Raw genomic sequence first — 55,710 nt, forward strand, 5'->3', positions numbered from 1 at the left:
ACATGTCGACGCGCTTGCCGGTCTCCAGTGGCTGATCGGTCCATCGCCCGAAAGTGGGAATCGGGATCGCCACGCTTTCGGAGAACCACAAGTGGTCCATCCAGGTGATCAGTTCGGTGGAACCGTTCGACATGGCGATGGTCGCCGGGTTGAGCCCCAGGATCCTGGCGAGCCTGCCCGCGATGGTGCTGGCGTCACTGGGGTAGAACTTCAGCACCATCTCAAGGTTCTTGGCCAGTTCGCCGAACATCTCCGGCGTGGGAAAATACGGGTTGCACGGGATGCAGAAGTCCGCGATCTGCCTGCCGTTGTCGCCCATCCCCCTGGTCAGCTCGAAGTACGACGGACTGTGCGCTGCACGCTGGAACAAGCTGGTATCGACACTATGTCCATGTCGCACGCGATCACTCCCGTCTCTTGGCTGCACTGGTTCATACGGGCGATCGTGTGCATCCGGTTCAGGAGTTATCCCGATCAAATCACAGGTCAGTTCGTGACAACCGTGTGCGGCCTGTCAAGGGGAGTCCAGTAGGAAAACGGTTCGTGGCCCATTTTGGAGTGATCAGCCAGGACGTATGCGTGCCGTGCGCTATGCAGCATCGCGTATTTCAAGTGCGCTTGTTCCAGGCTGGGTGAGCACAAACCTCGTTCCGGACTGAGTCCATCTGTGCCGAGAAACACCTGATCGGCGCCGATGTGCCGGAGTTGTTCGGTGACCGTCGCGCCGACGATCGCCGCGTTCGGCTGGCGCAACCGTCCACCTAGGACAATCAGCTCCACTGTGGTGCTCTCGGCCAGTGCGAGGATGGCCGTCAGTCCATTCGTCACGACGGTCAACCTGCGGTGGGCCAGATGCGCGGCGAGCCTGCCGGTGGTGGTGCCCGCGTCGAGGACGACGATCTCGCCGTCCTCGATCACAGCAGCCGCTTTGTAGGCGATTTCATCCTTTTCGGCACTGTTTCGCGCATCTTTCTCGCGCACGCTGCGCTCCACCGCGCCGCCGTAAGTACGGACGACGTGGCCGTCGCGCTCGAGCAAGGTGAGGTCGCGGCGGATCGTGGACGGGGAAACCCGGAACTGGTCAGCCAGATCATGGATGTGACCGGCCCCGCCGCGGACCTCGTCGAGCAGCCTTGCCCGTCGTTCTCGTGCGTTCATCCGCCTGGGTACGCCTCGCGCAGTCGTGGGGCGTACGGAGCGAGGTCTACGGCAGCACGGAACGCGGCGACCATCGTGCCGTGTTCGGCACGTCCCGTCCCTGCGATGTCGAAAGCCGTGCCGTGGTCGACCGACGTGCGCAGGATCGGCAGACCGACGGTCACTGAAACCGTGCCGTGGAAGTCCACTGTCTTCGAAGCGATGTGCCCCTGATCGTGGTACAGCGACAGAACGCCGTCGTAACGGCCTTCAAGTCCTTGGTGGAACACCGAATCCGCGGGAATCGGGCCGTAGACGTCCAGCCCGTCGGCCTTTGCCGCCTCCACCGCCGGGGCGATCGCGACGATCTCCTCGTCACCGAACTTGCCACCCTCACCGCCGTGCGGGTTCAGTGCGGCAACCGCCAGTCTGGGTGAATCGTTGCCGAACACGCGCAACGCCGTGTACGCCTCGCGGATCGCGTGCTCGATGTTCGGCTTGGTGATCTGCTCGACCGCCTCGCGCAGCGACAAATGCCGGGTGGCGAAGAAAATCCGGAGGCCACGGACCCAGAACATGGTGTTGAACCGGTCGGAGCCGGTCAGCTCGCCGAGCATCTCAGTGTGCCCGAGGTGTTTCGACCCGGCCGCCCAGATCGACTCCTTGTTGATCGGCGACGTCACCACCGCGTCCACCTCGCCACGCAGAGCGGCTTTCGTGGCTTGTTCGATCGCGGCGACCGCGGCTTGGCCCGCTGTGGCGTTCACTTGGCCCCACGGCAGGTCACCAGGGGCGATACCGAGATCGAGGATGTCGATCGTGCCAGGCTCGAACTTCGCCTCGGCGACGGATTTCACCGCGTTCACCTTGGCGTCCAGGCCGAGCACGTCGATCGCCCGGCGCAGCACCGGCGCGTCACCGACGGCCAGTGGTCGCGCGGTGTCCGTGGCTTCCGGCGCTGCCAGGGTTTTCGCCGTGATCTCCGGTCCGATCCCGACCGGATCGCCGAGTGTCACTGCGAGCACGGGCTTGGTCATGTGCTTCCTCTCAGCCGTTCGATGCAGGCGACAGCCGCTGTGTGGTCGCCGATCAGGCCGCCTTTGGTGGCGAACGGCAGCCCGTTGAACGGGCCGCCGGCGAGCCTGCCGACCACAGCGAGCGGCACCACCTCGTCGTCGATCACGAATCCGTCGGTATCCAGCGCCGTTGTGATCGCCGTGGCGATGTCGCCGCCGGTGGCGTACAGACCGCCGATCCTGTGCTGTGTCAATACTTTCCTCGTGACCTCGGCCAAAACGCTCGGCAGTTTCGCCGCGAGCGCACGGTCGAGCGCGGCGGCCATCGTCCGTACACCGACCACGTCGATATCCCGCTCGATGAGCTCGGAGACTTTGGCGACTATCTCTTCGGGTGATTCCGTTCCGGTCACCGTCACGTAGTGCGCGCCGAGTGTTTGCTCGGTTTCCTGCACCTGGTCGGCGGTGATCGCGGTGATGCTGCCGATCACGGCGAACACCGGCGGCCTCGGCTGGTCGCCCGGTGCGATGCCCAAGGCCGCGGCGAGCCGCACTCCGAACGGGCCGGAGTCGACCGACAGCCACTGTTTTGACACCTGCGCCGCCGCCTCGGCGATCACCCGAAGGTGTGAGTTGCGGGTCGCGTCGCACACCACGATCTCGCTGTCGGACCGAAGCGCCCCGGCGACCGCCTCGACGCCCTGCTCTACGACGTCCAGCGGAACTTCGGTGATCGATCGTGTGGTTCCGGCTCGGAGAATCGTCGCCACGCGCGAAGATTTGACCGGATTGAGCGCATCTCGCGCGGCCGCTGTCTGAGCGAGCGGGACACCGTCGACGAGGTGTAGCCCGCCCACAGTGACACGTCCGGCGTCAGGGAACGCGGGCACGACCAAAGCTCGCACGCTCAACGCCTCGATAGCGGCGTCTGTCTCGGCGCCGACGTTGCCACGAAGGGTCGTGTCGACTCGTTTCACTACAAGAGGTACATGTCCGGCGGCCTCGATCGTCGCTTTGACCGCGGCTCGTGCTTCCTGCGGCGGTGCGTGCCGGTTCCCCAGATTGACGACGAGCGCCTCGATGTCGGGCAATGCCGCGCCGCCGTGCACGGTCATGGTGCGCATACCGAATCGGGCGAACAACGCACCGGTCGCGTTGCTGCCGGTCAGGTCGTCGCCGATCACCAGGACGCGTAGATTGCTCATTCTGAGCATTCATCGTGCTCAAAATGAGCAGAAAGTCAACCCGCACCCGCCCGGACCTGTCGGCATGGCAGCATCTGACCCGGTCATCCGGTCGCATCAAAAGGGGAGATCAGTGCGCGTCCTGTCAGTTGACCTCGGCACGTCCAACACCGTGGCGGTGTTGTCCGCACATGGGCGGCCTCCTCGTGTCGTCGAGGTCGACGGCTCCGCGACCATGCCCTCCGCGGTGTTCGCGGGCGAGGACGGAAACCTGGTTGTCGGCCGAGACGCTGAGCGACGCGCACGGTTGGACCCATCCCGTTTCGAGCCCAACCCCAAGCGCAGGGTCGACGAAGGCACACTGTTGCTGGGTGACACCGTCGTGCCGGTGACCGACGCCCTCGCCGCGGTGCTGAGCCGTGTCGGTGAAGAGACGACACGGCAACTGGGCGGTGCGAAGCCGGATGAGGTGCGGCTGACACACCCAGCGCAATGGGGGCCAACACGCCGCAACGTCCTGATGGCGGCGGCACGGCTGGCCGGCTTGGGCGACAACATGGTCCTCGTGCCGGAACCGGTGGCCGCGGCCGCGCATTTCGCCTCGTTCCCCGGGCAGTCGTTGACACCGGGCCGAGCGCTCGCGGTGTACGACCTCGGTGCGGGCACATTCGACATCGCGGTCGTCGGCGCGACGCAGAACGGCTTCACGGTTCTCGCTGAGGACGGCCTGCCCGACCTCGGCGGCCTGGACGTCGACCAGGCGTTGCTCGAGCACGTCGGCCGTGAGGTCTCGCATCGGGACCCGGCCCGTTGGCAGCGGTTGTTGCGTCCGGAGACCACAGCGGACCGTCGTGCGCAACGCTCGCTGCGTGAGGACGTGAAGGCAGCCAAGGAAGCGTTGTCCCGGCACCCGCAAACCGAAGTGCCGATGCCAGAACCATTCGACGACGTGCTCGTCACCCGGGCGGAGCTGGAGGCGTTGGTCCGGCCGAACCTGCTGCGCAGCGTGGAGTTGCTGGCCGCGACCATCCGTTCGACCGGGATGACGCCCGACCGGCTGCTCGGCATCTACCTCGTCGGTGGATCCAGCCGGATGCCACTGGTCGCGACGCTCATCGCGGAGCAGTTGCGTGTCGTGCCGACCAGCCTCGACCAGCCGGAAACCGCCGTGGCGCTGGGTGCGCACCACGTGCCGCGCGAGGGTATCGGCGCGCGTACCCAGACGCAGCCCGTGCAGAGTGCGCTGACGGAGGATCAGCCGACCGCGACGATGACGCCGGTGCGGCCGAATTTCCGGCCACCAACCCCGCCCAGCGGCGGTTTTCCGGCGCAGCAAGCGCCCCAACCCGCGCCGCTGCCCAGCAACTTCCCGACGCTGACGCCCGCCGCCTCGGCGAAGAAGAAGTCGAACCGCAGGCTGCTGATCGGCGTCGCCGCGCTCGTCGTCGTGGCGTTGGCAGTGGTCGGCGGCATTTTCCTGTTGCCGTCCAACAGCGCCATCCCGTCAGCCGAGGACTGCGCGTCGGTGGGGGACAAGGACGACAAGGGCTTCACCAAATGTTTGCGCCAGCTCGCAGGCACGGTCCCGGACAACAACTCTTGCAAGTCGGGTGTGGAAAGCAGTGGCCTTGACGCTGCCGTGGGACTGAGCGTGACCTGCACCCTCAGTGAGGACTACCAGGTTTCGTACCTGCAGGCCTCGTCGAACGAGGAGTCCGACAAGCAGGCGCTCGCCGTGATCGGTTCGCTCGGCGGCGACACGGTGCGGGCCGACTGGACAGGCAACGGCCTGACCGGCCAGTACCAGGCAGCCGTCAGCGGCGGCACCGGCAAGCTGGTCTTCTACGTCAAAGACCTGCCGATCCTTGGCGTGCTGAGCAAGGTGCAGCTGCGCGACGCCGGAACGCCCGACGAGATCGCCACCTACTGGGAGAAGAATGTCCAGCCCGGTACTTCTTGACCGGATGGCGGCGAACTTCGCCGAGCACTCGTGCCACCTGCACCGCAAGACCGCGGGAATGACCGTCGTCGAGACCGATGACTTGGTGATCGCGGACGGTGACGTCGCCGACGACACGTTCAACATCATCACCGGGACTCGATTCACTGAGTCCACTGTGGACATACGAATCGCCGAGACTGTTGCGATGATCGGCGGCCGGTTCTCGTGGTGGGTGGATTCGACGTCCACACCGGGCAACTTGTCGGACCGGATCGCCGCGGCGGGTTTCCCCGCGCTGGAGCCGGAACCGGGCATGGTCGCCGACCTGGCCTCGTTGCCCGCGTTGGAAGTTCCGCCAGGGCTGCGGATCGAGCGGGTTCGTGACGCGGGTCAACTCGCGGACTACGCCGCAATCCTTGCGGCGAACTGGAGTCCGCCCGCGTCCGGGGTGATCCGGTTCTACGAACGTGCCGCGGTGGCGGCTTTGGATCCGGCTTGCCAGACTCGGTGCTTCGTCGGATATGTCGGCGACGCGGCCGTCTGCGCGGCGGAAGCTTTTCTGGCGCACGGGGTTGCCGGGATCTACAACATCTCGACGCTGGCCGGTTTCCGGCGACGTGGATTCGGGCGTGCGATCACGCTCTCGGCTTTGCTCGCGGCACGTGCCGAGGGCTTCGGCACAGCCGTTCTGCAGACGTCACCTGACGGGCAGGAGCTCTATCGAGGGCTCGGTTTCACCGTCGCGGGCAGTTTCACCGAACACAGCGTCACTGGTTCTCGGCGATCTGATCCCTGAGCTTGTCCTCGCCTTCCTTGAGCTCCTCGGTGTACGTCTCGGCGTAGTGCTCGGCAGCGTCGACGACCTGGCGTACCTCGAGGTTGGTCTCGATCTCCGGCGGGCTCGGCACGCGGCTGGCCCAGTCGATCGCCTCTTCCAGCGAGTCGACCTTGATCATCCAGAAACCCGCGACGAGCTCCTTCGACTCGGTGAACGGGCCGTCGGTGATCGTGGTCTTGCCGCCGGACATCTGCACCCGCGCGCCTTTGCCGCTGTCCAGCAGGCCTTCGGCGCCGACCAGGATGCCCGCGTCGGCCATCTCCTGGTTGAACTGCGCCATCGCGGTGAACTCGGCCTCGGACGGCACCCTGCCGGCGTCGGTCTTCTCGTCCGACTTGATGATGATCATGAAACGCATGGTGTGCACCGCTCCGATCTCGCCTCGGGCGCAGACCTTACTTCAGCGCCTCCGGTTGTTGCGCAGCCAGAAGATGACCGTGATCAGCGCGGCGAGCACGCTGGCGATCGCCAGGACGGTCAGGCCCATCGACTCGAGTCCACTCGGTGCTTCCACGCTCACTAACCTAGTCGTCGATGCGTACCACGGTCTTCCGCAATCTGATGTCCACCGAGTTCGGTGCTGTCCGCGCCGAGATGCTCGCCCGTGACCACGTGCTCGGCGCGCTCGGCGGTCGCACCGTCGACCAGGCGCTCGAGGCAGGCTTCGAACCCAAGGAGATCTGGCGCGCGGTCTGCGACGACTTCGGGGTCCCACCCGAGAGGCGCTGACCGGCGTGTCGCGCGAACGGCTCGAACACGTGTTCGCTACGATGGCTGCGCACCGGGATCGGCGGTCCCCCGAAATTGTCGGTCCCCACCCGTAGCGTCTCCTCCGACACAGACCGCTCGACCCAACGAGGTGGACATCAGATGGCACCAGCAGCACCCGACCGGGGCAAGGCACTCGAGCTCGCCCTCGCCCAGATCGACAAGCAGTACGGCAAGGGCTCGGTCATGCGTCTCGGCGAAGAGGCGCGTGCCCCGATCAAGGTCATCCCGACCGGCTCCATCGTCCTTGACGTCGCGCTCGGGATCGGCGGCCTGCCCCGCGGCCGCATCGTCGAGATCTACGGCCCGGAATCCTCCGGTAAGACGACCGTCGCCCTGCACGCCGTGGCCAACGCGCAGAAGGCAGGCGGCATCGCGGCGTTCATCGACGCCGAGCACGCGCTCGACCCCGAGTACGCCAAGGCGCTCGGCGTCGACACCGACGCACTGCTGGTCTCCCAGCCGGACACCGGTGAGCAGGCGCTGGAGATCGCGGACATGCTGATCCGCTCCGGCGCGCTGGACATCCTGGTCATCGACTCCGTCGCGGCCCTCGTGCCCCGCGCCGAGATCGAGGGCGAGATGGGTGACAGCCACGTCGGTCTGCAGGCCCGGCTGATGAGCCAGGCGCTGCGCAAGATCACCGGTGCGCTGAGCAACTCCGGCACCACCGCGATCTTCATCAACCAGCTGCGTGAGAAGGTCGGCGTGATGTTCGGCTCGCCGGAGACCACCACCGGTGGCAAGGCGCTGAAGTTCTACGCGTCGGTCCGGCTCGACGTGCGCCGGATCGAGACGTTGAAGGACGGCGGCGAGCCGGTCGGTAACCGCACCCGGGTCAAGGTCGTCAAGAACAAGGTGGCCCCGCCGTTCAAGCAGGCCGAGTTCGACATCCTTTACGGCCTGGGCGTCAGCCGTGAGGGCTCGCTCATCGACATGGGCGTCGACCAGGGCATCCTGCGCAAGTCCGGCGCCTGGTACACCTACGAGGGTGACCAGCTCGGGCAGGGCAAGGAGAACGCCCGGCGGTTCCTGCGGGAGAACCCGGACGTCGCCAACGACATCGAGAAGCGAATCCAGGACAAGATGGGGATCGGCCCGAAGCTTGACGCCGAGGAAGCGGCGCCCGCCCCTGTCGACTTCTGATGCCAGACGATTCTGGCGATCTGACGTGGCTCAAGGACTGGGTGACAGACCAGCGAGCCCAGGCACCGGCGGAACCGGGTATCGACCCTTGGGCCGGGGAAGAACCCGACCTGCCGGCGCCGACACATCCCGCGCACCGGCCTTCGGAACCAGACGTGGCGCCGAAGGCCGGGCGGGATGCCCACCCCGAGCCCAACTCGCCCGAGTCCCGGACGACTGAACCCGGCTCAACTGGGTCCGCGTCGACTGAGCCCGGCTCGACTGGGTCTGCGCCGACTGGGTCTGCGGCGATCGAGTTTGCGGCGACGCAGCCGACATCGCAGGAAACTGACGCCTCGCCGGAACCGGACGAGGTCATGGCTGATCTGCGCAGCCCGATGGCCGAGATTTCCGCCGCACGGCCTGTGCCTCAAGAGGCACGACCTTCCCGGGACGCTCGGCTGGCTCGAGTGCCGCAGCAGCCCCAGGTTGTGGATCGCGCCGAGTCACGAGGACAGCGCTCGGAAGGTGTCGAGCAGTCACGGGATGCGCAGTCTTCTCGCGATGGTGGGCTGGCAGATTCGCGTGTTGGTGTGGCCGAGGTGTCTGAAGAGCCTGTGGCTGGTGGTCGTGCTGAGCGAGGATCGGGCGCGGAGGGTGCCGCGGCGTCTCGGTCTCGCGGTGCGGGATCTTCCCGGGAAGCTCGGCCGACAGATTCGCGTGTTGGCGTGGCCAAGGTGTCTGAAGCGCCTCAGGATGCGCAGTCTTCTCAGGATCCGCGGCTGGCAGAACTGCGTGCTCGGCTGGCTCAGGTGTCTGAACAGCCTCAGGCTGTCAGTCGTACTAAGCCGCAGCGGCCGCGCGTCGCGCAACCTCAGCCCCAGGCTGGGCGGCGACCGGTCGCCGACACGGATTCTTCAGCCACGGACAGCGCCGTCACCGATCTACGGGATCGGAGGGCGAGTCGGCGGCGTGGTGATCGGCGGCGCCGGGGTGGTTCGGACACAGGCGAGGGTGAGGAACGCCGTCCGCGCAAGGCCGCTGAGGTTGACCGTGACCCCGAAGCTCACGCCAAGGACATCTGCCTGACTTTGCTCACTGCTCGGCCCAGGACCCGTTCTGAGTTGTACAAGGCTTTGTTGCGCAAGGAGATCGCGCCCGAGGTTGCTGAGCGGGTGCTTGGTCGGCTTGATGAGGTCGGGCTGATCGATGACAAGGCGTTCGCCGAGATGTGGGTTCGCTCTCGGCACACCTATCAGGGCATGGGGCGCAAGGCGTTGAGCGTCGAGCTTCGTCGTCGGGGTGTCGACAACGACACGGCCGCGGAGGCTGTTTCCGCTGTCGACGAAGAGGCTGAGGAAGAGCGCGCGCGTCAATTGGTCCGCAAGAAGCTTCCGTCCATGCGGTCCGCCGACCAGCAGACCAAGATCCGGCGACTGGTCGGCATGCTTGCCCGCAAGGGGTACACGCAGGGCTTGGCCTATCGCGTCGTCAAGGATGAACTGGCCAGCTTCGGCGAGGAGACCGATCTCCTCGACACCCTGGAGTGAATCTTTACTTCGACGAGCTCAGCTTGATCAACGCTGTCCCGCCTGCCGCCTCCAGCTTCACGTCCGCGCCATAGGTGCCGTCACGCAGCAGGTTTGGTGTGATGAAGGTGGCGCGTTGCACCGAGCTGTCCTTCATGAAGACCAGGATGTTCCCGCGCTGCATGAACACGTCCTCCATGTCCACCTTCGCGCCGACCTCCTTCTCCACGAGGTCGCGGCTCACCGGTTCCGGCGAGATGTAGACCTTGTCCCAATCGCCGCCGGTCAGGTCGCGCAACAACACCGACCCGCCGTTCTGCCGCAGATCAGCCAGCTGCTTCGACAGGTTCACGTCCTCGGTCAACTTTCCCCCTCCGTCCGTGCCGCACGCGGCGGTCAGAAATCCCGCAAGTATGACGATGAAGCCCGCCACCAGCGCTCTAGTTGTCGTACGTGCCGTAGTTGTCGCCATCGCTGCCCGGGTTGTAGCCACCAGAAGTGTTGTCCTCGTACTTGTCTTGTGGTTTCGGATCCTGACCGCCCTCGGCAGGCGGGCCCTCGGCGCGCCCAGTCTGGCCCATCGGAACCTCGTTGCTGCGCACCAGTTGCCCGTCCGGGCCGACGACCACCATTTCGCCGTTCCGTACCGCCTGCTCGACCAGGCCTTTCAATTCCTCCGGGCTCGCGTCCGGGTGCTCGGCCGCGATCCGCCTGCCGACCTCGTTGTTGTGCAGGTCCATCGCTTCCGCCGCGGCACTGTTCGTCCCGACGCGTTCGTGCGCGGTGGTGTACTGCTCGGTCCATTCCGGGCCGAACCGGTTGGCCAGCATCGCGTTCCAGTAGGCGTGCCGGAACGCGTCGGAATGCCCGTCGGTCAGTCCTTGCCGGTCGAACACGTTCTCCGCGTCGTGCACAGCGGTTTTGTAGATGTCGTACGCGTCTTTCGTGCCGGCGAGGCCGATGTCGTCCAGCAGGGCCGCTTCACCCGCGGTCATGTTCATCGGCTCGATGCCGAATTTCTCGAGGACCCAGCCGAGGGCGCCGTCCGGATAGCTGACGATGCCGCCCGGGTCGATTGAGACGTTGTATTTCTTCAGCAGTTCTTCGTGCAGGCTGCCTTGTTTCTCGCCCTGTGCGCTGGCATCCGCCAGACTTGTCGCGCCGCCGTCGGTGATCTGGCCGCCCGAGATCTTGTCGAGCACCCCGGACAGGAACACATCGACATCGTTCGCACGCTCAAGAATCGTGCTGACACGGTTCGCGAGATCGGCCATGACGCTGATCTGGTCGAAGAAACCACCATCTCCGGCGGTGGCCTGTGGAACGATCTGGCCCTCGTTGGTGATCGAGAATCCGTTGGCCGTAGCCACATCGTCGGTTTCGCGCACCAGACGTTCGAGCACGGTGACCGAGTCCGAGGCGTCCGCGACGGCGCGCCGGGCGGCAGCGACACCTGCGACGACGTGCTCCATCCGATCGGTTGTTCTCGTCCGTGCCTGCTCGGCCTCGTTGGCGCCGGAACCGACCCAGCTGTCGGGTTTTCCACTCGCGGAGAGCTCGTCGCTCATCCCGAGGAGTTCATCGCCCCGTTTGTTCAGTTCCCCGACCGCTTCGTCCAGCGCGGCCGCACGCCACTGCTTGACATCCCCGTAGCTGACCATCACTCGGCCCGCATTCCGCCGCGAGTGCCGCCGACGCGGAAATCAGCCGCCGCGGCCTGCTCGTTCTGCTCGTACCGGTCAGCGGCCGAGGACAAGTTCGCGGCGTACGCCTTCGCGTCAGCCGCCCACGACGTGACCTCGTTCTTCCAGTACGGCATCAGCCGATTCACTGAACCGGCTGATTTCGAACCGGGCAAGGCCTGGCCAACTGGACCGATGGCGGCGGCTAGATCGACTTTGCCCGCGATTTCCGCCGCGTCGTCGGCTGCCGTCGACGCACGGCGAATCTCGTCGATGACGACTGCGTAGCCCGTTCCCATGTCCCCTCCTCGATGCCGCCAGTGAGACGAAGCGGACGATGGGGTGGTTCCGGACGATCAAGAACGCAGTGCGGCAGTCGCCTTGGCCAGGACCTTTACGCGATTGAAGTCGTTGTGCGACAACGCGTATTTCGGTACGAGCCAGGATCCGCCGACGCAGCCGACGTTCGGCAGGGCTAGGTAGTCAGGCGCTGTATCGGCGGAAATCCCACCTGTGGGACAGAACCGCAGTCCTGGCAAGGGGCCACCGAGCGCTTTGAGGTAATCCACACCACCGGATGCTTCGGCGGGGAAGAACTTCAGCGCGGTCAGCCCGCGTTCTGCCATTCGCATGGCTTCGGTCACCGTGCTCACCCCTGGCAGGAAAGGCAATCCGGTTTCCGCGCAGGCGTCGACCACACTTTCGGTTGAACCTGGGGTCACTAGGAAGGACGCGCCCGCGTCGCGGGCTTGTGCGGCTTGTGCCGCGGTGACCACCGTGCCCGCGCCGACCAGGATGTCTGGGACTTCCTTGTGAATACGCTGGATCCCCTCGATCGCGACCGGCGTACGCAGGGTTAGCTCGATCAGTGGAACTCCGCCGGCCAGCAGTGCTTCGGCGACCGGGACCGCATGATCCACGTCGTCGATCACCACCACCGGGATCACCGGCGACAGGTCGAGCAATTCGTCCGCGCTGTTGGTCGTCACACCAGATCCCCAATCGAAGTCGACAATCCACCGAACACCGTGGCTCCGTGCTCGGCAGGGCCCACCGCGCCACGCAAGGCGCCGAACAACTCTCGCCCGGTGCCTTCCCACGCAGGCCGCGGAACCTCCACCATGGACCGCGCCGCGAATTCCGCGGGGTCCGCCAGGATGTCCAGCCTGCCGTGTTCGGCATCGAGCCGGATCACGTCGCCGTCCCGCAACCGGGCCAGCGGACCGCCTGCCACCGATTCGGGTGAAACTTGGATGGCTGCGGGGACTTTCCCGGACGCACCGGACATCCGGCCGTCGGTCACCAGCGCGACCTTGTGGCCGCGGTCCATCAACGCTCCCAACGCGGGCGTCAAGCCGTGCAGCTCCGGCATTCCGTTCGACTTAGGACCCTGGTTTCGCACAACCACAACGACATCGCGGTTGAGCTCACCTGCTTTGAAGGCAGCGGAAAGCTCTTCCTGCGACTCGAAAACGCGCGCCGGCGCCTCCACGGTCCAGTTCTCGTGCTGGACCGCGCACACCTTGATCACCGCGCGGCCGAGGTTGCCGGACAGTATCCGCAGGCCGCCGTCCGGCTCGAACGGGTCGTCAACACTCCGCAGCACCTCGGTGTCAAGGCTTTCCGTCGCACCGTCGCGCCAGATGAGTTTTCCGTTCTCCAGTACGGGTTCCTGCCGGTACAGATCCAGGCTGCCGCCTGCGACCGTCTTGACGTCCCGGTGCAGCAGGCCTGCGTCCAGCAGCGTGTTCACCAAGAACTGCACGCCGCCCGCAGCGTGGAAGTGGTTGATGTCCGCGCTGCCGTTCGGGTACACGCGCGCCAGCAAAGGCACCACCGCGGACAGGTCTGCGAAGTCGTCCCACGTCAGCTGGATTCCCGCAGCCGCAGCGATCGCGGGCAGGTGCAGCGTGTGGTTGGTCGAACCCCCGGTCGCGAGCAGTGCGACCACGCCGTTGACGATCGACTTCTCGTCCACGATCTCGGAGATCGGGGTGTACTGCCCTCGCGTTTGGGTCAGCCGAACGACCTGACGGCCGGCTTCTTCGGTCAGCGCGCGTCGCAGCGGCGTATGCGGGTGTACAAAACTCGCGCCAGGCAGATGCAGGCCCATCACCTCGACAACCATCTGGTTGGAGTTGGCCGTGCCGTAGAACGTGCAGGTTCCAGGCCCGTGATAGGACGCTGACTCGGCGGCGAGCAGCTCTTCGCGAGTAGCGAGACCCTCGGCGAACAGTTGCCGGACGCGCGCCTTCTCCTTGTTCGGCAGACCGGACGTCATCGGCCCCGCCGGCACCAGGATCGACGGCAGATGTCCGAACGACAGTGCGCCGATCAACAGTCCCGGCACGATCTTGTCGCAGACGCCGAGCAACAACGCGCCGTCGAACATCTCATGTGACAGCGCGATCGCCGTGGCCATCGCGATGACTTCACGGCTGAACAGCGAGAGTTCCATGCCTGCGCGGCCTTGTGTGATGCCGTCGCACATCGCGGGCACTCCACCGGCGAACTGCGCGACGCCGCCTGCCTCGCGCACTGAGTCCTTCAACCAGTCCGGGTACTCGTGCAGCGGCTGGTGGGCGGAGAGCAGATCGTTGTACGACGACACGATCGCCACGCCTGGCTTGGTCAGTCCACGCACGGCGACGCGGTCCGCACCTTCGCACGCGGCGAAGCCATGCGCGAGGTTGCTGCAGGCCATCCCGGCCCGCGCAGGCCCGTCGGTCGCCATGCCACGTACCCGGTCCAGATACGCCTGACGGGTACGCGCACTGCGTTCGGCAATACGTTGCGTGACATCGCCGACGACGCGGTGGAGCTTCGTGTGCACTGCGGCCTCCCGATCGGTGATGACGGCAACGCTGGCGTCGCACACGGTGTGACAAGGCACAACGTAGCCACTGGTGGCCAGCGGATCAAAATCGATTAAGAAAAATCGGGGTGAGTTCAGGGGTGAATCCGAGACGGTTGGCTGGCCCCTATCGACCGGATCGCAGTATCGATCCAGTTACAGTGAGTTGAACAACTGGATGTCGCTGTTCGGAATGTGCCTCGTTGTAGATGGTTTGCGGCCAGACGGGCCGCCGCGCCGCCGAGAGGGGCTTAGCCCTCGATTATCTGTTGGCGGCACTCATCGGAGCGTCGATTGTGACGTTCTCAACATGCGGTCCGACGTTCCACTTTCTGGACACATGGCACGTTCGAAGCGTTTGGATGTGCCCGCTGTCACAGGTGCTTCCCGCTTGCGGGGACCGAGGCCCAGTATGAGCCGGTGACATCGGACACAGAAATCGATCCAGGGCGAGCCGGGCGCGTGTTGGGCCGGTCACAGCGCGGATCATGTCCTGTGGTACTTGTCACAAGGTCACCGGCGCGGCACAGTCGGCGGCATGAGGGCGTCCACCACCACCGGCCCGATAGCGATTCAGGCCGATCAAGGACGCACTTGAAGTAGCTGACGTGTGTTTCTGGACGGTGAAGGAGTCGGGTCATGTCGATGAGCGACATCACGGAGCTGCAGCGTGCCATCGGGCAGGTCAAAGCGGCTGTGGGTGAGTTGCGAGCCAAGTACGGCGACATTCCCGCCGTGCGCAGGCTTGTCAACGACGTCGAGCGGCTGGATATCGACACGTGCGACTTCCGCAGCGAGCCGGACACCCCGCAACCGCGCCGCCCACAGGTTTCCGAGCACGAGGTCGTGGTCGTGCCGGACACCCCGTACGACCGCGAGATGTTCCGGGCCGACGACGAGTACGTGCGCCACGACGACTAGACAAAGAAGTCAACACCCGAACTGAGGACAGATGACCGCTGGAATCAACGCGCCGGGCCGGGCGCGGATCCCGGTGCGCAGTTTGCGCACCGACCGGTGGTGGCTCCCGCCGCTGATCACCAATCTCGGCCTGGCGACGTTCGTCATTTACGCGACCGTCCGGTCATTCATGGGCGAGTGGTACTGGGTCAACGACTACCACTACCTGACACCGTTCTACTCGCCGTGCATCAGCGAGTCGTGCGTACCGGGCTCAGCGCACTTTGGCGAGTGGATAGGCGAGTTGCCCGGCTGGATCCCGATGGGTTTCCTTGCCCTGCCGTTCCTACTGGGCTTCCGGCTCACCTGCTACTACTACCGCAAGGCGTACTACCGCTCGGTCTGGCAGTCGCCGACCGCCTGCGCGGTGGCCGAGCCGCACGCGAAGTACTCGGGTGAGACGAAGTTCCCGCTGATCCTGCAGAACGTGCACCGCTACTTCTTTTACGTGGCGGCCATTGTCGCGGTCATCAACACCTATGACGCCATCGTCGCGTTCCACTCGCCGGACGGCGGGTTCGGGATGGGCCTTGGCAACGTCATCCTTCTGGTCAACGTGATCATGCTGTGGGCCTACACGTTGTCCTGCCACTCCTGCCGCCACATCGCCGGCGGCAGGCTCAAGCACTTCTCCGCCCATCCGATCCGGTACAAGTTCTGGACTTTCGTGTCCAAGCTGAATGTCCGGCACATGCAGTTGGCATGGATCACTCTCGGCACGTTGATGCTCACCGACCTGTACGTGATGCTCGTTGCCAGTGGTGCGATCTCCGACCTGCGCTTCGTTTGAGAAAGAGGAAGTAAATGACCCAGGTCGAGCGGCACACGTACGACGTCGTCGTGATCGGGGCCGGCGGAGCCGGTCTGCGAGCCGCCATCGAGGCCCGGCAACGCGGTCTGCGTACCGCCGTGGTCTGCAAGTCCCTGTTCGGCAAGGCCCACACGGTGATGGCCGAGGGCGGCGTGGCCGCCTCCATGGGCAACGTGAACAGCAACGACAACTGGAAAGTGCACTTCCGCGACACCATGCGTGGCGGGAAGTTCCTGAACAACTGGCGGATGGCCGAGCTGCACGCCAAGGAAGCCCCGGACCGCGTCTGGGAGCTGGAAACCTACGGCGCGTTGTTCGACCGCACCAAGGACGGCCGGATCTCACAGCGCAACTTCGGCGGCCACGAGTACCCGAGGCTGGCACACGTCGGTGACCGGACCGGCCTCGAGCTGATCCGCACGTTGCAGCAGAAGATCGTGTCGCTGCAACAGGAAGACCACAAGGAGACCGGCGACTACGAGGCGAAGATCAAGGTCTTCCAGGAGTGCACGGTCACCGAGTTGCTCAAGGACAGTTCTGATGGCACTGACCGGATCGCCGGTGCGTTCGGCTACTGGCGTGAGTCGGGGCGGTTCATCCTGTTCGAGGCGCCCGCGGTGGTGCTGGCCACTGGCGGGATCGGCAAGTCCTTCAAGGTCACGTCGAACTCGTGGGAGTACACCGGCGACGGCCACGCGCTGGCGCTGCGCGCGGGCGCGACGCTGATCAACATGGAGTTCATCCAGTTCCACCCGACCGGCATGGTCTGGCCGCCGAGCGTCAAGGGAATCCTTGTCACCGAAGGCGTTCGCGGTGACGGTGGTGTGCTGCGCAACTCCGACGGCAAGCGCTTCATGTTCGACTACATCCCCGAGGTGTTCAAGGACAAGTACGCCGACAACGAGGAAGAAGCCGACCGCTGGTACACCGACCCGGACAACAACCGGCGCACGCCGGACCTGTTGCCGCGTGACGAGGTCGCCCGTGCGATCAACTCGGAGGTCAAGGCGGGCCGTGGATCCCCGCACGGCGGCGTGTTCCTCGACATCTCCAGCCGGATGCCCGCCGAGGAGATCCGGCGCAGACTGCCGTCGATGCACCACCAGTTCAAGGAACTGGCGGACGTGGACATCACCGCCGAGCCGATGGAAGTCGGTCCGACCTGTCACTACGTGATGGGTGGTGTCGAGGTCGACCCGGACACCGCCGCGGCCACCGTGCCCGGCCTGTTCGCGGCCGGTGAGGTCGCGGGCGGCATGCACGGCTCGAACCGGTTGGGCGGCAACTCTTTGTCGGACTTGCTCGTGTTCGGCCGTCGCGCCGGTGCGGGTGCCGCCGACTACATCGAAGGGCTGTCGGCTCGTCCGGAGATCGCGCAGTCCGATGTGGACGAAGCAGCGAAGATGGCCGTCGCACCGTTCGACCCGACGGGTGACGGGGTCGAGGAGAACCCGTACACACTGCACAGTGAGATGCAGCAGTCGATGAACGACCTGGTCGGCATCATCCGCAAGGCCGGCGAGATGCAGCAGGCGCTGGACAAGCTGGAAGAGCTCAAGGGCCGCATCCGCAACGTGGTCGTCGAAGGACATCGCCAGTTCAACCCGGGCTGGCATTTGGCCATCGACTTGCGCAACATGTTGATGGTGAGCGAGTGCGTCGCCAAGGCTGCCCTGATGCGCGAGGAGAGCCGCGGCGGGCACACGCGTGACGATCACCCGTCGATGAACAGCTCCTGGCGCAACAAGCTCCTGGTCTGTTCGATCGCCTCCGGCGACGCGGTGGTACCCGGCATCGACGTGACTGAGAAGCCACAGGTGCCGATGCGCCAGGAGCTGTTCGAGCTCTTCGAGATCGGCGAGCTGGAGAAGTACTACACCGACGAGGAGCTGGCCGCGCACCCGGGAAGGAAAGCCTGACATGGGTTACAAAGCGCAATTCCGGGTGTGGCGGGGCGACGACGAGTCCGGCGAGCTGCGGGACTACGTCATCGAGGTGAACGAGGGCGAGGTCGTCCTCGACATCATCCACCGCCTGCAGGCCACGCAAGCGCCCGACCTCGCAGTCCGCTGGAACTGCAAGGCGGGCAAGTGCGGATCGTGTTCGGCGGAGATCAACGGCAAGCCGCGGCTGATGTGCATGACGCGGATGTCGACCTTCACCGAGGACGAAGTGATCACCGTGACGCCGATGCGGACGTTCCCGGTGGTCCGCGACCTGGTGACGGACGTGTCGTTCAACTACACCAAGGCACGTGAGGTGCAGTCGTTCACGCCGCCGCCGGACCTCAAGCCGGGCGAGTACCGGATGCAGCAGGTCGACGTCGAGCGCTCGCAGGAGTTCCGCAAGTGCATCGAGTGCTTCCTGTGCCAGAACACGTGCCACGTCGTGCGTGACCACGAGGAGAACAAGGAAGCCTTCTCCGGTCCACGGTTCCTGATGCGCGTGGCCGAGCTGGAGATGCACCCGCTCGACACCGCGGACCGCCGCGACGCCGCGCAGGACGAGCACGGCCTCGGCTACTGCAACATCACCAAGTGCTGCACCGAGGTCTGCCCGGAACACATCAAGATCACCGACAACGCCCTCATTCCGATGAAGGAACGAGTCGCGGGCAAGCGGTACGACCCAGTCGTGTGGCTGGGCAACAAGCTGTTCCGGCGTTCGTCGAAGAAGAGCTGATCACCCCGTCGCCTGCTCCTGGCAATGGTGCCGGGGGCAGGCGACGACCTATCTCCGCTACGCCGAAGCCCGAGTCTGGGCTGGGCGCGTGCCTTCGCATTCCGTACCGGACAGGCGACGACCAGCGTGGGACTTCGCGCGAACGGTCCGTTCGCAAATCTGGTTGTCCACAACCGCCAGGTAACTCTTTGACCAGGCCATACCCCCGATAGAATGGGATCGGGGTCGCCCCCGGGAGTGGTGGGGGGGTCGGCAAAGTTGATCATCCGGTTCATGGGTCGGGCACGGCGTCGTTGGTCATGTGATTGTCGAGGTCCCATGATCATGAGAGAGCCGTGCCGGTGGTGGAATTCTGCTTGATCCCTGCTGCGTTCGGTGGACTGGCCTCTGTTCCTGACGGCGATGCGGAACCGGTGATCACCCCGGGAGCAGGTGGTTGACCTGCGGGATTACCTGGCGCTGGTGCCGGATCGGCGGGATCGGCGGGGTGTGCGGCATTCCGCTGGGTCACTGTTGGCTGCGGCGGCGGTGCTGGCCGGTGCGCGGTCCTTCGCCGGGATCGGGGAATGGATCTCTGATCTGTCCCGGCGGCCGCTGGCGATACGGGGTGCGCGGTTCGATGCCTGCCGTGATCGGCATGTGGGCGCCGGAGGAATCGACGGTGCGGCGGCTGGCTCAGCACGTGGACGGTGACGTGCTGGATGCCGCGATCAGCGCCTGGCGCACCGCCCGCACCAACAACCAGGCCGGGGACGATCTGGCCGCAGGCAGCCCGCCGGCGGCGGTCGCGATCGACGGGACATCGGTGCGCGGCACGTTCACGCGCACCGGCGGCGCGGGCGTGCTGTTGCTCATCGGCGGTCACCCACACCGCCAGTGAGCAGCGCAGCGAGGGAATCGTGCTGGGCCAACGGCAGGCCCCGCCGCGACCAGCGAGATTGCCTGGTTCGCGCCTCTGCTTGACCAGATCGACCTGGCCGGAAAGGTCGTGACCGCTGATGCCCGACACGCAGTCCACCCCGCGCAGGTCGCGGCCTATGTCCGCAACCACTGACGCATCGAAAACCGGCTGCACCGGGTCCGGGATGTCACCTGCGCCGAAGACCACTCCCGGGGTCCGCACCGGCAACGCACCCCGTTTCAGGGCCTGCCTGCGCAACTTCACCATCAGCACCCTGCGCCACCTCGGATACACCAACATCGCCCGAGGCCTACGCCACACGAGCCGAGACACCACCCCGACCACTCACCCAGCTCGGAATCTCCACCTGACAACCACAAACCGACTTCGCCGACCCTCTGCCGGGGAGTGGCGGGGGATGCTCTGGGGTGGGGTTGGGGGTTTGTCGTGTTTCAAAGTCGGTCGCTGTGGTCCAACCGGGACTGTGGTTTGTCCTGGATGACGGGTGACTTTCTTGGTGCGGCAGCGCTGGGGATTCCCTCCGGTATGGCCATGGAGCGGCCTACGCGAACCAGCCCCGAGCGAGGCGAGGTGCGTGGGCTCAGTGGCGGGGCCAGCCTGCGCCGGGTGCTGGGGCTGGGAATGCCTGTACTTGGCCTGTTGGGTCACCGCCGAAGGGGTTTTCCGGGTTCCACTTCGCTGCCATCACGTACAGCGTGTCTTCGCTGAGCATGCAGGCGAAGGCGCTGCGGTCCAGTTCTATTCGTTGCAGGACTTCGCCTCCTTCTTTTATCCGGACCACGTCGTGGTCGGTTTCCGAGGTCCAGATCGAGCCTTCGGCGTCCATCGTTATTCCGTCTGGGCCTATGTTTTCGGCCCAGATTCGGCGGTTTTTCAGTGTGCCGTCGGGGGCGATGTCGAATGCGGTCAGGCGGCGGGCGAAGGACTCGCTGATGATCAGGGTCTTGTTGTCCGGTGTCACCACCATGCCGTTGGCGAAGTGGATGTCGTCGGCTACTTCTCTTTTTGTTCCGTCCGGGGTGATCAGGGTGATCGTTCCGGTTCCGAATTCGGCTTCTCCCTTCAGGAACCCCATGAAGTCGAAGCCCACCGCGTTCACGTAGACGTTTCCCCGGCCATCCACCACGATCTCGTTGAACTCGCCGTCCGCGAGGCGGGTCAGTTCACCGGATGGCTCCTGGCGGAGCAGGCCGCCTTTCTTCGACACGATCAGCATCCGGCCGTCCGGCAGCCAGTCGATCGAATGGGCTCCGCTGCCCACCACTTCCGACTTGCCCGCCGGGTCCATCGCGATCACTTCGTCCGGTCCCCAGTGGCAGAACCACAGGCGTCCGTCGTGCCAGCGCGGTGACTCGCCGATCACCAGATCACTCATCAGGATCATGTCGTCTCCTGCAGGTCGAGGGGCTTCTCGACCTCTACACGAACGAGCGAAGCCCGGATCGACACATCTCCTTGGAGACATTCCACAGCCGTTCCGCATTGGCCGCGTCGACCGCGTACCGCGCCACTCCCTGCATCGGCACGTCCGGGCGTTTGTCCACCACCGGTGTCTCGTTGCAGTCGACGAAGTACTTGCCGCCGATGCCTTCCAGCAGGGGGGACGTGGCGAGCACTACCGACGTGGCTGCTCCCTGCTGTGGCGTCTTCATCAGTTCGGGCGGAATTTGTCCCGAGCCTTGGCTGCCGATATGCCGCTGGAGGTTGGTGAGGATCGCGCCGGGCATCAGGGCGTTGGCGGTGATGCCGTCGCTTTCCCACCTTCGGGTGGCTTCGACGGCGAACAGCACGTTCGCGGTCTTGGACTGGCCGTACGCGAGCCACGGGTCGTAGCGGCGGAAGGCGAAGTTCAGGTCGTCGAAGATCACGGGTGACAGCATGTGGCCGCTGGAGCTGACCACGACGATCCGGGCGCCTTCGGCAGCCAGTGCGGTGTGCAGTCCGGTGGTCAGCGCGAAATGGCCGAGGTGGTTGGTCGCGAACTGCAGTTCCCAGCCCGGTGAGGTGAATGTCGCGGGCGATGCCATCACGCCCGCGTTGTTCACCAGGATGTGTATTGGGCCGTCCCAGGCGTCCGTGAAGGCATTGATTGACGCCAGGTCGGTGAGGTCCAACGGGTCAACGTGGACAGCTTCATTGCCTGTCGTGGCTGTGATGTCCTTGGCTGTCTGAGCGCCGGCGTCGGTGTTCCGGACGGCCAAAGTGACTTCAGCGCCAGCAGAAGCGAGCGCACGCGCGGTTTCTACGCCGATACCGGACGCTCCACCGGTGACCACGGCGCGGCGGCCCGCCAGATCGATGCCTGAGACGGCTTCTGCCGCGGTTGTGCTGAATCCGAACGATGTCTTGATCATGATTTCCTCTCCTGGCCGTGCCACGGAAGGACCCTGCCGAACTGGACGAGTTCGCCGTACGTGGCCGGGTCGAAGTCCGCGAGCACGAAATTCAGCACGCGCCGTGCTGCTTCGGCAGGTGTCAGCGCTTTGTCCATGGCGTCGAACCACGGCCGAGAGGCCCGTGTGTCAACAAGACCTGGACAGATCGAGGCGACGAGCGTGTTGTCCTCGATGTCCTCGTCCCGGCGTTGCGCGGCAACGGCACGGACCGCGGCCACCTGTGCCACTTTGGACGGAATGTTGATCCACTGTGGCCACAGGTCCGCGGTACCCGCGTGGATTTCGGCCACCCACTTGGCGATCGCGTCTTCCACCTGATCGAGCGAAACGTTGTCGAACAACGGACGCAGTCGCGGATCGAGGCGATCCAATGTACCCAGCGCGCTGGCGACCACGATGAACCGCCCGCCGGGCCGCAGAATCGGCCCGAACGAGCGAAGCATCGCGTGCGTCCCGCCGTTGGCCACCGCGACGAATTCATCGACCTGCGCGGACTGCGGCCGGTCTGGCGTGAGCGGGCCGATCGCGTTGGAGAACACGATGTCGACCGCGCCGAGTTCGGCTGCCAGCTTGGCCACGGCGTCCACGTCCGTGACATCCAATACCCGGCCCTCGACCTGACCACCGATCTGCGCAGCGGCCTTCGCGACTCGTTCCGGGTTGCGGCCGGTGAGCAGGATCCGGTCCTCGTGGCCAAGGCGCGCGGCGAGCTCCTCGACGAGTGCGAACCCGATTCCCTGGTTGGCTCCGGTGACTAAAGCGATCATGTCCTTGACGCTATGCCGGATCCAGCCATGCGAGTAACGAAAGTTACGCAGACCTGGTATGCGTAATAGTCATGGACTTCATGGACGTGTCACTGGTCGCCCTGCGGGTCTTCCGCGAGGTCGCCGAGCGGGGCACGCTCACCGCCGCGGCGAACGTCCTCGGCTACACGCAATCCGCTGTCTCACGCCAGATCGCGTCGCTTGAACGGGTCGCCAAGGCGCAGCTGCTGGAAAGACGACACGATGGTGTACAGCTCACGCCAGCAGGACATGTGGTGCTCAGAAGAGCGGCCATCGTGCTCGACCAGATCGACGCGACCGGGCGGGAACTCGCCGGATTGCCTGCCGATGGCGGCACCGTCCGGCTTGGCTGGTTCCCCACGGCGGGCGCGGTCGTTGTGCCGCAAGCGATTTCGGCACTGAGAAGAGCTCATCCGGCGATCACCGTGCTCACCAGGGAAGGAGGTTCGGCCAATCTGGTGAGAGCACTTCGCGCCGGCACCATCGACCTCGCGTTGCTTGCCGCCGCGCCGCCGTTCCGCCCGTTCGACACGGAAACCCCGGCATTCCGGACACGGGTCTTGGCCGAACGCACCCTGCGGCTTGCGGTGCCTGCCACGCATCCGTTCGGCAGCAGGGACTCGGTCGATATCGACGAACTACACGATCAGGTATGGATCGCCAGCGCGTCCGCGACCGAGATGGGGGTGTGGCCAGGATTGGACGAACGACCGCGGATCGCTCACACCGCGCGCGACTGGCTCGCCAAACTGAGCATGGTCGCCGCCGGGTGCGGCATCACGACCGTGTCCGACTCGCTCGCTCCGGTCGTGCCGCCGGGCGTGCGGATCGTTGACGTCCGCGGCGGCTCCAGCGAAATCCGGCGAACGGTGTTGGCGTGGCTGCGCGACCCGCTCAGCGAACCGGCAGCCGGCCTCGCCGAAGCCATCGCCGCACACTATTGAGCGAACTTCTCGAACAGCTCCCTGCCCTGGTCGGTCAAGTAAGGCTCGAGGCTGACCATGAGCACGTCGTTGACCCGGTTGGCGTGGTCCGCATCCGTGGGATCGCCGGTGAGCTCCATGTGCGAGAACCAGCTGTCGGAGATCAGCCAGACGTTCATCAGCAGGTCGTCGATGGTTCGCGGCAGCCGGGGCACCCGGACCAGGTCCTGCAGGACCATCTGCTGGACCAGTACGCGCAGCTCGCTGAACCTGCGCTCGAAGGTCGCCTGGTAGGCCGCTCGTATCCGGCTGTCGGCACGGACCAGCAGGATCAGTTCACGGTTGACGAACCTGTACTCCCAGCGCATCTTGTTCAGCTCGGCAAGGTTCTTGACCACCATGGCGATGTTCTTGGCGGGGTCCTTGGCCGGCCGCCAGTCGCCGTCCAACGCGTGGATGTACTCGTCGAACAGCGCCCGGATGATCTCCTGCTTGTCGCGGAAATGGGCGTGCAGGTCGCTTGCGCTGACCCTGGCCGCGGCCGCGATGTCCTCGATGCTCACCGCAGCCGTGCTCTGCTCGTTGAACAGGTCTTTCCCGGCTTTGAGCACCTTGTCCCGCGTTTTGGAGCGCATCTGCGAATTAGAGCACGCTCGGTGCACGACCTGTCGCGTCGCGGTCCGCACAGTGAAACTCCTGCGTGCGGTGCCCAAATAGCAAGAAACGGCCCCGCTCACCGGAGCGGGGCCGTTCGAGAGGGTGATTTACCGTGCTGCTCCGCCCGCGTCGGCGTCGGTTCCGATGTGGACTTCGACCTTCTCGATCTTGTCCGCCTTGACGCCCCTGGTGGGGCGGTTGCGGCGGGACAGTCGTTGCTCCAGTTTGCTGGCCAGCAGGCTCAGCAGCATGTTGAGCACGATGTAGATCGTCGCGACCACGATCAGCGTCGGGATGGTGTTGGAGAAGTTACCGGTGATCCCGCCCGATGTACGGATCAGTTCCGTGTAGCCGATGGTCAACTGACCGGCCAGCGCGGTGTCCTTCAACACGACGACGAGCTGGCTGACGATGGCGGGCAGCATCAGCGTGACCGCCTGCGGCAGCAGGATGTTCGTCATCACCTGGGTCCTGCGCATGCCCAGCGCCTGCGCGGCCTCGCTCTGGCCCTTGGGCAGGGCGTTGATGCCTGCCCGGAACACCTCAGCGAGAACGGAAGCGTTGTACAGCACCAAACCTGTGACCGCCGCGAACAACGGCCGGATCTCCGCGTCGATGTCCGTGTAGCCCGCGTACAGCTCCGCGGCGAACACCATCAACAACAGCACCGGGATCGCGCGGAAGAACTCCACTATCACGCCGGCCGGGACGCTGATCCACTTTTGGTGCGACAGCCGCCCGATGCCCAGCAGCGCACCGATCGGCAAGGCGATCACGATTGCCAGCGCGGCGGCTTTCAAGGTGTCCAGCAGGCCGGGGATGATGAACTGGTCCCAAGTGGACCACTCGACGAACGGCTTCCACAGCGCGCCTGCCCACTGGCCCTTCTCGTCGAATCCACTGTAGACGAGATACGCGACCCACAGCAGCACCACGACGAACACCACGTTGATGATGTTGTTGCGGGCCTTCGCCTTCGGCCCGGGTGCGTCGTAGAGGACGGACGGGGCGCTCATCGCTTGACCTCAACCTTCTTGGCGACCCAGCCAAGCAGCAGACCGACCGGCAGGGTCAGGATCACGAAGCCGATCGCGAAGACGAGGAAGACCAGTAGCAGCGAGTCGGACTCGTTCTCCACCATCTCCGACATCAACAGCGCGGCCTCACCGACGCCGATGACCGCGGCGACCGTGGTGTTCTTGATCAGCGCGATGAGCACGCTCGCGAGCGGTGCGATCACCGACCGGAACGCCTGCGGCAGCACGATGATCCCCAGCACCTGGATGAACGTCAGGCCCAGCGCCCGAGCCGCCTCGGCCTGGCCGACCGGCACGGTGTTGATGCCCGACCGCATCGCCTCACAGACGAACGTCGAGGTGTAGACGATGAATCCGAGCACAGCCAGCCGGAACGAGTTGTCCGCCAGCGAAGTCGGCGAGTCCTGCGCGGCCAGCTGCACGCCGAGCGTGTACGACAGGCCGAGAGACGTGAACAGGATCAGCACGGTCAGCGGGGTGTTACGGATGACGTTCACGTACACCGTGCCGAACGCGCGCATGATCGGCACTGGGCTGACCCGCATGGCTGCCAGGACCGTGCCCCACACGAGCGAGCCGATCGCCGAGAAGAACGACAGCCGCACCGTCGTCCAGAAGGCTCCGAGCAGGTCGTACTCGCTCAGGAAGTCAAACATGGAACTCCTTGCCGCCCAAAGCTTCGGGGACACCCTCGCGGGTGCCCCCGAAGTCATGAGGAGGATTTACAGTTCGGTGATCGCCGGCGGGTCCGGGATCTTGTAGCCCGACGGGCCGACCGTGCTCTCCAGCGCCTTCTTCCACTCGCCGCTGGACTGCATCTGCTGGATGGCCTTGTTGATGGCGGCCTGGGCTTCCTTGTCGTCCTTCTTCAGGCCGATGCCGTACTTCTCGTCCGAGAAGCCCTTGCCGACCAGCTTGAGCTTGCCCGCCTGCTGCGCGGCGTAACCGGCCAGGATGATGTCGTCGGTGGTCATCGCGTCGAGGCTGCCGTTGGTCAGCGGGGTGAGGCAGTCGGAGTACTTGCCGAACTCCTGCAGCTGCACGCCCTTGGCGTACTTGTCCTTGACGTTCTGCGCGGGCGTCGAGCCCTTGACCGAGCAGAGCTTCTTGTTGTTGTTCAGCGACTCAGGGCCGGTGATGTCCGTGTTGTCCGCGCGGACCAGCAGGTCCTGGTGCGCGACGAAGTACGGGCCGGCGAAGCTGACGTCGTTCTTGCGCTTGTCGGTGATCGAGTAGGTGGCGACGATGAAGTCGACCTCACCCTTCTTGATCAGGTTCTCGCGCTCGGCGGACTGGGCTTCCTTCCAGGTGATCCCGGACTCGTCCACACCCAGCTGCTTGGCCACGTACTTGGCGACCTCGACGTCGAAGCCGGTGTACTTGCCGTCCGGCGTCTTCAGGCCGAGGCCGGGCTGGTCGAACTTGATGCCGATGGTCAGTTTGCCGGTCTTGGCCTTCGCGACCAGGCCGGAGCCCGCCGCGGGGGCACCGCTGGTGTTGCCCGAGCCGGAACCCGAACCGTTGTTGCTGCCGCCACAAGCGGTGACGGCGAGGGCCAGTGCCGTGACAACGACGCCGGCACGCATAGCCCGACTGAACCGCATTAGCTGTTCCTTCCGATCTACTTCGTTTCCCGCTGCCCCTGCCAAGCGCGGGTCAGTGCGTCAGGATCTTGCCAAGGAAGTCCTTCGCGCGGTTGGACTTCGGGTCGGTGAAGAACGAGTCCGGAGTGGAGTCCTCCACCACCTCGCCGTCGGACATGAAAATCACCCGATCGGCTGCTTTGCGCGCGAAGCCCATCTCGTGGGTGACGACCAGCATGGTCATCCCCTCCTTGGCGAGGCTGGTCATCACGTCCAGCACCTCCTGGACCATTTCGGGGTCCAATGCGGAGGTCGGCTCGTCGAACAGCATCACCTTGGGACGCATGGCCAGCGCCCGAGCGATCGCGGCACGCTGCTGCTGGCCGCCGGAGAGCTGTGCGGGGTACTTGTCAGCCTGGTTGGCGATACCGACCCGCTCGAGCAGTGCCATCCCGGTCTTGCGGGCCTCGTCCTTGGAGACCTTGCGGACCTTGATCGGCGCGAGCGTCACGTTGTCCACGATGCTTTTGTGCGCGAACAGGTTGAACGACTGGAACACCATGCCCACGTCCGCACGCAGCCTGGCCAGGTCCTTGCCCTCGGCGGGCAACGGCTTGCCGTCGACCTCGATCTCGCCGGAGTTGATCGGCTCCAGCCGGTTGATCGCCCGGCACAGCGTCGACTTGCCCGAACCCGACGGACCGAGCACGACGACGACCTCGCCCTTGGGAATCTCGAGGTTGATGTCCTTGAGGACATGCAACGGCCCGAAGAACTTGTCTACCGCCTTCATCCGAATCATCGGAGGCGCGGCAGCTACTTCGGTCATCAATCCTCCAAAACTCCGCGAGCGTGCGTTGGCGGAAACCTAGGGGCCTCGGCTCACACAGTCCAGCGACCTTGAGCAACACTTAGGGTCTCAACTCTGTCACATGGTCATGACACATGCGGAGGGACACGCGTGCGAGTGCTCCTTGTCGAGGACGACGACCGGGTCGCACAGGCGCTGGTCCCGGCCCTGGTCAAGCGCGGCCTGGCGGTTCGCAGGCTGGCCCACGGGCGTGGCGTGCTGGATCTGGTCGGCGAAGTCGACGTGATCCTGCTGGATCTGGGGCTGCCCGACATCGACGGGATGACGCTTTGTCGCCAGATCAGGGCGGTGAGTGACGTCTCGGTCATCGTCGTGTCCGCGCGCGGCGAGGTGGACGACCGCATCCTGGCGTTGCAGGCCGGCGCCGACGATTACTTGGTGAAACCGTATGACGTCGGTGAGTTGGTGGCCCGGGTGCACGCGGTTCGGCGCAGGAGCACGGATCGTGGTCAGTCGAACACGGAACCCATTGTCTTCGAAGACGTCCGTGTCGACATCGGCAGGCACGAGGTGACGGTCGCGGGCAAGCCAGTTGGTTTGTCGAGGAAAGAATTCCAAGTCCTGACACTGGTGATGTCCGCGCGGGGCGCGGTGTGCCCGCGGGACCAGATCCTCGCCGAGGTGTGGGGCCGCAGCGGTACGGCGGAGAACCGGTCACTGGATGTGCATGTGGCGACGTTGCGCACGAAACTCGGGCGGCCAGCGCTGATCGAGACCGTGCGCGGCGTGGGATACCGGCTCGCTGGCCGTCCGGAGTGATGCGATGCGCGTCCGGCTGCTCGGCATCGTCCTGTCACTGGTCGCGTTGCTCGTCGTCGGCCTCGGTGTGCCGCTGGCGCTCAGCGTCGCGCAGCGCGAGCAGCAGGACCTGTTCCTCGACCGGCTGACCGACACCAGCCGGTACGCCTCCTTGGCGCAACGGCCGTTGCTCGACCAGGAGGAGGAAGCGCTCCGGGACGAGCTGATCAGCTTCCGCACCACGTACGACATCGACGCGGTCGTGTTCAACCGGGACAGGGTTCCCGTCGCCAGTTCGAGTGCCTCGCAGCAGCCGCCGTTCCAGGCAGACGAAGTCACGCAGGAGCTGAACAACGCGCTGGGTGGCAAGCATCCCGAGTCGGCTTCCCTGCTGCTGCCTTGGGACAGCGAGCTGTTGGTGATCGCCGAGCCGGTGCTGGTCGACGGCGAGGTGCAGGGCGCGGTCATCACCCGATCACCGACCGGCGCGGCGCGTGGCCGGGTCTTGTTCTGGTGGGCTGTGATCGTCATCGGCGGCGTCTTGGCCCTCGGTTTGGCGGTGCTGGTCGCGTTGCCGTTGGTCGGCTGGACGTTGCGGCCCGTCCGCAGGCTCGATCAAGCGACAGGATCGTTGGTGGCCGCGGTGATGAGCGGTCGCCCGGTGCCACCGGTCGACGACGGGCACGGGCCCGCGGAGCTGAGACACCTCAGCAGATCCTTCGACCAGATGGCCACGAGTGTCAGTGACACCCTTGCCGCGCAACGGGCTTTCGTCGCGGACGCGTCACACCAATTGCGGAACCCCTTGACCGCGCTGCGGTTGCGACTGAGCAATTTGGAGGGGCACGTCGACGCCGAGGAGGCCGAGCATCACGTCGCCGCGATGGCGGAGACGGACCGGCTGAGCCAGATCGTCGACGATCTGCTGGCGATGGCCCGTGCGGAAAACATCGGCGGGGAACTCGTTCCAGTCGCCTTGGTCGCCACGGTGAGTACGCGGCTGACCGACTGGGAGGCGGTCGCGGACTCTCGTGACGTGACGTTGGAACTGTCGGCTTCAGCCGAAGAGGTATTCGCCAAGGCGCCGCCGCGCAGCGTCGAGGCGATGCTGGACGCCTTGCTGGACAACGCTTTGAAGTTCACCGCCGAAGGATCGGTGGTGAACGTCGACATCACCGAAGATGACACGAACGTGTACATCGCAGTGCGTGACCACGGACCAGGTCTGCAGCCGGAAGAACTCGAACGGGCGACGGACAGGTTCTGGCGCAGCCCGGCGCACCAGAACATCACCGGATCGGGTCTTGGCCTGGCGATCACGCGCAGGCTGGTCGAACGAGCAGGCGGCGACGTGAAGCTCGACCTGCCCGACGGCGGCGGTCTGCGCGTCACCATTCAGCTGCCGAGCGCCTAGATCCGTTTCTCGTCGCGGTAGTACTCGCGCGCACCGGGATGCAGCGGGACTGGCTGTGTCTCCACGGCCGAGCGGATGTCGATCGAGTTGGCCGCCCTGCTGACGTTCGCCAGCTCCTGCTGAGCGGCGAAGATGCCCTGGGTCAGTGCCTTGGCGGCGCCCGCGGACAGCCGGTCGGTCACCATCAGCAGGTTCGGCACGGTCAACGTGGTCACCGGCACGGTGTTGGCCGTCCGGTAGGTCGACAACGGGATGGTCGCGGCGCCGTAGTACCCGAAATCGCCGCGGATCGTCCTCATCTGCTCGCTCATGTCCAGCAGACGGATGTTCTCGTCCTTGCCCAGCTGGACGATCTCGTCGGTGGGCAGGCCGCCGGACCAGAAGAACGCGTCGATCTCGCGGTTGCGCAACGCCTCGGTGGAGCGCTGCAGGCCGTACTCGAAGGTCTCGGCGTTGATCTTGGTGATGTCCAGTACGCGTTTGGCGATCGTGATGACGCCCGAGTTCGCCGCGCCGACCCCGACCCGCTTGCCGTCGAGGTCGGTCATCGTCCGGATCGGGGAGTCCGCGCGCACGACGATGTGCAGGTAGTCGTCGTAGATCCGGGCGAGCGCGCTGAACTTCTCGTTCCGCCGGTCGACCGCGACGTCGGCCGCGCTGAAGGCGATGTCCGCCTCGCCCGATTCCAGCCGGTTGACGTTGTCGTTCGACCCCTGGGTCTCCAGCACGGCAGGCACCGCCATGCCGGTCTGCTTGGACCACTCCCCCGCCAGCGCCCGGCCCAGCTTGTAGTACACGCCGCTGGAGAACCCGGTCGCGATGGTCAGCCGGAGGTTCTCGGTCACACTGGTACAACCGGCCAGGACCAGCAGCACCGCAATCAGCGTGACGAGCTTTCGAGACACGGTCACGATGGTGCCAGACGTGGGAACTACCCTGATTGGGCGAGACACCACCTGTTGAGGAGTTATTGTGACTCGGAGTTATGCCATCCGCACGTTCGGTTGCCAGATGAACGTGCACGACTCCGAACGGCTGGCCGGCATGCTCGAGGAGGCCGGGTACACGGCCGCGGCCGGCGACGAGACGCCTGACCTGATGGTCCTCAACACGTGCGCGGTCCGGGAGAACGCGGACAACAAGCTCTACGGCAACCTCGGCCACCTGCTGCCGACCAAGAAGGCCCACCCCGGCATGCAGATCGCCGTCGGCGGGTGCCTCGCGCAGAAGGACAAGGGCGAGATCGTCAAGCGCGCGCCCTGGGTGGACGTCGTGTTCGGTACGCACAACATCGGCTCGTTGCCGACGCTGCTGGAGCGTGCCCGGCACAACGAGGAGGCGCAGGTCGAGATCCTCGAGGCGCTCGAGGTCTTCCCCTCGTCGTTGCCCGCGCGGCGTGACTCGGCCTACTCCGGCTGGGTGTCGATCTCGGTCGGCTGCAACAACACGTGCACGTTCTGCATCGTCCCGTCGTTGCGCGGCAAGGAAAAGGACCGTCGTCCCGGTGAGATCCTCGCCGAGGTCCAAGCGCTTGTGGACGAGGGCGTGCTCGAGGTGACGCTGCTCGGGCAGAACGTCAACTCGTACGGCGTCGAGTTCGGCGACCGGCTTGCGTTCGGCAAGCTGCTGCGCGCCACCGGCGAGATCGAGGGGCTCGAGCGGGTCCGGTTCACCTCGCCGCACCCCAAGGACTTCACCGACGACGTGATCGCGGCGATGGCCGAGACCCCGAACGTCTGCCACCAGTTGCACATGCCGCTGCAGTCCGGCTCCGACCGGGTGCTCAAGGCGATGCGCCGCTCCTACCGCTCCGAGCGCTACCTCGGGATCATCGAGAAGGTCCGCGCTGCCATGCCGGACGCGGCGCTGACCACCGACATCATCGTCGGCTTCCCCGGTGAGACCGAGGAGGACTTCCAGGCCACGCTGGACGTGGTCCGCCAGGCCCGGTTCATGGGCGCGTTCACGTTCCAGTACTCCAAGCGCCCCGGGACGCCCGCCGCCGACATGGACGCCCAGGTGCCCAAGCAGGTCGTGCAGGAGCGCTACGACCGGCTGGTGGCCCTGCAGGAGGAGATCTCCTGGGAGCTGAACAAGGAGCTGGTCGGCAAGACCCTCGAGGTGCTGGTCTCCGCCGGAGAGGGCCGTAAGGACGCTGACACGCTCCGGATGAGCGGCCGGGCCAGAGATGGTCGGCTGGTGCATTTCACGCCCGGAGAGGCTCAGATAAGGCCCGGAGACGTGGTCGAGGCGACGGTGACCTACGGCGCGCCGCACCACCTCGTGGCCGACGGTGAGCTGGTGAGCCACCGGCGGACCCGGGCGGGCGACAACTCCGAGGCCGGTCTGCGGCCGAAGACCAACGGGATCAGCCTCGGGCTGCCCGGCTTCGGCAAGCCACCGGCGGTTGCGACAAGCGAAGAAGGATGTGCGGTCCGATGAGCGAGGTCGACCACCTGCGCGAGGAGATCGACGCGGTGGAGCGCAAGGCGATCCGTACGGTCGACCTTGGCGCGAGGGCGATCGTGATCTCGGCGGCGGTGATGGTGCTGCTGATCGGCCAGCTGCTGCCGTGGATCAACGGTGCGAACGGCTGGCAGGTGCTGCTCGGCCACGTCGAGGGCAAGGCGGGCGTAGTGCCCCGGCTGTTCGCCGCGACTTCGGTCGGGTTCGGCGTGCTGGCCTCGATGCTGGCCTTGATCACCAGGCGATGGGCGTTGACCTGGGTGTGTGCCATCGGTGGCTGGTTCGCCTCGGTCGACGGCGTGCTGGCGATCTGGTCGCGGCAGTCGACACCCGACGCGTCGCCGGGCATCGGGCTGGTCATCGCCGAGATCGCGATGGTCGTGATCGCGACGTACTGGTTCCGCGCCGCGTGGTCGCGGCCGGATCTTCCGCATGCCGACAGGGCGACCGACTGACCGGGCGGCCTGATTTTCCTGTGAAGGGCCGACTTTCGGCCGATTGATCGGTATCCGAGCGCGCTCATAAGCTCGCGGGACAGGCTTTTCTTTCCCTGCTTCCTTCCGGAAGGAATGTCATGTCCCCACCCGGCCGTCGTTTGCTTTCGTTAATGGTCATCACGGGCTTAGGCGTGGCGCTCGCTTCGGCGCCCGCATACGCCGCGCCTGGCAGACCATGGCCGAGCACGGCGGAAGTCCTCGCCCCCGTCGACCCGCAGAACTGGGAGAACCCGGACGCGATGACGTGGCAGGACCTGCGCAAGGTCCCCGACATCGACTGGTCCGATCCGAACCGCAAGGGTTCGGTCCGCACGATCAAGGCAGCGCTCGTGCTCGGCGATTACCCGAACGAGCAGTTCGCCATCACCCGAGCCCGCGGCAGCGACATCTACGGCAATCCGCGCTCGGATCTCCAGCTCGACCCCAAGCAGGTCGCGAACTTCTACCGGGATTTCCTGAACAAGCCGCAGGAGATCAACCACGGCCTGACCATGCACGGGTACTGGATGGAGACCTCCAACGGCCGGATCGGCGTCACGCTCGACGCGTTCGGCGTCTACCGGATGCCGGGCAAGAAGCACGAATACGGCTTCAACGAATGGGACCAGGCCGCGGGCAGCTGCCCGACGGGCGACCGCTGCAACCGCAGCCTGCGCACCGACCTGGGCGGTGCGTGGCGGGCCGAGCAGGGCTCGGACATCGACAGCAAGTACGACGTGATCTTCTACCAGACCGCGGGCAACGACGAATCCTCGACGTGGCAAGAGTTCGGCGAGATGAAGTTCGCCAACTGCGAATCGATCCCCGCCGAGTTCGGCGGCCCGGACCTGACCAAACCCCGGTGTGCCAAGACACGGTACGTGCCATGGACAACGTGGCAGGCCGCGGCGAACCACTGGCCGAACGCCTCGGGCAAGACGACGACGCAGGCCGAAAGCTCCGGCCTCGGCACGTTCTCGCACGAGCTGAGCCACGTCTTCGGCATCGCCGACAACTACAACAACCCTTACGGCACACCGCAACGCCGTGCGGGCGCGGGGCCGTGGAGCATGCTCGACCGCGGGACCTTCAACGGTCCGGGCGGTCCGCACACACGGTTCCACATTCCCGCGACGCAAGGCGGGGCCGCCGGTGTCCAGCACACGTTGCGCGACAAGATGAAGCTCAACATCGTGGACGAGGCGAACATCCTGCGGCTGTCGCGGGAAGCTCTGGCCTCATCGGGTGTCGTGGTGATGAACGTGACCGCTCGCGCGATTCCGATGGGCCCGGCCGGCCGGACCGGCCTGACGGGCGCGAACATCACGATGAACCGCGACTTGTCGCCGACGTGCAACACGTCCACGGATCCGTTGTGCGACGGCGGGAACTACAACAACTACACCGTCGAGGTGGTCGACCGGATCGGCTACGACTCCTTCACGCCGGACTCCGGCGTGATGTTGTCCAAGACCAAGAACGCCGACGCGACACCGTTCGTGTGGGTCGTCGACTCGCACCCGGAGGACATCCGGACCGTCGACTTCGTCCGTCCTGACGGGACGAAGCAGTACTACACGATCGGTGACTACCGTCAGCTGTCGGATGCCTTGTTCCATGCGGGAACGAACTCAGGCACGAAGTACGAATACGTCGACACGGCAAACCGCCTGCACTTCTACGTCCTCGACGTCAACCGTGACGCCAAGGGAGTGCTCAGCTACAAGCTGGCCGTGCGGTCGCTGGACGGCCAAGGCCCGCACACCCGCGGAGTTTCCGTCAGCCGGGGCAACCCGGTCGGCCGGGTGCCCGCCGAAGTCGCGACCTGCCAGTTCCCGTTGCGCAACACCGGTCAGGTTCGTCCGTTCAGCAACGGGCACCCCGAGGACGTCAGCGCCTATGTGGACTCTGACGTCTACCGGCTGTCGGCTTCGGTGTCCGGCAACGGCTGGAGCGTCCAGCTGCCTTCGGAGATCGTCACCGCCAAGGCCGGGACGACCGTGAACGTACCCGTCAACGCGGTGCGTGCGGCCGGTGGCATGCCGCACGCGACGGTGACGCTCACCGCGAAGTCGGAGAGCAGCCCGACCGCCACGAGCACGGCGACCTGTCAGCTCTCGGTGATCAACACGATGCCGCCGCTGCACTGACACCATGGGGGCGCCCCAGCGGCAAAAGCTGGGGCGCCAACCCTGTCACCTGCGGGACAGGCCGAAGAAGTCGATCGCGTACTGGGCCATCCCGGCCGTCAGGATGTTGTGCGAGCCGTTCTGGATGCTGATGGCCTCGACTTGGCTGCCGTAGCGTGTACGGGTCCATGTCGATTGTGGACGGTCGGTGCTCGTCGGTGTCTGGCTGAGGCCCGACACGTTGGTCCACTGCTTGATCTGTTCGGTGAAGTTGGGATACCGCAAGGTGCTGTCCGCTGTGCCGTGCCAGATCTGCATCCTCGGCCGGGCCCCGGTGTAGCCGGGGTAGGCGGCGCGGACCAGATCACCCCACTGCTGCGGGGTTTTGACGAGATTTCCCTGGGCGCACGTGCTGTTCCAGCCGGAGCCGTCAGTCGTGGCGAAGCAGCCGAAGGGGACGCCCGCGAACGCGGCGCCCGCTTTGAAGACGTCCGGGTAGTCACCGAGCAGGACGTTGGTCATCATGGCGCCGGAGGAGGAACCGGTGACGTAGACCCGGCCTGCGTCACCGTTGTAGCGCTGCAACGTGTACCGCACCATCGACATGATCCCGACGGGGTCGCTGCCGCCGTTGCGTTTCAGCGCTTGCGGCGAGGACACGTCGAAACATTGACCGCTTCGGGTGGCGGACGGGTACACGACGATGAACCCGTAGCGGTCGGCCAGCCGGGCGAATTCCGTGCCCGAGTGGAAGGCCGGACCCGAACCGGTGCAGTAGTGCACGGCCACCAGGACAGCGGGCCTGCTCGGCACGGTGTCCGGGACGTAGATGTGCATCCGCAGGTTCGTCGGGTTCGTGCCGAAGTTCGTGACCTCGGTCAGCGTGGCCGCGGATGCCTTACCAGGCAACAAAGTCAGCAGCAACGTGACGACAGCGATCAGTGCAGGGGAGAACTTCCGCATGTCTTCCTCTTTCACCGCTCGAAAGTATCGGTGGGCGGTGACGCGTCGTAGCCACTATGCGGTCGCAAGTGCAGGCGTGGCAACAACTTTCGAAGAAGTTTCGAAAGAAGGACCGCCCGGCCCTGCGGCGGGCCGGGCGGTCCACAGTGTACTGAACTAGCGGGTCGCGACCGCCTGCTCGGCGGCGGCCAGCCACTCGCGCCACTGCGCGGCCTGGGCCTCGGCCTGCTCGGCGCGGCGGTTGTCGCCCGCGGCACGCGCCTTGGCGGCCTTGGACTCGAACTCCTCGACGCGCTCGCGGAACTGGGCCGCGCGGGCCTGCGCCTCGGGGTCGGTGCGACGCCACTGCTGGTCAGCGGCTTGGCGGACCTTCTCCTCGATCGTGCGCAGGCGGCCTTCGAGCTCACGGACCCGCTCGCGCGGCACCTTGCCGATCGACTCCCAGCGTTCCTGGATGCGGTGCAGGTGCGAGCGGGCCGCGTCCAGGTCGTTGGTGTTGATCTTCTCGGCCTCGGCCAGCAGCTCTTCCTTCGCCTTGGCGTTCTCGGTGAACTCGGCGTCGCGCTCGTTGAACGCCGCCGAGCGCCGGGCGAAGAACTTGTCCTGCGCCGCGCGGAAGCGCTGCCACAGCGCGTCGTCCGAGTCCTTCGGCGCCCGCCCGGCCGCCTTCCACTCGGTCATCAGCTGCTTGTAGCGGCCCGCGGTCGGGCCCCAGTCCTCCGAGTCGGCCAGCTGCTCGGCCTCTTCGACCAGTTCCTGCTTACGGGCCTTCGCGGTGGAGCGCTGCCGGTCCAGATCCGCGAAATGCGAACCGCGCCTGCGGTTGAAGGTGTCCCGTGCCTTGGAGAACCGGCGCCACAACTGCTCGTCGGTCTTGCGGTCGACACCGCGGATGGTCTTCCACTCGTCCAGGATCGCCCGCAGCCGGTCGCCCGCGGCCTTCCACTGGGTCGACTCCGCCGCGATCTTCTCGGCTTCCTCGGCCAGTTCCTGCTTGCGCGCCACCGACGCGGCGCGTGCCGCCTCACGGGCCTGCTTGGACGCCTCGATCGCCTGCTTGGCGTGCGCGAGCACGTACTCGACGCGTGCCTCCAGTGCGGCCAGATCACCGACCGCCGCCGCGTCGACCAGGCTTTCCTTGATGTGCTTCGCGCTCGTCAGCGACTGCTTCGGGTCGCCTGCCCCGGACACGATCCGGGCTTCGAGCAGCTCTACCTCGGTACGGATGTCGTCGAACCGCCGCGCGTAGTGCGCGAGCCCTTCCGCCGGTTCGCCCGCTTGCCATGAGCCGACCGAGCGTTCGCCGTCCGCGGTCTTCACGAAGACCGTGCCCGACTCGTCAACGCGGCCCCACTTGCCCGGGTCGGTGGACGCGACCGGAACCGGCGCGGGTGCTGTCAGCGCTTTAGCAGCGGTGTCGGCCGGAGCAGCCGGCTCAGCCACAGCCACCTCCGCCGCTTCGACCTCAGCCACGTCCGTGCTCTGGGTTGTTTCCCTGTCCGTCATCGCCGGCTCCTCCTCGCCTGCGTGCCCGCGCCTCCCACGGGCGCCCCGTCGTTCGCCGGGGCCCAGCAACGTGAAATCCGGTCGCGTAGGCGACTGGTTCCGCGCGCATTCAAACAGGTCAACGCCCGAGTCGGAACCACCAGGCTCAGCTCCGATCATCCTAGTAACGTTCCTCAGCGTGATCGTCCGCGCCGCTGTCGTGCCTTACCCGCCGCTTTTAGTGCCCGAACTGGTGGTCGCCGACGTGCCTGAGGTGTCCGAGGTGCGGCGCGCGTGTGTGGCGGCGGTCCGCTCGCTGGCGGCGAGTTCCCGCAGGTGGATCGCTGTTGCGCCGGGATTCGGCGAGGTGGCGGGCGATGCGGCCGGCAGTTTCCGAGGCTTCGGCGTGGATGTCCGAGTCCGGTTGAACGAGAACACGGAGGGTGACTTCGACCCGGAACTGCCGTTGCCGATTTTGATCGCAGCGTGGTTGCGGGAGCAAGCAGGTGCACAGGTCGTGAGCGTCCAGTTGGTCTCACCGAGTGCGACTGGTGCCGAATGCCGCGCGTTGGGCGCCCGGCTGGCCGAGGGCGAGAACAGTCCAGTTGGCCTGCTTGTGCTCGGAGACGGCTCTCCTAGGCACGGTGAGCGGGCGCCGCTGCGTCCGGACCCACGAGCCCCGGATTTCGACAACGAAGTCCACACGGCGTTTGAAAACGCTGATACGGAGGCGCTGCTCGGCTTGGACGAAGGCCTGGCGGCCGATTTGGGCGTACCGGGGCGGGCCGCCTGGCAGGTTCTTGCCGGTACCGGTTCCGGATGGCAGTGCGTCACCAGTGAACTGATGGTGCCCTTCGGCGTCGGCTACCACGTTGCTGTCTGGGACCGCGGGCATCTCTGGGATCGTGTGGTGTCGTGACCAGACCCATCGCAGTCGTCGGCCCCACCGCGACCGGCAAGTCCGACCTGGGCATCGCACTGGCCGAGAAACTCGGCGGCGAGGTGGTCAACGCCGACGCGTCCCAGCTCTACCGGGGAATGGACATCGGCACGGCCAAGGTCACCCAGGCCGAACGCGAGGCGGTGCCGCACCACCTGCTCGATGTCCTCGACGTCACCGAGACCGCTTCGGTGGCCGCGTACCAACGGCACGCCCGCCAGGTCGTCGAGGAGATCCAGGCGGCGGGCAAGGTCCCGATCCTGGTCGGCGGTTCCGGCCTGTACGTCCAAGCCGTGCTGGACGATCTTGAATTCCCCGGCACGGACCCGCAGATCCGCGCCCGGCTCGAACAGGAACTGGACACCGTCGGCGCACCGTTGATGCACGAGCGGCTGGCCGCACTGGACCCGGTGGCGGCGGGCGCGATCCTGCCCAGCAACGGCCGCCGTGTGGTCCGCGCGCTGGAAGTGATCGAACTGACCGGGCGCCCGTTCTCGGCCACGATGCCCAAGCCCGGCCCCGCCCGGTACGGCACGATCCTGGTCGGGCTGGACCGTGAACCTGCCGAACTGGACGCCCGGATCGACGCCCGGGTGACCAGGATGTTCGCCGCCGGGTTCGTCGACGAGGTTCGCGAGCTGGAGAAACTCGGTCTGCGTGACGGGCTGACCGCGTCGCGTGCACTCGGCTACCAGCAGGTCCTCGCGGCCTTCGACGGCGAGTACGACCTGGAAGAGGCGGCTGTCCTGACCGCACAGGGGCATCGGCGGTTCGTGCGCAGGCAGCGGTCCTGGTTCCGCAGGGACAAGCGGATCACGTGGCTGGACGCCGGTGCCGAAGACCTCCTCGACGAGGTGCTGCGGATCGTCACCCCGTAACCTGAGTGGGGTGCGGGACATCGACTTCGTCAAGGGACACGGCACCGAGAACGACTTCGTGGTGCTGCCAGACCTCGACGGCACCTTGGATCTGACCGCGTCGCGTGTCCGGGCGCTCTGCGACCGCAACCGCGGGCTTGGCGCGGATGGCGTGCTGCGCGTGGTCAAAGGTGCTGCTGTGGAAGACGCGCCCTCCGATGTGGACCCTGACGGCTGGTTCATGGACTACCGCAACGCCGACGGCTCGATCGCCGAGATGTGCGGCAACGGCCTGCGGTTGTTCGCCGCGTACCTCGTCGACGCCGGGCTGGCCGAGCGAGGGGAATTCGTGGTCGGAACCCGTTCGGGCCCGCGTCCGGTCAAGACGCACGAAGACGGGTCGGTCACGCTCCACATGGGACCGGCGCGGGTGTTCGGCCGGTCGCACGCGACGGTGTCCGGTGAAGGTTTTCCCGGCGTGGCAATCGATGTCGGCAACCCGCATCTGGCGTGCCTGATCGACAGCGACCCCGCGGACCTGGACCTGACCGTGCCGCCCGGACACGATCCGGTGCTGTTCCCGCACGGTGTGAACGTGGAACTGTTCCGCCGCAAGGGTCCTGACGCGATCCAGATGCGTGTGCACGAGCGTGGCGTGGGGGAGACCCGGTCCTGCGGGACGGGCACTGTCGCCGCCGTGGCCGCGATGCTGCACCTGGCGAACCAGCCGACCGGCGCGTCCTATGTGGATGTTCTTGGCGGCAGGGTCCGCGTGGAGATCACCGAGGACGGCAGCACGCTCACTGGCCCTGCGGTGCTGGTTGCTCGTGGCCGGCTGGATCGACGGTGGTGGGACTCGGCGTCCTGACCGTCGTCCGGATGGGCGAGAAAATCAGCCACAGCCAGGACAGCGACAGACCCACGGCTGCGACCCAGAGCGTGCCGCGCACCGTGATCAGCTCGCCCAGCACGCCGCCGGCCAGCGACCCCAGGGGGAACGCGCCCCAGATCATGAACCGCATGCTGGCGTTCATCCGGCCGAGCAGCCGGTCCGGGCAGATCGACTGCCGGAAGCTGACCTGCGCGATGTTGTGCACCGTGACGCCGTACCCCACGCCGAGCATGCCGATCACGATCAACCAGACCATCCAGCCGGGCTGCGCCAACGGGATCAGCAACTCGAACGGCGCGATCGCCAGCAACGACACCCACATCGCCCGGGCGTTGCCGATCTTGCGGTACCACCAGTTCGACGTGACCGCGCCGAGCGCGCCGCTGAACCCGCCGACCGCGAGCACGAGCCCGACTTGAGCCGCGTTCAGGTGCAGATCCTTGGCCAGGAACAAGATCATGGCCGCGGTCTCCATCTGGAAGAAGAACCCCGCGGTGGTGCCGGTCAACGCGATCGCGCGCAGCATCTTGTTGTGGAAGAGGAACTTCAGGCCCTCCCACACCTCGTCCCGCAGTCTGCGGTCGGCTTTCCGCTCCGGCTGTGGCTCGACTTTCTTGATACGCAGGAGAAAAAGCCACGAGGCGACAAAACCCACGCCCACCGCGGCCGTCGCGTTCGCCGCGCCGATCAGCGTGGCCAGCCCACCGCCCGCGGCCGGGCCGGACACCAGCGCGACCTGCTGGCTGGCCTGCAGTTTGGCGTTGCCGTCAAGCAATTGGTCCCGGTTGACCAAAGTGGGCAGATACGACTGGTACGACACGTCGAAGAACACTGTGCACACGCCGACCAGCAGGCCGACAACGATCATGTGCGGCAACGTGAGCACATCGGCCCACCACGCCACCGGGATGCTGAGCATCAGCACCGCCCGCGCGATGTCCGCGCGCACCATCAGCGTCCGCCGCCGCATCCGGTCCACCCACACCCCCGCGGGCAGGCCGATCAGCAGGAACGCGGCCGTCTCCGCCGCGGTCAGCAGGCCCATCTCGAACGGTGTCGCGGCCAGTACCGTGACCGCTACCAGCGGCAACACCGTCTGACCGACGAAAGTGCCGAACTGGCTGATCGTGTCGCTGGCCCACAGCAGGCGGAAGTCGTGGTGGCGGAAGAGGGACACCCGACCACCTTGCCCGAATCACCCGGCCGATGGGAACGAAACGGGTGGTTCCCGGCGTTGTACCCAGTGCGATAACCAGTCGGCGGAATCGGCTGGTCGTGCGAGTATGGGCAGGCAACATAAAGACAACAGGTAAGGACAGGGCTTACTCAATGACGGAAGACTACGCGGAAGAACTGGTCTCGACGGGGGAGTTGGAGCTCGAGGACCGTTCCGCGCTACGTCGAGTGGCCGGGCTGTCCACCGAACTTTCCGACATCACCGAGGTCGAGTACCGGCAACTGCGACTCGAACGGGTGGTTTTGGTCGGCGTGTGGACCGAAGGCACCGCCGAGCAGGCCGACGCGTCGCTCACCGAGCTGGCGCGGCTGGCCGAGACGGCGGGCTCGGAGGTCCTCGAAGGTCTCATCCAGCGGCGTGACCGGCCGGATCCGGCCACGTACGTCGGTTCGGGAAAGGTCGACGAGATCTTCCAGACCGTGCTGGCGACCGGCGCGGACACGGTGATCTGTGACGGTGAACTCTCGCCGGGTCAGCTTCGCCAGCTTGAGGCACGCCTCAAGGTCAAGGTGATCGACCGGACCGCGCTGATCCTGGACATCTTCGCGCAGCACGCGCGGTCCAAGGAGGGCAAGGCCCAGGTCGAGCTGGCTCAGCTGCAGTACCTGCTGCCGCGGCTGCGCGGCTGGGGTGAGTCGCTGTCCCGGCAGGCCGGTGGCCGGGCCGGTGGCGGCAACGGCGGTGTGGGTCTTCGTGGCCCCGGTGAGACCAAGCTGGAAACCGACCGGCGGCGGATCCGCGCCAAGATCTCCAAGCTCCGGCGCGAGATCGCGGCGATGTCCGGCGTGCGGGCTACCAAGCGCGGCCGCCGGGTGGCCAACGAGGTGCCGAGCGTCGCCATCGCGGGCTACACCAACGCGGGCAAGTCCAGTCTGCTCAACGCCATCACCGGCGCGGGCGTGCTGGTCGAGGACGCGTTGTTCGCCACATTGGACGCGACCACGCGACGTACCCAGACACCGGACGGGCGGACGTACACGCTGACCGACACGGTCGGGTTCGTGCGGCACCTGCCGCACCAGCTGATCGAGGCGTTCCGCTCCACCCTTGACGAGGTGGCCGACGCGGACCTGCTGGTCCACGTGGTGGACGGCTCGGAGGCGAACCCGGAGTGGCAGGTCAACGCGGTGCACGAGGTGCTCAACGAGATCGCTGAGCGCAACGACACGCCGATGCCGCCCGAGGTCCTCGTGGTGAACAAGATCGACGCGGCGGACGAGCTGCAGCTGGCCCGCCTTCGCCACCTGCTGCCTGGTGCGTTGTTCGTCTCGGCGCACAAGGGACTCGGGCTCGACGAGCTGCGGGAGCACTTGGCCACGGCGCTGCCACGGCCGAACGTCGAGGTCGACGTGCTCGTGCCGTACGCCCGTGGCGAGCTCGTGGCCAGGGTCCACCGGGAGGGTGAAGTGCTCGCCGAGCGTCACACGCCGGAGGGCACCCAGCTGCACGCCCGGGTGAACGGCGACCTGGCCGGGGCGTTGGGCCAGTTCGCGAGCAACGTGGCACCGGCCTGAGACGTCTAGTTGTCGTGATCGGGGTTAAGCGGGTCTTGGCGTGGGGAGGCGCCTTGGCCCTGGCTTTGGCGCTCGCACCGGTGACAGCGGCACACGCCGATCCGGTGGAGCGCTGCAAGCTCAACGTCAAGAACATCGGCGAGCTGTCCGGCCTGGCGTCGGACGGCTCGAAGATGTACGCGACCAACGACGGCGGCACCAAGGTCAGCGTCAGTGTGCTGAGCAAGGACTGCAAGGTCGAGCGCACGATCACCAACAAGCTCGACCCGTTCGACGTCGAGGACATGGCGCTGGCCAAGGACGGCACGATCTGGCTGTCCGACACCGGCGACAACAGCAAGAAGCGCGAGACCGTCGCGTTGATCGCGCTGAAGCCGAACGGGAACGCGACGCTGTACCGACTGACCTATCCGGACGGTCAGCACGACGCGGAAGCGTTGCTGCTGGACCAGAAGGGCGTTCCGCACATAGTCACCAAGGAGCCGTTCGGAGCGGCCGAGGTCTACCGGCCCGAAGGCGACCTGGCGAGTCCCGGGCCGACGAAACTGACCAAAGTGGGCTCGGTGGACATCAAGACCACCGAGACTCCCGGTGGCCCGACCCGTATTCCGCACGCGATCGCGACTGTGCTGGTGACCGGTGGCGCGGTGAGCGCGGACGGAAAGGTCGTGGCGCTTCGGACCTACACCGACGCGTACCTGTTCAGCGCGCCTGACGGGGATATCGCGGCGGCGTTGAAGCGCGAACCCGTGCGTGTTCCGCTGCCCAACGAACCACAAGGCGAGACGATCGCGTTCGAACCGGACGGGACATTGCTGACCGGATCGGAAGGCGTCGGTCAGCCGATCCGTACGATCGCGGGCGCGTCCGGAATGGTGTCGCCAAATCCGCAAGGTGGCAGCAGCCCTGGGAATTCCGATGGTGCGGCAGGGGACGCGAATGCCGCACCGGCCACATCGGACTCAGGCTTTCCGTCGTGGCTGGCGATCATCATCGGTGTGATCGTGGTGCTCGGCGGCCTGGCGTTCCTGGCCCGTAAAGGCACCGGCAGCAGCCGCTAGTCCAAGGCGCCGGCCCGTTCAGTCCGCCCCCGACGGGACTGAACGGGAGATATTCGCCTTGGCTTCACAGACGTCGCAGGACTGCGACCACCTTGCCGAGGATCGTGGCCTCGTCGCCCGGGATCGGGTCGTACGCGTCGTTCTGCGGCAGCAGCCAGACATGGCCGTCACGCAGCTTGTACGTCTTGACCGTGGCCTCGCCGTCGATCATCGCGGCGACGATCTCGCCGTTGTCCGCGACCGACTGCTGGCGCACGACCACCCAGTCGTCGTCCGCGATCGCCGCGTCGATCATCGAGTCACCCGCGACCTTGAGCAGGAACAGCGAGCCCTCGCCGACGATCTCCTTCGGCAACGGGAAGACGTCCTCGATGGCCTGTTCGGCCAGGATCGGCCCACCGGCGGCGATCCGGCCGAGCACCGGCACGTACGCGGGCGTCGGCGCCGGGGTGTCCTCGCTGACCAGTTGGGCCGCGTCGGCGTCCGGCGGCAGCACGCCGATCGCGCGCGGCCGGTTGTGGTCCCGGCGCAGGTAGCCCTTCCGCTCCAAGGCTTTGAGCTGGTAGGCGACCGATGAGGTGGACGTCAGTCCGACCGCCTCGCCGATCTCCCTGACGCTTGGCGGGTAGCCGACCCGTTCGACCCAGGCCCTGATCACCTCGAGCACCGCGCGCTGGCGCGGCGGCAGGGTGCCCGAGTCCAAGTCGTCAGCCTGCTCAGGGAAGGGGCGGATGTTGTCGCCCTGCTCTGGTGTCTTGCTGCGCTGCGGCACCGCTTCCGCCTCCAAAAATCCTCGCCCACCTGTGGGCGAGCTCGATCATCTTCACCGACCGTAGTCCGCTTCGACCTGGAGATCAAACACCTGTTCGAGGGACACGCCGAGCAGATCTCGATTTTTGTCGGTGGTTGGTGGTACACATTCGCACGGACGTTCGATCGAACCGGTGTTCGATCTCAAGTCGCGCGAGAAGGGTACGACATGGCGGCTCCGGTACGCACGAGGATCGACCTGTCGAAGCTGGATGAACGGCCGGTGCTCCGGCTGGTGCCGCCGCTGCCCGAGGTCGAGGAACCCCAGCAGCCTGCCAAGAAGCCGCCGCGCAAACGGCAGCGCCGAGTCGAGACCAAGGCGCCGCGCGTGGCAGGCCGCCCCTCGCAGACTCGTGTCGCGGCGTGCAGTCCAGTCATCCGGCGTCGGAGGCGAGTCGCGGCGTCCATCCTGATCGGACTCGGCATGTTCCTTGCCGTGCTCGGCGTCGGCGCCCTGGCGAACGCGTTCACGGCCAACACGGTTCCCGACCGGACCGCCGTCGTGTGGGTCCAGCCCGGTGAGACCCTGTGGGATGTCGCCGAGCGATCGGCCCCGGGCTACAACCCGGAGGCCGTGGTCGCTCGGATCCACGAACTCAACGACATCACCGGTAACACCGTCCTGGCAGGGCAGGCGCTGGAGGTTCCGTCCGCCCCTTGATCCCGGACCGCTGTGGTGGAACGCCTCAACAGAAGTCCAGGGGACGCGCGATGTCGAGCACATCGCGCAGGAAAGCACGGCGCGTCACGCCCAAGCAGCGCAACGCCTTACCATGATCCGCCGCCACGACAACGGTGGTACCGAAGAGCAAGAGCCGCCACGCGGCCATGACGATCCGGCTGCTCCGGCCGAACGCGTCCCGCAGACGCTGGCTGTGAAACGGCACATGCCGCTCCTCGTCCCGGAGGATCCGGCCGGCCACATCCGTGATCAGCGGGTCGGACGTGCCGTCACGCAGAGCCCGGTAGTACCGCAGCGCGATCACCTCAGCGACTAGCAACACCATCAGTTCGAGCCGCAGCCCTAAAGCCCGGCGGAGCTTCACGAACACCGTGTCGCTCCAATGCCCGGTAAGGGTCGATGCTCCGGCCGCGTTCAGCAGCAGCGCAAGCATTCGCGCGTGGTTCTGCTCCTCGGCAACGAACAACCTCACGGCGATCGAGTACTCGGTGTCGCCGGCTTGCTCAGCTTTGGCGATCAGGTTCGCGCCGTCACCGGCCTCACCGACCTGGAACCGCTGCACACTGCGGACGACATCCAGGTGCATCCGCGCGCCGTCCGCCCAATGCGGGTCACCGGCCTCGTTCCTGCGCTCGGCCTCAGCCTCGAAGTCACGGACCCATTCACCGAAACCCATTGTGCCTCCTGTCCCGTTGTTGGAAGAGACGGATGGTGCGAAGCTCGGGTTGGGCGGCGGATGTGCGGATGTGGTGAAGGTTTCGTGCAGGCTCACCCATGATCCGGACCGGAAGAAAACCGGGAGCGCATCGGGAGAACACTGCGTGACCGGGCTGATCTACTCCTCGCCGTACCCCGAACCCCGGGAAGCGGCGAGCGAACGACCGCGCCCCGGGGCATCCACGACTGAGGAGTTCCCTGTGCGCGCGCACTTCCTTTCGCATGCCCGAAGATTGTGGGCGACTCTGCTGGCTTTCGTGTTCGCCGTGTCCGGAATCGTCGTTGCGACAAGCGTTCCGGCCTACGCTGACGCGTCATGTTCCGGCAGTGTCTCGGTTTACGGCGTCCTGCCCGACGGGCGCCTGACGTACACGATGATCGATCCGAACAACGGCAACATCCAGCGCGTCCTCGTGTCGTCGCAAGCCCTTGGGTTCACAGCGAAGGCGATGGCGACACTGAACTTCAACACCATCCTGGTCACCTCGACGGGTGGTGTGTTGCACCGCGTCGATATCATCACCAACGGGAACGCGCTGACGTTCGGAAAGCCTGTCGTGATCAACGGCGGCTGGACCCACAACTTGCTCACCTACGACGGTCACGGCCACCTCTACGGCACGACATCCAGCGGAACCTTGTTGCAGTACTTGGTTTCGCAGCCCAAGCCGAGTGAGCCGCACATTGGCCAGCGCCGCGAGATCGGCAACGGTGGTTTCACTCTCAAGACGCTTGCCGCCGCGGGCGACGACCGGCTCATCGCGACCGCGGGCGGGCAGCTGATCAGCTATGCCATCGACGCCAACGGTGGTTACAAGCGCTCCCAATTGGACGATGCCGGCTGGTCGAGTTTCGAGAACTTCGTCTCGCCGGGCGGTGGCCTGTACTACGGCAAGAACCCCGACGGCGCGATGTACTGGTACGAGGACAGAAACCCCGCCGACGGTTCCGGCGCGGACATCACCTACCACCTGAGCGACCCGGTCGCCTCGCGTGGCTGGACGCAGTACCTGCTTTCGGCCGACCCGACGACGTGCAAGGCCGTCACGCCGACGAACACGCTGCGCTCGAGGATCGGCACTGTGGCCACCAACGAGATCGGCCAGGCCGAGCACTCCTGCGACAAGTACCACGAGAAGTGCGATCGCGGTGACCTCCACTGGTGCGCGATGTTCGCGACCTGGGTGTGGCAGACCGCCGGTGTGCAAGGCGTGCCCCGTAGCACCTTCATGGCTCGTGGCCTCGGCGAATGGGGCGTGGACCGCGGCCTGTTCAAGTACCGCTCCGGCGCGGGCAAGGGCAGCCCGAAGATCGGTGACTGGGTCATCTACGGCCCGCCGGACGGCGGCGGGGGCGGGCACGTCGACGTCGTCACCGCCGTGCGTCCCGACGGCACGCTGACCGTGGTCGGCGGCAACGTCAACGACAAGGTCACCCGCAAGACGATCGACCCGGACACCTATCGCTCCGGCGCGGGCAACTACCTCATCTCCGGCTATGTCTCGCCGCCAGGCGCCTGATCGGGGAACTGACCATGAATCTCAAGAAGACACTGTTGGCCGCGGCCACGATCTTCGCCCTCGGTGCGACGACGGCCAACGCGATGCCTGTCGGGGACATGTCCCCGCAGATCATGTACCCACACGATCCCTGCGTGGCGGGTGGTCCGACGGCGGCTGACAACGCCGCGGCCGCCAGGCTCAACAACGTCCTGACGGGCAAACTCAAGAACGCGATGACCGGATATCGGGTGTCCTGCGCGAGGATCGTGCTCGACACGGTTCGCGACAACGGTCTTGGCCAACGCGCCGAGGTCATCGCGATCACCACGACCATCGTCGAGTCGCTGCTGGAGAACATCAACGAGGAGCTCGACCACGACAGCCTCGGCCTGTTCCAGCAGCGGGCGCACTACGGCACGAGGGCACAGCGGCTCAACCCGGTGTGGTCCACCAACGCGTTCCTTGACGAGATGCAGCGCGTACACCCCGACGACAGTTGGCGTACCAAGCCGATCGGCGAGGTGTGCCAGGACACGCAGCGCTCGGCTCACCCTGACCGCTACCAGCACGAGGTCGCCGACGCGCAGCGGATCGTCGCCGAGCTCACCAGTGCACCGATCCCGAAGACAGTCTCGATCTACGGCACGCTGGCCGACGGCCGCATGACGTACTCCACGATCAACTCGGCCAACGGCAACCGGACCAAGACGCTGGTCTCCACCGACAAGCTCGGGTTCACGCCCAAGGCGATGGCCACGTTGAACTTCAACACCGTCCTGGTCACCTCGACGTCCGGTGTGCTGCACCGGGTGGACATCGTGACCAACAACAACTCGTTGCACTTCAACCCGCCGGTGGTGATCAACGGTGGGTGGACCCACGACATGCTCACCTACGACGGTTATGGCCACTTGTACGGCATCGCGGGCAGCACGTTGATGTCCTATGTGGTCTCACGACCCAAGCCCAGTTCTGTCCATATCGGACAGCGGGCCGTGATCGACAGCGGCTTCACGATGCGGACGCTGACCGCGACGGGCGACGACTGGCTGCTGGGTGTCAGCACGACCGGCGTGCTGCGGTCGTACCGGATCAACGCGAACAACACGTGGACCGGTGCGACGCTCGGCGAGAAGTGGGCCGGGATCGACCAGATCGTGTCACCGGGCGGCAGCCTGTACTACGGGCAGACCCGGGAAGGCGGGATGTACTGGTACCTCGATCAGAACCCGTATGACCTGAACGGTTCGGATCTGGTCGGCCACTCCAGCGATCCGGTCGACCCAGGCGGCTGGACCCAGACCATGCTGTCCGCTCAGCCGTTCAGCCCGGCCACGTGAACCGGTCAACTTACCCCGCCCAGCCCTGACGGCTGAGCCCTCCAGGTGCCCCGCGCTCGCCGAGCGCGGGGCACCTAGCATGTGCGGGCCGTGGGCAGTAGCCCTCTTGGCGTTCGCTCGAACGGCTGATTGCGGTCTGTGGTTCGGTCTGGATCGACACCGCGTGTGGCGTTCGCCACTGCGCGTTCACGACTGGGCGAGACGGCCGAATTTGATCGGGGTGTCGAGTTGCATGTCGTAGGCCTCGGGCATACTGTCACCCCAACATCTAGTAGTTACACCGCTGTAAGTAGTCCACAGGTTGGGGCTGGGGCCGGGCAGGTTGTCCACGTTCCATCCACAAGTCGATCACCAACCAGGCTGTTGCGGTGACGCACGGGTGTTGCCGGATGACTGTCAGTGTTGTTCTCGAGAGTGAGAGGTGCCAGCGATGAGGTGTCCGTTCTGCCGGCACTCCGACTCTCGGGTCGTCGACTCCCGTGAGGTCGACGAGGGTCAAGTGATCCGGCGCAGGCGGTCATGCTCGAGCTGCGGCCGCCGGTTCACCACAGTCGAGGAGGCCGTGCTCGCGGTGGTCAAACGGTCCGGCGTGACCGAACCGTTCAGCCGGGACAAGGTCGTGCGCGGCGTGCAGCGGGCATGCCAGGGGCGGCCGGTCGACGAGGACGCGCTGCAGCAGCTGGCCCACAAGGTCGAGGAGACGATCCGCTCGAGCGGTGCCGCCGAGATCCCGAGCCACGAGGTGGGGCTTGCCATCCTCGGCCCGCTGCGCGAGCTCGACGAGGTCGCGTACCTGAGATTTGCCAGCGTGTACCGGTCGTTCACGTCGGTTGAGGACTTCGAGAAGGAGATCGCGGATCTGAAGCAGGCGATCGCCGAGCGGGCGGAGGCGGACAAGTGAGCCGCAGGACGCGCGCACGCAACACAAAGAATTCGGTGCAACCGGATCGGACGGGGACCCCGGCCGTGGCCGCGCCAGTTATCGCTAGTGATGAGGGAGAGGGACTGGTCATGACGGAGACGGTGGGTGTGCCCGCTGGGGGAGATCAGCAGGTCAAAGGCCTGCGGATGCAGCGGGTCTACACGACCGAGGGAGTGCACCCGTACGACGCGGTGACGTGGGAACACCGCGACGTGGTGATGACCAACTGGCGTGACGGATCGGTGAACTTCGAGCAGCGCGGCGTCGAGTTCCCCGACTTCTGGTCGGTCAACGCGGTCAACATCGTCACCAGCAAGTACTTCCGCGGCGCGGTCGGCTCGTCGGTCCGCGAGAGCAGCCTGCGCCAGCTGATCGACCGCGTGGTGAAGAAGTACGTGGCCGCCGGTGTGGAGCACAAGTACTTCGCCACGGCCAAGGACGCCGAGATCTTCGAGCACGAGCTCACCTACATGCTGTTGCACCAGGTGTTCAGCTTCAACTCGCCGGTCTGGTTCAACGTCGGCACCGCGTCGCCGCAGCAGGTCAGCGCCTGCTTCATCCTCGCGGTCGACGACACCATGGAGTCGATCCTCAACTGGTACAAGGAAGAGGGCCTGATCTTCAAGGGCGGCTCTGGCGCGGGTCTGAACCTCTCCCGGATCCGTTCGTCCAAGGAGCTGCTGTCCTCCGGCGGCACCGCGTCCGGCCCGGTCTCGTTCATGCGTGGCGCCGACGCGTCCGCCGGGACGATCAAGTCCGGTGGCGCGACCCGCCGTGCGGCCAAGATGGTCGTACTCGACGTGGACCACCCGGACGTCGAGGAGTTCATCGAGACCAAGGCCAAGGAAGAAGCCAAGATCCGCGTCCTGCGTGACGCCGGCTTCGACATGGACCTCGGTGGCAAGGACATCACCTCGGTCCAGTACCAGAACGCCAACAACTCGATCCGCGTGTCCGACGAGTTCATGCACGCGGTGGAGAACAACGGCAAGTTCGGCCTGCGCGCCCGCCAGACCGGCGAGGTGATCGACGAGGTCGACGCCAAGGACCTGTTCCGCAAGCTGGCCAAGGCCGCGTGGGAGTGCGCCGACCCGGGCATCCAGTACGACAGCACGATCAACGACTGGCACACCTGCCCGGAGTCGGGCCGGATCACCGCGTCGAACCCGTGCAGCGAGTACATGCACCTGGACAACTCCAGCTGCAACCTCGCGTCGCTGAACCTGATGAAGTTCCTGCGTGAGGACGGCACGTTCGACGCGCAGACCTTCGTCAAGGCGGTCGAGTTCGTGATCACCGCGATGGACATCTCGATCTGCTTCGCGGACTTCCCGACCGAGCCGATCGCGGACACCACCCGCAAGTTCCGCCAGCTGGGCATCGGTTACGCCAACCTCGGCGCGCTGCTGATGGCGACCGCGCACGCGTACGACTCCGAGGGTGGCCGCGCGCTCGCCGCGTCGATCACCTCGCTGATGAACGCCGTCGCGTACCGCCGCTCCGCCGAGCTCGCCGGTGTCGTCGGCCCGTACGACGGCTACGCCCGTAACGCCGAGCCGCACATCCGCGTGATCCGTAAGCACGCTGCGGCCAACGACCTCATCCGCACCCTAGCCTCGGACGACACCGCGATCCAGCGCATCGCGGGCGAGGAATGGCGTCGCGGCCTGGAGATCGGTGTCCGCGACGGGTGGCGCAACGCCCAGGCGTCGGTGCTCGCCCCGACCGGCACCATCGGCCTGATGATGGACTGCGACACCACCGGTATCGAGCCGGACCTGGCGCTGGTCAAGTTCAAGAAGCTGGTCGGCGGCGGCTCGATGCAGATCGTCAACCAGACCGTGCCGCGTGCGCTGAAGGCACTGGGCTACCAGGACGAGCAGATCGAAGCGATCGTCGAGTACGTCTCCGAGCACGGCCACGTCGTCGACGCGCCCGGCCTGCGCCGCGAGCACTACGAGGTGTTCGACTGCGCGATGGGCGAGCGCTCGATCGCACCGATGGGTCACGTCCGGATGATGGCCGCGGTGCAGCCGTTCATCTCGGGTGCGATCTCCAAGACGGTCAACATGCCGGAAGCGGCGACGATCGAGGACGTCGAGGAGATCTACTTCCAGGGCTGGAAGCTGGGCCTGAAGGCGCTGGCGATCTACCGCGACAACTGCAAGGTCGGCCAGCCGCTGTCGGCGGGCAAGTCGGCCCGCGCGGACAAGGGCGCGGAGAAGGAGACGGTCGTCGAATACCGGCCGGTCCGCAAGCGCCTGCCGAAGAAGCGCCCGTCGCAGACTGTGTCCTTCACGGTCGGTGGAGCCGAGGGCTACCTGCACGCGGGGTCGTACCCCGACGACGGCCTCGGCGAGATCTTCGTCAAACTGGGCAAGCAGGGTTCGACGCTGGCCGGTGTGATGGACGCGTTCTCGATGTCCATCTCGGTCGGTCTGCAGTACGGGATCCCGTTGGAGTTCTACGTCTCGAAGTTCCAGAACCTGCGCTTCGAGCCGGCGGGCATGACCGACGACCCGGACGTGCGGATCGCGACGAGCGTCCTGGACTACCTGTTCCGCAGGCTGGCCCTGGACTACCTGCCATTCGAAAAGCGGGCACAGCTGGGCATCTACACGGCGGACGAGCGGTCGGCCCAGGTCTCCAACGACTACGGTTCGTCCGATGTGGACATCGAGGGCATGCGGTCCACTGTGGAGTCTTCGACGGCTTCGGCTCCGGCCCCGAAGAAGGAGGTCGAGAAGGCGGCGCACAGCTCGACCGAGCTGCTTGAGCTCCAGCTCGGCACGGTTGCCGACGCCCCGCTGTGCATGACCTGCGGGACCAAGATGCGTCCTGCTGGTTCGTGCTACGTCTGCGAGGGCTGCGGCTCCACCTCCGGCTGCAGCTGACCGGTTGACTGAGTGGAAGAAGCCCCGACCGCTGGTCGGGGCTTCTTTCATGCGAACAGTGGTTCGTACGGGTTGTTCTCCGGGGTGAAGATCAGCACGAAGTCCTTGTTCGGGGCGGTTGCGACGTCGCGAAGGCGGGCCAGCACCTCTGCCTCGGTGGGCAGGGTGAGGCCGAGAGCCGCGGCGATCCGGTCGCGGTGGGCGGGCAAGTCGGGCTCGTCGTCCAGGTACTCGGCTGCCGCCTCGGCGCTTTCCTCCGCGGTGAAGCCAGGGCAATCGCGCCACCACGGCACGACCAGGACAAGGTGGAGGAGCTCTTGCAGGCCGATGTCGACCAGGCCCGCGCTGCCTTCGGAGTCCGCGTATAACACCGGGCGTTCTTCGCCGCCTTCGCCGCAGAAGAAGAACGTGCCTCCGGAGCCGTCACCCGCGAAGCCTTCCAGCTTCGCACCCGATGCCAGGTGGACCTCTTCGACGTGGTCGCTTCGGTCGAGTTCGAAATCGCACGGCCAGCGTAGGAATTCCGCGGCCTCGGGGTGTTCGGCTATGGCTGTGAGCAGTGATCGCATGCGCCACCTTAGCGGCGGGATTACCGTGGCCGGCATGACTGGGGTGGAGCTGTTCGAGGGGCAGCGGGCCCGGATGTTCGGTATCGCGTATCGGATGCTCGGGTCGGCCGCTGAAGCCGAAGACGTGGTGCAGGACGCGTTCCTCAGGTGGCACGGGGCGGATCACGCCAAGATCGAGACGCCATCGGCGTGGCTGACCAAGGTGGTCACGAACCTGTGCCTAACGCGGCTTTCGTCCGCGCGGGTGCGGCGGGAACAGTACGTGGGGCCGTGGTTGCCTGAGCCGGTGCCGACTGCCGGTGGGGCGTTGGGTCCATTGGAGACGGTCGAGCAGCGTGAGCTTGTTTCGCTTGGGATGCTGGTGGTTTTGGAGCGGTTGACGCCACCGGAGCGGGCTGTGTTCGTGTTGCGGGAGGCGTTTGGGCATCAGCATCGGGAGATCGCTGAGATTCTCGAGATCGACGAGGCGCATGCGCGGCAGCTCTACAGCCGGGCTCGCAGACATGTGACGGAGGCGCGTCGGCGTTTTCCCGCCGATCGGGCTCAGCATGAGGCGATTGTGCGGCGGTTCCTCGCCGCGACCATGCAGGGTGATGTCGCTGGGCTTGAGCGACTTCTCGCCGAGGATGTCGTGTCTTGGGCCGATGGCGGCGGGAAGATCACCGCCGCGCGGCGGCCGATCGTCGGCAAGGCCAAGGTCTTGCGTTATCTGCTGGGTTTCCAGCGGCGTCCTGAGCTCAAGGAGGTCAGCGCCGAAATCGTGGAGGTCAACGGCCAGCCTGCCTGGGTCCTGCGGTGGAAGTGGGTGACGGCAGTGTTCGTGCCAGAACTGGATGGCGAGCGGGTCACCGCGCTGAGGTTGATCATCAATCCGGACAAGGTGTGGGCTGTCACAAATCGGCGTCCTGCGTAGTCAGAAGGACATGACTCCTCGCGTTGTGATCCTGGGCGCCGGATACGCGGGCCTGAGCGCCGCTGGGGTGCTGCGCGGCGCCAACGTGCACCTGACCGTGGTCAACCGGGTCGACCACTTCGTCGAACGGGTCAGGCTGCACCAAGTTGCCGCAGGTCAGGACGTCAAGCACTGGCCTTTGCCCGGCGAAGGCCTGGTCGTGGGCACGGTCGACGGCATCGATCTGGAGAACAAGGTCGTGCACGTCGGGTCGCAGGAGATCCCGTACGACACGCTCGTGTACGCGTTGGGCAGCAGCGCCGACGTGGACTCCGTGCCGGGCGTTCGAGAGCACGCCTTCACGGTCGCCGATCTGGAGTCGGCCACGAAACTGCGGGCTCAGACCCCGTCGGAGGTCGTGGTGGTGGGCGCCGGGCTGACCGGTATCGAGACCGCGACCGAGCTCGCGGAGATGTACCCGAGACTGCGGGTGAACCTCGTCGCCGATGGTCCTGTCGGCGGCTGGTTGTCCGCCCGCGCCCAAAAGCACCTCGCGAAGGTCCTGGCGCGGATGGACATCGAGGTGCACAACGGGCGTGTCGTGAAGGTTTGCCCGGACATGGTCACGCTGGACACGGGACACAGACTGCTCGGCACGGTGGTGTGGACGGCCGGGTTCCGGGTGCCGGACCTCGCGCGGGAAGCCGGCCTGGCGGTGGACGACACCGGCCGGATCGTCGTCGACGACTGGTTACGCTCGGTGTCGCACCCAGATGTGTACGCCATCGGCGATGCCGCGACCGGCAGGCGGATGTCGTGCCAGACTGGCCTGCCGATGGGGAAGTACGTCGGCAAGGTGATCGCGGGGCGGACAACCAAGCCCGCCAGGATCCGTTACGTCTGGCAGAACATCAGCCTCGGCCGCCGGGACGGCGTCACTCAGTTCACCCGCGCCGACGACAGTCCACTATGGGCAGTCGCGACGGGCAGATCCTCCGCGTGGTTCAAGGAGTTCATCACTCGGAGCGCAGCGTGGTCAGCACGTCGTTGAACGCGGCGAAGGCAGCCTCGTCGAACAGCACGAACCGGACGGCCTCGATGCCTGGCGCATCCGTGGCCAGAACGGTCCGCAGAGCGATATCCGCGGCGGACTTCAACGGCCACCGGAAGATGCCGGTAGAGATCGCCGGGAAGGCCACCGTTTTGGCGCCGAGCGAGACGGCCACTTCCAGCGAGTTGCGGTGACAATCGGCCAGTAGCTCGGACCGATCTTCCTGGTCGGACCACACCGGGCCGACGGTGTGCACGACCCACTTGGCAGGCAAACGGCCCGCTGTGGTCGCTACGGCTTGGCCCGTGGGCAGGCCACGGCCGTATTTGCTCGCGCGCAGGGACCGGCATTCGGCCAGGATCTGCGGGCCGCCCTTGCGGTGGATCGCGCCGTCGACACCGCCTCCGCCGAGCAGGGACGAGTTCGCGGCGTTCACGACGACGTCGGTGTCCTG

Annotated in this window: 55 protein-coding genes (2 of these 55 only partly in view); 29 read left to right on the forward strand and 26 right to left on the reverse strand. The window is 66.1% G+C overall.

Annotated elements, in window-relative coordinates:
* From B9C43_RS38995 to B9C43_RS39010, 4 genes are all read right to left on the reverse strand, one after another.
* Window positions 1-370, reverse strand: partial view of a pyridoxal phosphate-dependent aminotransferase gene (locus B9C43_RS38995; RefSeq protein WP_235039095.1) — the 5' portion only. Its footprint begins 770 nt before the window's first position; the window shows 370 of its 1,140 coding nt (coding positions 1-370); its start codon is at window positions 368-370; its stop codon lies off the left edge, out of view.
* 116 nt (window positions 371-486) lie between these two features.
* The gene (locus B9C43_RS39000; protein WP_084432260.1) at window positions 487-1,158 is read right to left on the reverse strand and encodes a DeoR/GlpR family DNA-binding transcription regulator; all 672 of its coding nucleotides are present in this window, start codon (window positions 1,156-1,158) and stop codon (window positions 487-489) included.
* Entirely contained in the window at window positions 1,155-2,174 is a 1,020-nt protein-coding gene (pdxA, locus tag B9C43_RS39005) for a 4-hydroxythreonine-4-phosphate dehydrogenase PdxA (RefSeq protein WP_033388751.1), read from the reverse strand. The genes B9C43_RS39000 and pdxA overlap by 4 nt, the downstream gene beginning before the upstream one ends.
* Window positions 2,171-3,358, reverse strand: a complete 1,188-nt coding sequence (locus tag B9C43_RS39010; RefSeq protein ID WP_084432263.1) for a four-carbon acid sugar kinase family protein — start codon at window positions 3,356-3,358, stop codon at window positions 2,171-2,173. The genes pdxA and B9C43_RS39010 overlap by 4 nt, the downstream gene beginning before the upstream one ends.
* A 112-nt stretch (window positions 3,359-3,470) precedes the next feature.
* Between B9C43_RS39010 and B9C43_RS39015 the strand changes: the two genes are divergently transcribed.
* Together B9C43_RS39015 and B9C43_RS39020 are read left to right on the forward strand one after the other, a co-directional pair.
* Window positions 3,471-5,297: an Hsp70 family protein gene (locus tag B9C43_RS39015; protein WP_084432266.1), complete on the forward strand. Its 1,827-nt coding sequence runs from the start codon at window positions 3,471-3,473 to the stop codon at window positions 5,295-5,297.
* A complete protein-coding gene (locus B9C43_RS39020) occupies window positions 5,275-6,075 on the forward strand; it encodes a GNAT family N-acetyltransferase (protein ID WP_200825897.1) in 801 nt (266 codons plus the stop codon). The genes B9C43_RS39015 and B9C43_RS39020 overlap by 23 nt, the downstream gene beginning before the upstream one ends.
* Here B9C43_RS39020 and B9C43_RS39025 read toward each other — a convergent pair.
* Window positions 6,047-6,466 carry a YciI family protein gene (locus tag B9C43_RS39025; RefSeq protein ID WP_235039096.1) on the reverse strand — a complete coding sequence of 140 codons (420 nt, stop codon included), beginning with the start codon at window positions 6,464-6,466 and terminating at the stop codon, window positions 6,047-6,049. The genes B9C43_RS39020 and B9C43_RS39025 overlap by 29 nt on opposite strands.
* A 185-nt stretch (window positions 6,467-6,651) precedes the next feature.
* On the opposite strand from B9C43_RS39025, the gene B9C43_RS39030 reads away from it, so the two are divergent.
* The 4 genes from B9C43_RS39030 to B9C43_RS58925 all read left to right on the forward strand — a co-directional run bounded on the left by B9C43_RS39030 (window position 6,652) and on the right by B9C43_RS58925 (window position 9,560).
* Window positions 6,652-6,846 (forward strand): DUF3046 domain-containing protein, encoded by a 195-nt coding sequence (locus B9C43_RS39030; protein ID WP_033388748.1) that lies wholly within the window; start codon window positions 6,652-6,654, stop codon window positions 6,844-6,846.
* A 141-nt stretch (window positions 6,847-6,987) separates the two neighbouring features.
* Complete coding sequence (recA, locus tag B9C43_RS39035; protein ID WP_033388747.1) at window positions 6,988-8,031, forward strand: recombinase RecA; 1,044 nt, start codon at window positions 6,988-6,990, stop codon at window positions 8,029-8,031.
* Between the two features lie 525 nt (window positions 8,032-8,556).
* A complete protein-coding gene (locus B9C43_RS58920) occupies window positions 8,557-9,099 on the forward strand; it encodes a hypothetical protein (RefSeq protein WP_235039097.1) in 543 nt (180 codons plus the stop codon).
* A gap of 35 nt (window positions 9,100-9,134) precedes the next feature.
* Window positions 9,135-9,560 (forward strand): regulatory protein RecX, encoded by a 426-nt coding sequence (locus tag B9C43_RS58925; protein ID WP_235039098.1) that lies wholly within the window; start codon window positions 9,135-9,137, stop codon window positions 9,558-9,560.
* A 4-nt stretch (window positions 9,561-9,564) separates the two neighbouring features.
* Here the strand turns inward: B9C43_RS58925 and B9C43_RS39045 are convergent, their stop codons facing one another.
* The 5 genes from B9C43_RS39045 to edd form a co-directional block, all read right to left on the reverse strand.
* On the reverse strand, window positions 9,565-9,903 hold the full coding sequence (locus B9C43_RS39045; protein ID WP_143446905.1) for a hypothetical protein: 339 nt from the start codon (window positions 9,901-9,903) through the stop codon (window positions 9,565-9,567).
* 76 nt (window positions 9,904-9,979) lie between these two features.
* On the reverse strand, window positions 9,980-11,200 hold the full coding sequence (locus tag B9C43_RS58930; protein WP_235039099.1) for a DUF6973 domain-containing protein: 1,221 nt from the start codon (window positions 11,198-11,200) through the stop codon (window positions 9,980-9,982).
* Window positions 11,200-11,520 (reverse strand): hypothetical protein, encoded by a 321-nt coding sequence (locus tag B9C43_RS39055; RefSeq protein ID WP_033388745.1) that lies wholly within the window; start codon window positions 11,518-11,520, stop codon window positions 11,200-11,202. The genes B9C43_RS58930 and B9C43_RS39055 overlap by 1 nt, the downstream gene beginning before the upstream one ends.
* Before the next feature lie 57 nt (window positions 11,521-11,577).
* Entirely contained in the window at window positions 11,578-12,210 is a 633-nt protein-coding gene (eda, locus tag B9C43_RS39060; RefSeq protein WP_084432272.1) for a bifunctional 4-hydroxy-2-oxoglutarate aldolase/2-dehydro-3-deoxy-phosphogluconate aldolase, read from the reverse strand.
* Entirely contained in the window at window positions 12,207-14,054 is a 1,848-nt protein-coding gene (edd, locus tag B9C43_RS39065; protein ID WP_033388758.1) for a phosphogluconate dehydratase, read from the reverse strand. The genes eda and edd overlap by 4 nt, the downstream gene beginning before the upstream one ends.
* A gap of 660 nt (window positions 14,055-14,714) precedes the next feature.
* Between edd and B9C43_RS39070 the strand changes: the two genes are divergently transcribed.
* The 5 genes from B9C43_RS39070 to B9C43_RS58935 all read left to right on the forward strand — a co-directional run bounded on the left by B9C43_RS39070 (window position 14,715) and on the right by B9C43_RS58935 (window position 19,408).
* Complete coding sequence (locus B9C43_RS39070; protein WP_033388744.1) at window positions 14,715-14,996, forward strand: hypothetical protein; 282 nt, start codon at window positions 14,715-14,717, stop codon at window positions 14,994-14,996.
* A 31-nt stretch (window positions 14,997-15,027) separates the two neighbouring features.
* Entirely contained in the window at window positions 15,028-15,825 is a 798-nt protein-coding gene (locus tag B9C43_RS39075; protein WP_084432275.1) for a hypothetical protein, read from the forward strand.
* A 14-nt stretch (window positions 15,826-15,839) separates the two neighbouring features.
* Window positions 15,840-17,765, forward strand: a complete 1,926-nt coding sequence (locus B9C43_RS39080) for a fumarate reductase/succinate dehydrogenase flavoprotein subunit (protein ID WP_084432278.1) — start codon at window positions 15,840-15,842, stop codon at window positions 17,763-17,765.
* A 1-nt stretch (window position 17,766) separates the two neighbouring features.
* Window positions 17,767-18,528 carry a succinate dehydrogenase/fumarate reductase iron-sulfur subunit gene (locus B9C43_RS39085; RefSeq protein ID WP_033388739.1) on the forward strand — a complete coding sequence of 254 codons (762 nt, stop codon included), beginning with the start codon at window positions 17,767-17,769 and terminating at the stop codon, window positions 18,526-18,528.
* A 619-nt stretch (window positions 18,529-19,147) separates the two neighbouring features.
* Complete coding sequence (locus tag B9C43_RS58935) at window positions 19,148-19,408, forward strand: hypothetical protein (RefSeq protein WP_235039100.1); 261 nt, start codon at window positions 19,148-19,150, stop codon at window positions 19,406-19,408.
* A 622-nt stretch (window positions 19,409-20,030) separates the two neighbouring features.
* Here B9C43_RS58935 and B9C43_RS39095 read toward each other — a convergent pair.
* From B9C43_RS39095 to B9C43_RS39105, 3 genes are read right to left on the reverse strand one after another with little or no spacing between them, the layout of a single operon-like run.
* On the reverse strand, window positions 20,031-20,834 hold the full coding sequence (locus B9C43_RS39095; RefSeq protein WP_084432281.1) for an SMP-30/gluconolactonase/LRE family protein: 804 nt from the start codon (window positions 20,832-20,834) through the stop codon (window positions 20,031-20,033).
* Between the two features lie 34 nt (window positions 20,835-20,868).
* Window positions 20,869-21,804 (reverse strand): SDR family NAD(P)-dependent oxidoreductase, encoded by a 936-nt coding sequence (locus B9C43_RS39100; RefSeq protein WP_084432284.1) that lies wholly within the window; start codon window positions 21,802-21,804, stop codon window positions 20,869-20,871.
* Window positions 21,801-22,613, reverse strand: a complete 813-nt coding sequence (locus tag B9C43_RS39105) for an SDR family NAD(P)-dependent oxidoreductase (protein WP_084432287.1) — start codon at window positions 22,611-22,613, stop codon at window positions 21,801-21,803. The genes B9C43_RS39100 and B9C43_RS39105 overlap by 4 nt, the downstream gene beginning before the upstream one ends.
* A gap of 71 nt (window positions 22,614-22,684) precedes the next feature.
* Between B9C43_RS39105 and B9C43_RS39110 the strand changes: the two genes are divergently transcribed.
* Window positions 22,685-23,578 (forward strand): LysR family transcriptional regulator, encoded by an 894-nt coding sequence (locus B9C43_RS39110; RefSeq protein WP_084432290.1) that lies wholly within the window; start codon window positions 22,685-22,687, stop codon window positions 23,576-23,578.
* Here B9C43_RS39110 and B9C43_RS39115 read toward each other — a convergent pair.
* From B9C43_RS39115 to B9C43_RS39135, 5 genes are all read right to left on the reverse strand, one after another.
* Window positions 23,572-24,192: a TetR/AcrR family transcriptional regulator gene (locus B9C43_RS39115; protein WP_033388734.1), complete on the reverse strand. Its 621-nt coding sequence runs from the start codon at window positions 24,190-24,192 to the stop codon at window positions 23,572-23,574. The genes B9C43_RS39110 and B9C43_RS39115 overlap by 7 nt on opposite strands.
* 129 nt (window positions 24,193-24,321) lie before the next feature.
* A complete protein-coding gene (locus tag B9C43_RS39120) occupies window positions 24,322-25,230 on the reverse strand; it encodes an amino acid ABC transporter permease (RefSeq protein ID WP_084432292.1) in 909 nt (302 codons plus the stop codon).
* Window positions 25,227-25,907 (reverse strand): amino acid ABC transporter permease, encoded by a 681-nt coding sequence (locus tag B9C43_RS39125; protein WP_033388732.1) that lies wholly within the window; start codon window positions 25,905-25,907, stop codon window positions 25,227-25,229. Before B9C43_RS39125 ends, B9C43_RS39120 begins: the two co-directional genes overlap by 4 nt.
* Window positions 25,908-25,973: 66 nt before the next feature.
* A complete protein-coding gene (locus B9C43_RS39130) occupies window positions 25,974-26,855 on the reverse strand; it encodes a glutamate ABC transporter substrate-binding protein (protein WP_033388731.1) in 882 nt (293 codons plus the stop codon).
* Between the two features lie 52 nt (window positions 26,856-26,907).
* On the reverse strand, window positions 26,908-27,636 hold the full coding sequence (locus B9C43_RS39135) for an amino acid ABC transporter ATP-binding protein (protein ID WP_143446934.1): 729 nt from the start codon (window positions 27,634-27,636) through the stop codon (window positions 26,908-26,910).
* Window positions 27,637-27,795: 159 nt separating this feature from the next.
* Here B9C43_RS39135 and B9C43_RS39140 point away from each other — a divergent pair, with 159 nt between their 5' ends.
* Both B9C43_RS39140 and B9C43_RS39145 read left to right on the forward strand, forming a co-directional pair.
* Window positions 27,796-28,464, forward strand: a complete 669-nt coding sequence (locus B9C43_RS39140; RefSeq protein WP_033388729.1) for a response regulator transcription factor — start codon at window positions 27,796-27,798, stop codon at window positions 28,462-28,464.
* Window positions 28,465-28,468: 4 nt separating this feature from the next.
* Window positions 28,469-29,857 carry a sensor histidine kinase gene (locus B9C43_RS39145; protein ID WP_084432298.1) on the forward strand — a complete coding sequence of 463 codons (1,389 nt, stop codon included), beginning with the start codon at window positions 28,469-28,471 and terminating at the stop codon, window positions 29,855-29,857.
* Here the strand turns inward: B9C43_RS39145 and B9C43_RS39150 are convergent.
* On the reverse strand, window positions 29,854-30,762 hold the full coding sequence (locus B9C43_RS39150; RefSeq protein ID WP_084432772.1) for a TAXI family TRAP transporter solute-binding subunit: 909 nt from the start codon (window positions 30,760-30,762) through the stop codon (window positions 29,854-29,856). The genes B9C43_RS39145 and B9C43_RS39150 overlap by 4 nt on opposite strands.
* A 67-nt stretch (window positions 30,763-30,829) precedes the next feature.
* On the opposite strand from B9C43_RS39150, the gene miaB reads away from it, so the two are divergent.
* The 3 genes from miaB to B9C43_RS39165 all read left to right on the forward strand — a co-directional run bounded on the left by miaB (window position 30,830) and on the right by B9C43_RS39165 (window position 34,949).
* Window positions 30,830-32,299: a tRNA (N6-isopentenyl adenosine(37)-C2)-methylthiotransferase MiaB gene (miaB, locus tag B9C43_RS39155; protein ID WP_033388723.1), complete on the forward strand. Its 1,470-nt coding sequence runs from the start codon at window positions 30,830-30,832 to the stop codon at window positions 32,297-32,299.
* On the forward strand, window positions 32,296-32,778 hold the full coding sequence (locus B9C43_RS39160) for an Rv2732c family membrane protein (protein ID WP_084432301.1): 483 nt from the start codon (window positions 32,296-32,298) through the stop codon (window positions 32,776-32,778). Before miaB ends, B9C43_RS39160 begins: the two co-directional genes overlap by 4 nt.
* A gap of 152 nt (window positions 32,779-32,930) precedes the next feature.
* Window positions 32,931-34,949 carry a metallopeptidase domain-containing protein gene (locus tag B9C43_RS39165; RefSeq protein WP_084432304.1) on the forward strand — a complete coding sequence of 673 codons (2,019 nt, stop codon included), beginning with the start codon at window positions 32,931-32,933 and terminating at the stop codon, window positions 34,947-34,949.
* A 45-nt stretch (window positions 34,950-34,994) separates the two neighbouring features.
* On the opposite strand, the gene B9C43_RS39170 is transcribed toward B9C43_RS39165, so the two are convergent.
* Window positions 34,995-35,906, reverse strand: coding sequence for an extracellular catalytic domain type 1 short-chain-length polyhydroxyalkanoate depolymerase (locus B9C43_RS39170; protein ID WP_235039101.1), 912 nt, complete (start codon window positions 35,904-35,906; stop codon window positions 34,995-34,997).
* A 141-nt stretch (window positions 35,907-36,047) separates the two neighbouring features.
* Window positions 36,048-37,397 (reverse strand): DUF349 domain-containing protein, encoded by a 1,350-nt coding sequence (locus B9C43_RS39175; RefSeq protein ID WP_084432307.1) that lies wholly within the window; start codon window positions 37,395-37,397, stop codon window positions 36,048-36,050.
* Between the two features lie 178 nt (window positions 37,398-37,575).
* Between B9C43_RS39175 and B9C43_RS39180 the strand changes: the two genes are divergently transcribed.
* From B9C43_RS39180 to dapF, 3 genes are read left to right on the forward strand one after another with little or no spacing between them, the layout of a single operon-like run.
* Complete coding sequence (locus tag B9C43_RS39180; RefSeq protein WP_084432310.1) at window positions 37,576-38,295, forward strand: class III extradiol dioxygenase subunit B-like domain-containing protein; 720 nt, start codon at window positions 37,576-37,578, stop codon at window positions 38,293-38,295.
* Window positions 38,292-39,194, forward strand: coding sequence for a tRNA (adenosine(37)-N6)-dimethylallyltransferase MiaA (gene miaA / locus B9C43_RS39185; RefSeq protein ID WP_033392773.1), 903 nt, complete (start codon window positions 38,292-38,294; stop codon window positions 39,192-39,194). Before B9C43_RS39180 ends, miaA begins: the two co-directional genes overlap by 4 nt.
* Before the next feature lie 10 nt (window positions 39,195-39,204).
* Window positions 39,205-40,041: a diaminopimelate epimerase gene (gene dapF, locus B9C43_RS39190; RefSeq protein WP_084432313.1), complete on the forward strand. Its 837-nt coding sequence runs from the start codon at window positions 39,205-39,207 to the stop codon at window positions 40,039-40,041.
* On the opposite strand, the gene B9C43_RS39195 is transcribed toward dapF, so the two are convergent.
* The gene (locus B9C43_RS39195; RefSeq protein ID WP_084432315.1) at window positions 39,974-41,242 is read right to left on the reverse strand and encodes an MFS transporter; all 1,269 of its coding nucleotides are present in this window, start codon (window positions 41,240-41,242) and stop codon (window positions 39,974-39,976) included. The genes dapF and B9C43_RS39195 overlap by 68 nt on opposite strands.
* 152 nt (window positions 41,243-41,394) lie before the next feature.
* Here B9C43_RS39195 and hflX point away from each other — a divergent pair, with 152 nt between their 5' ends.
* The gene (gene hflX / locus B9C43_RS39200) at window positions 41,395-42,816 is read left to right on the forward strand and encodes a GTPase HflX (protein WP_033392771.1); all 1,422 of its coding nucleotides are present in this window, start codon (window positions 41,395-41,397) and stop codon (window positions 42,814-42,816) included.
* Between the two features lie 53 nt (window positions 42,817-42,869).
* The gene (locus tag B9C43_RS39205) at window positions 42,870-43,877 is read left to right on the forward strand and encodes a hypothetical protein (protein ID WP_235039102.1); all 1,008 of its coding nucleotides are present in this window, start codon (window positions 42,870-42,872) and stop codon (window positions 43,875-43,877) included.
* A 64-nt stretch (window positions 43,878-43,941) separates the two neighbouring features.
* Here the strand turns inward: B9C43_RS39205 and lexA are convergent, their stop codons facing one another.
* Complete coding sequence (gene lexA / locus B9C43_RS39210) at window positions 43,942-44,610, reverse strand: transcriptional repressor LexA (protein WP_235039129.1); 669 nt, start codon at window positions 44,608-44,610, stop codon at window positions 43,942-43,944.
* 246 nt (window positions 44,611-44,856) lie between these two features.
* On the opposite strand from lexA, the gene B9C43_RS39215 reads away from it, so the two are divergent.
* Complete coding sequence (locus B9C43_RS39215; RefSeq protein ID WP_084432321.1) at window positions 44,857-45,348, forward strand: LysM peptidoglycan-binding domain-containing protein; 492 nt, start codon at window positions 44,857-44,859, stop codon at window positions 45,346-45,348.
* A 25-nt stretch (window positions 45,349-45,373) separates the two neighbouring features.
* Here the strand turns inward: B9C43_RS39215 and B9C43_RS39220 are convergent, their stop codons facing one another.
* Entirely contained in the window at window positions 45,374-46,045 is a 672-nt protein-coding gene (locus tag B9C43_RS39220) for a ferritin-like domain-containing protein (protein ID WP_084432324.1), read from the reverse strand.
* Between the two features lie 145 nt (window positions 46,046-46,190).
* Here B9C43_RS39220 and B9C43_RS39225 point away from each other — a divergent pair, with 145 nt between their 5' ends.
* From B9C43_RS39225 to B9C43_RS39245, 4 genes are all read left to right on the forward strand, one after another.
* The gene (locus tag B9C43_RS39225; RefSeq protein ID WP_143446907.1) at window positions 46,191-47,606 is read left to right on the forward strand and encodes a tachylectin-related carbohydrate-binding protein; all 1,416 of its coding nucleotides are present in this window, start codon (window positions 46,191-46,193) and stop codon (window positions 47,604-47,606) included.
* A gap of 14 nt (window positions 47,607-47,620) precedes the next feature.
* Window positions 47,621-48,928 (forward strand): tachylectin-related carbohydrate-binding protein, encoded by a 1,308-nt coding sequence (locus B9C43_RS56005; RefSeq protein WP_200825899.1) that lies wholly within the window; start codon window positions 47,621-47,623, stop codon window positions 48,926-48,928.
* 430 nt (window positions 48,929-49,358) lie between these two features.
* Window positions 49,359-49,829 (forward strand): transcriptional regulator NrdR, encoded by a 471-nt coding sequence (gene nrdR / locus B9C43_RS39240; protein ID WP_033392766.1) that lies wholly within the window; start codon window positions 49,359-49,361, stop codon window positions 49,827-49,829.
* A 110-nt stretch (window positions 49,830-49,939) separates the two neighbouring features.
* Window positions 49,940-52,744 carry a vitamin B12-dependent ribonucleotide reductase gene (locus B9C43_RS39245; protein ID WP_084432330.1) on the forward strand — a complete coding sequence of 935 codons (2,805 nt, stop codon included), beginning with the start codon at window positions 49,940-49,942 and terminating at the stop codon, window positions 52,742-52,744.
* Between the two features lie 47 nt (window positions 52,745-52,791).
* Here B9C43_RS39245 and B9C43_RS39250 read toward each other — a convergent pair whose 3' ends face one another.
* The gene (locus B9C43_RS39250) at window positions 52,792-53,313 is read right to left on the reverse strand and encodes a hypothetical protein (RefSeq protein ID WP_084432333.1); all 522 of its coding nucleotides are present in this window, start codon (window positions 53,311-53,313) and stop codon (window positions 52,792-52,794) included.
* Window positions 53,314-53,347: 34 nt separating this feature from the next.
* Between B9C43_RS39250 and B9C43_RS39255 the strand changes: the two genes are divergently transcribed.
* Complete coding sequence (locus tag B9C43_RS39255) at window positions 53,348-54,226, forward strand: RNA polymerase sigma-70 factor (RefSeq protein WP_084432776.1); 879 nt, start codon at window positions 53,348-53,350, stop codon at window positions 54,224-54,226.
* Between the two features lie 10 nt (window positions 54,227-54,236).
* Window positions 54,237-55,256 carry an NAD(P)/FAD-dependent oxidoreductase gene (locus B9C43_RS39260; RefSeq protein WP_200825900.1) on the forward strand — a complete coding sequence of 340 codons (1,020 nt, stop codon included), beginning with the start codon at window positions 54,237-54,239 and terminating at the stop codon, window positions 55,254-55,256.
* On the opposite strand, the gene B9C43_RS39265 is transcribed toward B9C43_RS39260, so the two are convergent.
* Window positions 55,222-55,710, reverse strand: partial view of an O-acetyl-ADP-ribose deacetylase gene (locus B9C43_RS39265; RefSeq protein ID WP_200825901.1) — the 3' portion only. The gene runs 48 nt beyond the window's last position; only the last 489 of its 537 coding nucleotides appear in the window; its start codon lies off the right edge, out of view — the gene reads right to left on this strand; it ends in the stop codon at window positions 55,222-55,224. The two genes, B9C43_RS39260 and B9C43_RS39265, sit on opposite strands and share 35 nt — an antisense overlap.

The organism is Kibdelosporangium aridum (assembly GCF_900176515.1).
Lineage (GTDB): Bacteria > Actinomycetota > Actinomycetes > Mycobacteriales > Pseudonocardiaceae > Kibdelosporangium > Kibdelosporangium aridum.

What these genes read in the sequence shown, in the direction of transcription:
- B9C43_RS39135 (WP_143446934.1), bottom strand. Translation starts at nt 27,636, where the DNA reads ATGATTCGGATGAAGGCGGTAGACAAGTTCTTCGGGCCGTTGCATGTC.
- B9C43_RS58930 (WP_235039099.1), bottom strand. Translation starts at nt 11,200, where the DNA reads ATGGTCAGCTACGGGGATGTCAAGCAGTGGCGTGCGGCCGCGCTGGAC.
- hflX (WP_033392771.1), top strand. Translation starts at nt 41,395, where the DNA reads ATGACGGAAGACTACGCGGAAGAACTGGTCTCGACGGGGGAGTTGGAG.
- B9C43_RS39030 (WP_033388748.1), top strand. Translation starts at nt 6,652, where the DNA reads ATGCGTACCACGGTCTTCCGCAATCTGATGTCCACCGAGTTCGGTGCT.
- B9C43_RS56005 (WP_200825899.1), top strand. Translation starts at nt 47,621, where the DNA reads ATGAATCTCAAGAAGACACTGTTGGCCGCGGCCACGATCTTCGCCCTC.
- B9C43_RS39110 (WP_084432290.1), top strand. Translation starts at nt 22,685, where the DNA reads ATGGACTTCATGGACGTGTCACTGGTCGCCCTGCGGGTCTTCCGCGAG.
- B9C43_RS39020 (WP_200825897.1), top strand. Translation starts at nt 5,275, where the DNA reads ATGTCCAGCCCGGTACTTCTTGACCGGATGGCGGCGAACTTCGCCGAG.
- B9C43_RS58920 (WP_235039097.1), top strand. Translation starts at nt 8,557, where the DNA reads ATGCGCAGTCTTCTCGCGATGGTGGGCTGGCAGATTCGCGTGTTGGTG.
- B9C43_RS39215 (WP_084432321.1), top strand. Translation starts at nt 44,857, where the DNA reads ATGGCGGCTCCGGTACGCACGAGGATCGACCTGTCGAAGCTGGATGAA.
- B9C43_RS39080 (WP_084432278.1), top strand. Translation starts at nt 15,840, where the DNA reads ATGACCCAGGTCGAGCGGCACACGTACGACGTCGTCGTGATCGGGGCC.
- B9C43_RS39100 (WP_084432284.1), bottom strand. Translation starts at nt 21,804, where the DNA reads ATGATCAAGACATCGTTCGGATTCAGCACAACCGCGGCAGAAGCCGTC.
- B9C43_RS39245 (WP_084432330.1), top strand. Translation starts at nt 49,940, where the DNA reads ATGACGGAGACGGTGGGTGTGCCCGCTGGGGGAGATCAGCAGGTCAAA.
- B9C43_RS39220 (WP_084432324.1), bottom strand. Translation starts at nt 46,045, where the DNA reads ATGGGTTTCGGTGAATGGGTCCGTGACTTCGAGGCTGAGGCCGAGCGC.
- B9C43_RS39115 (WP_033388734.1), bottom strand. Translation starts at nt 24,192, where the DNA reads ATGCGCTCCAAAACGCGGGACAAGGTGCTCAAAGCCGGGAAAGACCTG.
- recA (WP_033388747.1), top strand. Translation starts at nt 6,988, where the DNA reads ATGGCACCAGCAGCACCCGACCGGGGCAAGGCACTCGAGCTCGCCCTC.
- B9C43_RS39160 (WP_084432301.1), top strand. Translation starts at nt 32,296, where the DNA reads ATGAGCGAGGTCGACCACCTGCGCGAGGAGATCGACGCGGTGGAGCGC.
- B9C43_RS39025 (WP_235039096.1), bottom strand. Translation starts at nt 6,466, where the DNA reads ATGATCATCATCAAGTCGGACGAGAAGACCGACGCCGGCAGGGTGCCG.
- B9C43_RS39125 (WP_033388732.1), bottom strand. Translation starts at nt 25,907, where the DNA reads ATGTTTGACTTCCTGAGCGAGTACGACCTGCTCGGAGCCTTCTGGACG.
- B9C43_RS39105 (WP_084432287.1), bottom strand. Translation starts at nt 22,613, where the DNA reads ATGATCGCTTTAGTCACCGGAGCCAACCAGGGAATCGGGTTCGCACTC.
- B9C43_RS39075 (WP_084432275.1), top strand. Translation starts at nt 15,028, where the DNA reads ATGACCGCTGGAATCAACGCGCCGGGCCGGGCGCGGATCCCGGTGCGC.
- B9C43_RS39010 (WP_084432263.1), bottom strand. Translation starts at nt 3,358, where the DNA reads ATGAGCAATCTACGCGTCCTGGTGATCGGCGACGACCTGACCGGCAGC.
- B9C43_RS39120 (WP_084432292.1), bottom strand. Translation starts at nt 25,230, where the DNA reads ATGAGCGCCCCGTCCGTCCTCTACGACGCACCCGGGCCGAAGGCGAAG.
- B9C43_RS39130 (WP_033388731.1), bottom strand. Translation starts at nt 26,855, where the DNA reads ATGCGGTTCAGTCGGGCTATGCGTGCCGGCGTCGTTGTCACGGCACTG.
- B9C43_RS39095 (WP_084432281.1), bottom strand. Translation starts at nt 20,834, where the DNA reads ATGATCCTGATGAGTGATCTGGTGATCGGCGAGTCACCGCGCTGGCAC.
- B9C43_RS39145 (WP_084432298.1), top strand. Translation starts at nt 28,469, where the DNA reads ATGCGCGTCCGGCTGCTCGGCATCGTCCTGTCACTGGTCGCGTTGCTC.
- B9C43_RS39055 (WP_033388745.1), bottom strand. Translation starts at nt 11,520, where the DNA reads ATGGGAACGGGCTACGCAGTCGTCATCGACGAGATTCGCCGTGCGTCG.
- nrdR (WP_033392766.1), top strand. Translation starts at nt 49,359, where the DNA reads ATGAGGTGTCCGTTCTGCCGGCACTCCGACTCTCGGGTCGTCGACTCC.
- pdxA (WP_033388751.1), bottom strand. Translation starts at nt 2,174, where the DNA reads ATGACCAAGCCCGTGCTCGCAGTGACACTCGGCGATCCGGTCGGGATC.
- B9C43_RS39000 (WP_084432260.1), bottom strand. Translation starts at nt 1,158, where the DNA reads ATGAACGCACGAGAACGACGGGCAAGGCTGCTCGACGAGGTCCGCGGC.
- B9C43_RS39250 (WP_084432333.1), bottom strand. Translation starts at nt 53,313, where the DNA reads ATGCGATCACTGCTCACAGCCATAGCCGAACACCCCGAGGCCGCGGAA.
- B9C43_RS39165 (WP_084432304.1), top strand. Translation starts at nt 32,931, where the DNA reads ATGGTCATCACGGGCTTAGGCGTGGCGCTCGCTTCGGCGCCCGCATAC.
- B9C43_RS39260 (WP_200825900.1), top strand. Translation starts at nt 54,237, where the DNA reads ATGACTCCTCGCGTTGTGATCCTGGGCGCCGGATACGCGGGCCTGAGC.
- B9C43_RS39070 (WP_033388744.1), top strand. Translation starts at nt 14,715, where the DNA reads ATGTCGATGAGCGACATCACGGAGCTGCAGCGTGCCATCGGGCAGGTC.
- B9C43_RS39255 (WP_084432776.1), top strand. Translation starts at nt 53,348, where the DNA reads ATGACTGGGGTGGAGCTGTTCGAGGGGCAGCGGGCCCGGATGTTCGGT.
- B9C43_RS58935 (WP_235039100.1), top strand. Translation starts at nt 19,148, where the DNA reads ATGCCTGCCGTGATCGGCATGTGGGCGCCGGAGGAATCGACGGTGCGG.
- B9C43_RS39085 (WP_033388739.1), top strand. Translation starts at nt 17,767, where the DNA reads ATGGGTTACAAAGCGCAATTCCGGGTGTGGCGGGGCGACGACGAGTCC.
- B9C43_RS39175 (WP_084432307.1), bottom strand. Translation starts at nt 37,397, where the DNA reads ATGACGGACAGGGAAACAACCCAGAGCACGGACGTGGCTGAGGTCGAA.